Source organism: Variovorax paradoxus NBRC 15149, assembly GCF_001591365.1.
GTDB classification, from domain to species: Bacteria; Pseudomonadota; Gammaproteobacteria; order Burkholderiales; family Burkholderiaceae_C; genus Variovorax; species Variovorax paradoxus.
In genome coordinates this window covers 222,573-279,051 of the sequence record NZ_BCUT01000006.1, presented here as the reverse complement: position 1 = coordinate 279,051, position 56,479 = coordinate 222,573, and the positions used below count along the sequence as shown (strand labels likewise).

General features: G+C 68.7%; 47 protein-coding genes (2 of these 47 only partly in view). 26 read left to right on the top strand and 21 right to left on the bottom strand.

The annotated features are described in order from the left end of the window. On the bottom strand, positions 1-1,339 hold the beginning of the coding sequence (locus VPA02S_RS25350) for a bifunctional diguanylate cyclase/phosphodiesterase (protein WP_244883760.1). 1,946 nt of this gene lie to the left of the window's left edge; the window shows 1,339 of its 3,285 coding nt (coding positions 1-1,339); the start codon lies at positions 1,337-1,339; its stop codon lies off the left edge, out of view. A 429-nt stretch (positions 1,340-1,768) separates the two neighbouring features. Between VPA02S_RS25350 and VPA02S_RS25345 the strand changes: the two genes are divergently transcribed. From VPA02S_RS25345 to VPA02S_RS25315, 7 genes are all read left to right on the top strand, one after another. Beyond that, positions 1,769-2,596 (top strand): HDOD domain-containing protein, encoded by an 828-nt coding sequence (locus VPA02S_RS25345; RefSeq protein ID WP_062366329.1) that lies wholly within the window; start codon positions 1,769-1,771, stop codon positions 2,594-2,596. A 185-nt stretch (positions 2,597-2,781) separates the two neighbouring features. Continuing rightward, a complete protein-coding gene (locus VPA02S_RS25340) occupies positions 2,782-5,076 on the top strand; it encodes an alkaline phosphatase family protein (protein ID WP_062366327.1) in 2,295 nt (764 codons plus the stop codon). Beyond that, positions 5,073-6,503: a cytochrome-c peroxidase gene (locus VPA02S_RS25335; RefSeq protein WP_062366325.1), complete on the top strand. Its 1,431-nt coding sequence runs from the start codon at positions 5,073-5,075 to the stop codon at positions 6,501-6,503. The genes VPA02S_RS25340 and VPA02S_RS25335 overlap by 4 nt, the downstream gene beginning before the upstream one ends. Before the next feature lie 17 nt (positions 6,504-6,520). Next, positions 6,521-7,129, top strand: a complete 609-nt coding sequence (locus tag VPA02S_RS25330; RefSeq protein ID WP_062366323.1) for an SEN1982 family lipoprotein — start codon at positions 6,521-6,523, stop codon at positions 7,127-7,129. A 4-nt stretch (positions 7,130-7,133) separates the two neighbouring features. Beyond that, entirely contained in the window at positions 7,134-8,024 is an 891-nt protein-coding gene (locus VPA02S_RS25325) for a 2OG-Fe(II) oxygenase (protein ID WP_062366321.1), read from the top strand. Positions 8,025-8,122: 98 nt separating this feature from the next. After that, positions 8,123-8,734, top strand: a complete 612-nt coding sequence (locus tag VPA02S_RS25320) for a PadR family transcriptional regulator (RefSeq protein ID WP_018906316.1) — start codon at positions 8,123-8,125, stop codon at positions 8,732-8,734. A gap of 15 nt (positions 8,735-8,749) precedes the next feature. After that, positions 8,750-9,589 (top strand): siderophore-interacting protein, encoded by an 840-nt coding sequence (locus VPA02S_RS25315; protein ID WP_062366319.1) that lies wholly within the window; start codon positions 8,750-8,752, stop codon positions 9,587-9,589. A 140-nt stretch (positions 9,590-9,729) separates the two neighbouring features. Here VPA02S_RS25315 and corA read toward each other — a convergent pair whose 3' ends face one another. Next, positions 9,730-10,707 (bottom strand): magnesium/cobalt transporter CorA, encoded by a 978-nt coding sequence (corA, locus tag VPA02S_RS25310; RefSeq protein WP_012748682.1) that lies wholly within the window; start codon positions 10,705-10,707, stop codon positions 9,730-9,732. Between the two features lie 36 nt (positions 10,708-10,743). Then, the gene (locus VPA02S_RS25305) at positions 10,744-11,358 is read right to left on the bottom strand and encodes a hypothetical protein (RefSeq protein ID WP_062366317.1); all 615 of its coding nucleotides are present in this window, start codon (positions 11,356-11,358) and stop codon (positions 10,744-10,746) included. A gap of 158 nt (positions 11,359-11,516) precedes the next feature. Here VPA02S_RS25305 and mutS point away from each other — a divergent pair, with 158 nt between their 5' ends. Genes mutS through VPA02S_RS25285 form a run of 4 tightly spaced genes read left to right on the top strand, consistent with a single transcriptional unit; the run spans position 11,517 to position 16,527 of the window. Then, positions 11,517-14,114 carry a DNA mismatch repair protein MutS gene (mutS, locus tag VPA02S_RS25300; RefSeq protein ID WP_374987745.1) on the top strand — a complete coding sequence of 866 codons (2,598 nt, stop codon included), beginning with the start codon at positions 11,517-11,519 and terminating at the stop codon, positions 14,112-14,114. 27 nt (positions 14,115-14,141) lie between these two features. Continuing rightward, entirely contained in the window at positions 14,142-14,981 is an 840-nt protein-coding gene (locus VPA02S_RS25295) for a proteasome-type protease (RefSeq protein ID WP_012748685.1), read from the top strand. Positions 14,982-14,995: 14 nt separating this feature from the next. Then, on the top strand, positions 14,996-15,805 hold the full coding sequence (locus VPA02S_RS25290; protein WP_012748686.1) for an alpha/beta fold hydrolase: 810 nt from the start codon (positions 14,996-14,998) through the stop codon (positions 15,803-15,805). Positions 15,806-15,819: 14 nt separating this feature from the next. Continuing rightward, entirely contained in the window at positions 15,820-16,527 is a 708-nt protein-coding gene (locus VPA02S_RS25285; protein WP_018906311.1) for a response regulator transcription factor, read from the top strand. A 25-nt stretch (positions 16,528-16,552) separates the two neighbouring features. On the opposite strand, the gene VPA02S_RS25280 is transcribed toward VPA02S_RS25285, so the two are convergent. Further along, positions 16,553-18,865, bottom strand: a complete 2,313-nt coding sequence (locus VPA02S_RS25280) for a YadA family autotransporter adhesin (protein ID WP_062366314.1) — start codon at positions 18,863-18,865, stop codon at positions 16,553-16,555. Positions 18,866-18,970: 105 nt separating this feature from the next. Between VPA02S_RS25280 and VPA02S_RS25275 the strand changes: the two genes are divergently transcribed. Both VPA02S_RS25275 and VPA02S_RS25270 read left to right on the top strand, forming a co-directional pair. Next, positions 18,971-20,854, top strand: coding sequence for a sensor histidine kinase (locus tag VPA02S_RS25275; protein WP_062366312.1), 1,884 nt, complete (start codon positions 18,971-18,973; stop codon positions 20,852-20,854). A gap of 187 nt (positions 20,855-21,041) precedes the next feature. Beyond that, positions 21,042-21,719, top strand: coding sequence for a response regulator transcription factor (locus VPA02S_RS25270; protein WP_062366310.1), 678 nt, complete (start codon positions 21,042-21,044; stop codon positions 21,717-21,719). Between the two features lie 6 nt (positions 21,720-21,725). Here VPA02S_RS25270 and VPA02S_RS25265 read toward each other — a convergent pair whose 3' ends face one another. Further along, complete coding sequence (locus VPA02S_RS25265; protein WP_062366308.1) at positions 21,726-24,074, bottom strand: cytochrome P450/oxidoreductase; 2,349 nt, start codon at positions 24,072-24,074, stop codon at positions 21,726-21,728. A 10-nt stretch (positions 24,075-24,084) separates the two neighbouring features. Continuing rightward, positions 24,085-25,056 (bottom strand): Bug family tripartite tricarboxylate transporter substrate binding protein, encoded by a 972-nt coding sequence (locus VPA02S_RS25260; RefSeq protein WP_062366307.1) that lies wholly within the window; start codon positions 25,054-25,056, stop codon positions 24,085-24,087. Between the two features lie 126 nt (positions 25,057-25,182). Between VPA02S_RS25260 and VPA02S_RS25255 the strand changes: the two genes are divergently transcribed. Further along, positions 25,183-26,004, top strand: a complete 822-nt coding sequence (locus VPA02S_RS25255; protein ID WP_062366306.1) for an IclR family transcriptional regulator — start codon at positions 25,183-25,185, stop codon at positions 26,002-26,004. Positions 26,005-26,025: 21 nt separating this feature from the next. Here VPA02S_RS25255 and VPA02S_RS25250 read toward each other — a convergent pair whose 3' ends face one another. From VPA02S_RS25250 to VPA02S_RS25235, 4 genes are all read right to left on the bottom strand, one after another. Beyond that, positions 26,026-26,850 carry an undecaprenyl-diphosphate phosphatase gene (locus tag VPA02S_RS25250; protein ID WP_012748694.1) on the bottom strand — a complete coding sequence of 275 codons (825 nt, stop codon included), beginning with the start codon at positions 26,848-26,850 and terminating at the stop codon, positions 26,026-26,028. An 80-nt stretch (positions 26,851-26,930) separates the two neighbouring features. Next, positions 26,931-27,584, bottom strand: coding sequence for an aspartate/glutamate racemase family protein (locus VPA02S_RS25245; RefSeq protein ID WP_062366305.1), 654 nt, complete (start codon positions 27,582-27,584; stop codon positions 26,931-26,933). 13 nt (positions 27,585-27,597) lie between these two features. After that, positions 27,598-28,512, bottom strand: a complete 915-nt coding sequence (locus VPA02S_RS25240; RefSeq protein ID WP_062366304.1) for an amino acid ABC transporter substrate-binding protein — start codon at positions 28,510-28,512, stop codon at positions 27,598-27,600. Between the two features lie 62 nt (positions 28,513-28,574). Continuing rightward, positions 28,575-29,909 (bottom strand): aspartate aminotransferase family protein, encoded by a 1,335-nt coding sequence (locus VPA02S_RS25235; protein ID WP_062366303.1) that lies wholly within the window; start codon positions 29,907-29,909, stop codon positions 28,575-28,577. Between the two features lie 136 nt (positions 29,910-30,045). On the opposite strand from VPA02S_RS25235, the gene VPA02S_RS25230 reads away from it, so the two are divergent. Together VPA02S_RS25230 and VPA02S_RS25225 are read left to right on the top strand one after the other, a co-directional pair. Next, positions 30,046-30,912 carry a MurR/RpiR family transcriptional regulator gene (locus VPA02S_RS25230; protein ID WP_018906300.1) on the top strand — a complete coding sequence of 289 codons (867 nt, stop codon included), beginning with the start codon at positions 30,046-30,048 and terminating at the stop codon, positions 30,910-30,912. A gap of 107 nt (positions 30,913-31,019) precedes the next feature. Next, positions 31,020-31,385 carry an SPW repeat protein gene (locus VPA02S_RS25225; RefSeq protein ID WP_012748699.1) on the top strand — a complete coding sequence of 122 codons (366 nt, stop codon included), beginning with the start codon at positions 31,020-31,022 and terminating at the stop codon, positions 31,383-31,385. A gap of 86 nt (positions 31,386-31,471) precedes the next feature. Here the strand turns inward: VPA02S_RS25225 and VPA02S_RS25220 are convergent, their stop codons facing one another. The 4 genes from VPA02S_RS25220 to VPA02S_RS25205 are packed head-to-tail and all read right to left on the bottom strand — an operon-like array spanning position 31,472 to position 40,716. Next, entirely contained in the window at positions 31,472-32,980 is a 1,509-nt protein-coding gene (locus tag VPA02S_RS25220) for an efflux transporter outer membrane subunit (protein ID WP_062366302.1), read from the bottom strand. Between the two features lie 8 nt (positions 32,981-32,988). Continuing rightward, on the bottom strand, positions 32,989-36,231 hold the full coding sequence (locus tag VPA02S_RS25215; RefSeq protein ID WP_062366300.1) for an efflux RND transporter permease subunit: 3,243 nt from the start codon (positions 36,229-36,231) through the stop codon (positions 32,989-32,991). Continuing rightward, positions 36,228-39,335: an efflux RND transporter permease subunit gene (locus VPA02S_RS25210; RefSeq protein ID WP_062366423.1), complete on the bottom strand. Its 3,108-nt coding sequence runs from the start codon at positions 39,333-39,335 to the stop codon at positions 36,228-36,230. Before VPA02S_RS25210 ends, VPA02S_RS25215 begins: the two co-directional genes overlap by 4 nt. Before the next feature lie 43 nt (positions 39,336-39,378). Continuing rightward, a complete protein-coding gene (locus VPA02S_RS25205) occupies positions 39,379-40,716 on the bottom strand; it encodes an efflux RND transporter periplasmic adaptor subunit (RefSeq protein WP_062366299.1) in 1,338 nt (445 codons plus the stop codon). A 62-nt stretch (positions 40,717-40,778) separates the two neighbouring features. Here VPA02S_RS25205 and VPA02S_RS25200 point away from each other — a divergent pair, with 62 nt between their 5' ends. The 5 genes from VPA02S_RS25200 to VPA02S_RS25180 are packed head-to-tail and all read left to right on the top strand — an operon-like array spanning position 40,779 to position 44,655. After that, on the top strand, positions 40,779-41,465 hold the full coding sequence (locus VPA02S_RS25200; protein WP_310649309.1) for a DUF6622 family protein: 687 nt from the start codon (positions 40,779-40,781) through the stop codon (positions 41,463-41,465). A 31-nt stretch (positions 41,466-41,496) separates the two neighbouring features. Continuing rightward, positions 41,497-42,450, top strand: a complete 954-nt coding sequence (locus tag VPA02S_RS25195) for a sterol desaturase family protein (protein ID WP_062366295.1) — start codon at positions 41,497-41,499, stop codon at positions 42,448-42,450. Then, entirely contained in the window at positions 42,447-42,743 is a 297-nt protein-coding gene (locus VPA02S_RS25190) for a 2TM domain-containing protein (RefSeq protein ID WP_012748706.1), read from the top strand. Before VPA02S_RS25195 ends, VPA02S_RS25190 begins: the two co-directional genes overlap by 4 nt. Further along, positions 42,740-43,807, top strand: a complete 1,068-nt coding sequence (locus VPA02S_RS25185) for a sensor histidine kinase (protein WP_062366293.1) — start codon at positions 42,740-42,742, stop codon at positions 43,805-43,807. The genes VPA02S_RS25190 and VPA02S_RS25185 overlap by 4 nt, the downstream gene beginning before the upstream one ends. Next, the gene (locus VPA02S_RS25180; RefSeq protein WP_062366291.1) at positions 43,804-44,655 is read left to right on the top strand and encodes a LytR/AlgR family response regulator transcription factor; all 852 of its coding nucleotides are present in this window, start codon (positions 43,804-43,806) and stop codon (positions 44,653-44,655) included. The genes VPA02S_RS25185 and VPA02S_RS25180 overlap by 4 nt, the downstream gene beginning before the upstream one ends. Positions 44,656-44,744: 89 nt before the next feature. Here VPA02S_RS25180 and VPA02S_RS25175 read toward each other — a convergent pair whose 3' ends face one another. Next, positions 44,745-45,095 (bottom strand): hypothetical protein, encoded by a 351-nt coding sequence (locus VPA02S_RS25175; RefSeq protein ID WP_020610606.1) that lies wholly within the window; start codon positions 45,093-45,095, stop codon positions 44,745-44,747. A 134-nt stretch (positions 45,096-45,229) separates the two neighbouring features. Between VPA02S_RS25175 and VPA02S_RS25170 the strand changes: the two genes are divergently transcribed. Then, a complete protein-coding gene (locus VPA02S_RS25170; RefSeq protein WP_062366289.1) occupies positions 45,230-47,044 on the top strand; it encodes a glutamine--tRNA ligase/YqeY domain fusion protein in 1,815 nt (604 codons plus the stop codon). A 56-nt stretch (positions 47,045-47,100) separates the two neighbouring features. Here the strand turns inward: VPA02S_RS25170 and VPA02S_RS25165 are convergent, their stop codons facing one another. Continuing rightward, positions 47,101-47,403 carry a hypothetical protein gene (locus VPA02S_RS25165; RefSeq protein ID WP_244883751.1) on the bottom strand — a complete coding sequence of 101 codons (303 nt, stop codon included), beginning with the start codon at positions 47,401-47,403 and terminating at the stop codon, positions 47,101-47,103. A gap of 63 nt (positions 47,404-47,466) precedes the next feature. On the opposite strand from VPA02S_RS25165, the gene VPA02S_RS25160 reads away from it, so the two are divergent. Both VPA02S_RS25160 and VPA02S_RS25155 read left to right on the top strand, forming a co-directional pair. Continuing rightward, the gene (locus VPA02S_RS25160) at positions 47,467-48,363 is read left to right on the top strand and encodes a M23 family metallopeptidase (RefSeq protein ID WP_062366421.1); all 897 of its coding nucleotides are present in this window, start codon (positions 47,467-47,469) and stop codon (positions 48,361-48,363) included. A 32-nt stretch (positions 48,364-48,395) separates the two neighbouring features. Then, positions 48,396-48,686, top strand: a complete 291-nt coding sequence (locus VPA02S_RS25155) for a nucleotidyltransferase family protein (protein WP_012748713.1) — start codon at positions 48,396-48,398, stop codon at positions 48,684-48,686. Between the two features lie 90 nt (positions 48,687-48,776). On the opposite strand, the gene VPA02S_RS25150 is transcribed toward VPA02S_RS25155, so the two are convergent. From VPA02S_RS25150 to VPA02S_RS25135, 4 genes are all read right to left on the bottom strand, one after another. Next, positions 48,777-49,712 (bottom strand): M14 family metallopeptidase, encoded by a 936-nt coding sequence (locus VPA02S_RS25150; protein ID WP_062366285.1) that lies wholly within the window; start codon positions 49,710-49,712, stop codon positions 48,777-48,779. A 118-nt stretch (positions 49,713-49,830) separates the two neighbouring features. Beyond that, positions 49,831-50,811 (bottom strand): MBL fold metallo-hydrolase, encoded by a 981-nt coding sequence (locus VPA02S_RS25145; protein ID WP_062366283.1) that lies wholly within the window; start codon positions 50,809-50,811, stop codon positions 49,831-49,833. A 72-nt stretch (positions 50,812-50,883) separates the two neighbouring features. Then, a complete protein-coding gene (locus VPA02S_RS25140) occupies positions 50,884-52,086 on the bottom strand; it encodes an ammonium transporter (protein ID WP_062366281.1) in 1,203 nt (400 codons plus the stop codon). 176 nt (positions 52,087-52,262) lie between these two features. Further along, positions 52,263-53,168, bottom strand: coding sequence for a LytTR family DNA-binding domain-containing protein (locus VPA02S_RS25135; RefSeq protein WP_062366279.1), 906 nt, complete (start codon positions 53,166-53,168; stop codon positions 52,263-52,265). Positions 53,169-53,298: 130 nt separating this feature from the next. Here VPA02S_RS25135 and VPA02S_RS25130 point away from each other — a divergent pair, with 130 nt between their 5' ends. Next, positions 53,299-54,540, top strand: a complete 1,242-nt coding sequence (locus tag VPA02S_RS25130) for an acyltransferase family protein (protein WP_062366277.1) — start codon at positions 53,299-53,301, stop codon at positions 54,538-54,540. Here the strand turns inward: VPA02S_RS25130 and VPA02S_RS25125 are convergent. Beyond that, positions 54,476-54,895, bottom strand: coding sequence for a PaaI family thioesterase (locus VPA02S_RS25125; RefSeq protein WP_015866403.1), 420 nt, complete (start codon positions 54,893-54,895; stop codon positions 54,476-54,478). The genes VPA02S_RS25130 and VPA02S_RS25125 overlap by 65 nt on opposite strands. 220 nt (positions 54,896-55,115) lie before the next feature. Here VPA02S_RS25125 and VPA02S_RS25120 point away from each other — a divergent pair, with 220 nt between their 5' ends. Beyond that, a protein-coding gene (locus VPA02S_RS25120; protein ID WP_062366275.1) for a DUF4139 domain-containing protein crosses the window boundary here: on the top strand, positions 55,116-56,479 show its 5' portion. Its footprint extends 265 nt past the window's final position; only the first 1,364 of its 1,629 coding nucleotides appear in the window; its start codon is at positions 55,116-55,118; its stop codon lies off the right edge, out of view.

The window sequence follows — 56,479 nt, the reverse complement described above, 5'->3', positions numbered from 1 at the left end:
GCAGGCACAGGTGATGCTCGAATTCGCTGCGTTCCATGGACCGGGAGGCCTGCGCGATCTGCTGTTCGACCGCGGGGCGTTCTGCGGCCGGAACACGCGAGAGCAGCGCGGGCAGTTCCGGCCGCAAGTGGCCGGCCTCGAAGCCCAGGATGCGCCGGGCTTCTTCGGAGCACTGCAGGGCTCCGGTTTCGGGATCGAGGATCCAGCTGCCCAGGCTTGCCAGGTGCTGGGCCTCCTCCAGCTGCCGTTCGCTCGTGCGCAGGTGGCGGGTCATCTCGTTCGCCAGGATCTGGGCTCGGCTGCGTGCGGTGGTCAACGAAAAGACGATGCCGGCAAGCAGCATGCTGGTGGCCAGGCCGCCAAGGACGATGAACCACGGGATCGCCTTGTCGAGCGGGCCGAAGACCTGGTTTTCGTCCTGGCCGACTTCCACGAGCCAGGAGTGGCCGCCCAACTCGAAGCCGAGCATGCGCTCCAGGCTGCGCGCAGGTGCGGCAGCGGGCCTGGCCAGGGCCGCGCTGTCGAACAGCAATTGCCGTTCGCCGAACGAGGCCGTCGTCACGAACCTGGTCTCGACCCGTGTCCCGATCGCTCCCCGGCTCGGCCCGGCATCGATCAGGCGCAACCGGAGCGTCCTCATGGCGTCGGTACCCACCACGTCGCTCAACATCCCTGCGACGCTGAAGCCCGAGCCGACCGAACCGATATAGGCACTGCGCCGCTGTTCGAGCGTATCGAGCGGTTGCCCGGGGCGGTAGACCGGCAGCCGCATCGCCAATCCGATGTCGGACTCGCGGCCCGCAATGCGGACCTTGCGGCCGGACGTGACGAGCCCGCCGGTGTCGCGCCCCTGCTCGAGCGCGTCTCCCCTGTCGGGCATCGCGCCCAGGTCATTGCCGAGCAGCCTCTCGTTGCCGGCCTGCGGTTCGATGTAGATCAGCGGGTAGTACGTGTCCCGCTCACCGGGCGGCTTGATGGCGAAGCTGGAGGCAACGCCGGTGTCGAGGCTGGCATCGCGGCGGACCTGTTCCTCGAAGGCCTGCCTGTCGTTGACCGTGATGCGGGGCGCATAGTTGACGGCCTGGAAACCGGGGTAGGCGCGCGCCAGGTCCAGCCCCGCGACGTAGTCCCTGAAATCGCTTCGCGTCACGGTCTCGGAGGTGTTGAATCGCGCACGCAATCCGATCAGGACGGCAACGTAGTCATCGAAGCGGGCCTCGACCTTGCGCGCCAGATCGAAGGCGGTGGCGTCGAAGCGCGCCTGGGCGCTGCGCCCGATCTCCTGGCGGGCGGAGACGCTGAGGGCGATCGACAGCACCGTGCCAGCCGCGAAAATCACCAGCGGCAAGCGAATCCTGACCCAGATGGACGATGACATCGGATTTGATCCTGTCGTCGGCACAGGCCGGTCGGTTCCGTGTGCAGCAGCGCGGCACGGCAGAGAACGCAACAGGTTGTATCGTCCGCGAAATATATATGGCCGGAGCGAGAACGTCACGCGATTTGTCTCGACAAGGGTGAGAGCACGGGAAAACCATGCTGCGCGCCGCGGCCGCGGGCCGTGTTGAGATGGATCAAACACCCCACGGAGAAACATCTACTTACGCGCCCGGGGTAGCCACCGCGCGGACCAGCGCGCAGCCGCATCGGTGTTGCAGGAAGTCTGCAACCAGGCCGCGGGAACCGGCCCGATTCCGAAGACATCAACATGTAACACTAAGGTTGCAGGACAATCCCGGGCAGCAAAAAACTACAGCCCGAGATCGCCATGACCCTGGACGAACTGTTTACCGACAGCCACTTGCTTCCCACGGTGCCCAAGGTGGTGTTCGATCTCATCGAGCTCCTTCGCAACGAGGACGCCGCGGTTTCCGTGGTGGCACGCAAGATCGAGCTCGACCAGGTGCTGACGGCCCGCGTGCTGCGCATGGCGAATTCGCCGTACTTCGGGCTGCGCCGCAAGATCCTGTCGATCCAGGACGCGATCCAGCTGCTGGGCTTTTCCTCGATCCGCTCCCTGGTGGTGAGCTCCGGCCTCACGGGCACCTTCCGCAAGGTCGAGGGCGTGAACCTGCCGGCCTTCTGGTCGCACAGCCTGCGCGTGGCCGCCGTGGCCCGCTATCTCGCGGGCAAGACGCGCCGTGTGGACCAGAGCCTGGCCTTCACGGTCGGCAGCATGCACGCCATCGGCCACCTGATCATGGCCGGCGCCATGAAGCAGCCGATGGCCGAGCTCAACGCCGCGCACCCCTTCGACCGCATGGGACGGCTCGAGGTCGAACGGCAGAAGTTCGGCTTCCATTACGGCCAGGTCGGCGCGCGGCTGGCCGCCCGCTGGGAATTCGCGCCCGAGTTCGTCTGCGCCCTGTCCTCCTTCGCCAACCCTATGGAGGCCGAGCAGGTCGACCCGCTCGCCAGCGTGCTGCACCTGGCGGTCTGGCGCGTCGCGCTGGAACGCGAAGGGCTGCGCATCGGCGACGCGCAGCATGTCTGGCCGGCCCAGCCGGCGGACGCGATCGGCCTGTCCGAAGACGTGATGCAGGACATGCCGGCACCACGCGAGCTGGCGTCCGACCTGGAATCGATGATCGCCTGATCACCGCGGCGGGCGCCCCGCCCTCGCTCATTCACAGCTAAGTCTTCTGCCTTTCGACTGACACGGGGCAAACCTAGATTCGTTCGCGGCCCCCAGTGCCGACGCAGCGCCGCGCCGCGCTGCGTCATGCCCTTCCACGTCGAAAGAACGAATTGAAAAAAACCATTCCAACCATCAGATCCGGCTTGCTGTACCCCACCCTGAGCGTGCTCGCAGCCTCGCTGCTGGCCGCGTGCGGAGGCGGCGGCCACGGCGCCGGCCCGGCAGCCTTCCTGCCGCCGCCCGCGAACCAGGCCAGCAGCACCACCTTCAGCGGCGTCCTCACGGCCAGCGCCTTCAAGCCCGGCAGCAGCACCGACCCGGTGGTCACGCCGGGCTACTACGCCGGCGCCACCGTCTGCGTGGACAGCAACGGCAACGGCCGCTGCGACACCGGCGAGCCGGCCGCGGTCACCGATGCCGGCGGCAAGTTCAGCCTGCCGCTGTCCGGCGCGTCGGCACTCATCGCCGACATCGGCACCAGTGCGAAGAACACCGCCACCAACACCAGCGTGCCCACGCGCGAAGTGCTGCGCGTCATGCTCGACCAAGTGCAGGAACAGGGCACGGCCGTGGTGGTCAGCCCGCTGTCCTCCGAAGTGGCGCGGCTGGTCGAGGCCAACGGCACGAGCTATGCCGCCGAGAAGCAGAACCTGGCCGCGCGCCTGGGCGTGCCTGTCGGTTCCCTGCTCGGCGACGTCAACGCCGCCAGCGGCGCCGTGCAGGCCGCCTTGCTCAATGAAGCCAATGCGCTGAACAACCGCTTCGCCTACGCCACCACCAAGCTCGACCGCGGCGACAAGTTCCCCGACGCGCTGGCCAACCCCGGCGGCGACCCGCGCCTCGCAGGCATGGCCGGCGTGACCGCGGCCACGGCGAACGTCGCGGACAACCGCAAGCCCATCACCTTCCTGCAATCGCAGCAGGCGGCGTTCAATGTGGAGGGCATTCCGCGCTACGACAACATCTTCATCGTGATGCTCGAGAACAAGGCCACGATGTCGATCCTGAATTCGGCCTATGCGCCCAAGATCAACGGCTACCTGAAGGCCGGCAACCAGCTGGTGAGCTACTACGCCACCGGCAACCCGAGCGAGCCCAACTACACGGCCCTGGGCGGCGCCGACGACTGGGGCATCACGGACGACAGCCAATGGAACTGCGACGCCACCGGCGCCAACGCCGTGCAGGACCTGCCCGTGCCCGACAACACCCAGCCGGGCCTGGCCAAGTCGCCCTTTGCAGCCACCTGCACGCAGGCCGCCGCGGTGAACCACAACATCGTCGGCAGGCCGAACCTGTTCAATGCGATCACCCATGCCGGCCTGACCTGGCGCACCTACAGCGAATCGATGAACCCGGGCCAGGACTTCCGCACCGACAGCGTGGCCGATGCCGCCGTCACCGCCAAGGACAACGTCTACGCGCCGGGCACGCTGGGCGGCAACACCACGGCCATTGGCGACGCCACGCTCACGCTGCCGCTGCCGGGCGGCCTGTACAAGACCAAGCACCACCCCGGCATGGCCTACCAGAACGTGCGCAGCGCGCCCGAATGGAAATACAGCAACCGCACCATGGGCGGCGGCCAGTGGGACGCGGCGCTGAAGAACAGCACCGACTACGCCATTCCTGCCAGCTACGACTACGACCAGCTCGGCACCGACCTGGCCAGCGGCAACGTCGGCAACCTGAACTTCCTGGTGCCGGACCAGTGCGACGACATGCACGGCATCAGCGTGAAGGGCGCAGGCGGCATCGGCACCGCGAGCGACTGCGCCAGCGTGGCCAACAACGTGTCGACCAGCGCCGTTTCGCCGATCATCACGCGCGGCGACGACTACGTCGACTACACGGTCAAGCGCATCCAGGCTTCGCCGCTGTGGCAGAACCCGCAAAAGCGCGTGGCCATCGTGCTGATGTTCGACGAGGGCAGCGCCACCAGCGGCTTCAACTCCTGCTGCGGCTGGAACGTGTCGAACAGCACGGTCGCCAATCCGGTCAAGCAGAACGCGGACGGCAGCTGGTCGGTGGACGCGAGCATCAACAACTACACCAAGGGCAACCGCGGCCACGGCGAGAGCATCTTCGGCATCCTGACCAACCAGGCCGGCGCGCCCAAGGGCGTGTCCGACAGCGATGCCTACAGCCACTTCTCGTTCGTGCGCACGCTGCAGGACATGTTCCAGCTGGCCGACCCGGCGGTCGACGGCACGTACATGAACCGCTCGAAGTACACCGAGGCTTTCATCGCCCAGAACATCGTGAACCTGCCCGAATACGCAGGCAGCGCGGACACGCACTTCGACAGCGTGCGGCCGATCAACCATGCCTTCGTGATTCCGGCGGGCTACACGCAGAAGCAGTCGGGCGACGTGTCGACCACGGCGCAAGTCGGGCCGGACGCCAACCAGCTCAATGTCTGGTCGCTGAAGCAATGAGGCTGCGCCGTTCAGGCCCGAAAGGGCCGGCGGCGGCGGCGCGCACGGGCCGGCTCGCGCTGGCGGCGCTCGGCGCGGGCGCGTTGCTGGTTGCATGCGGCGGCAGCAACAGCAGCGGCGCTGCTTCCGTGCCGCCGGGTGCGGTTGCGGGCGCCGCGGCTGCCGGTGCCGCCCCCGCGGCGCCCGCGCCCTCCAGCACGCTGAGCCTTGCGGCGCAGGTCGGCCAGAAGATGTTCTTCGACAAGAACCTCTCGGGCTCCGGCGCCATGTCGTGCGCGAGCTGCCACGAGCCGGCGCATGCGCACGCGCCGGCCAATGGTCTTTCGGTGCAGCTCGGCGGCCCGCACATGGACCAGGCCGGCCTGCGCGCCGTGCCCTCGCTGCGCTACAAGGACGTGACCCCGCCCTACGCCGACCTGCTGGACAACCCCGACGGCGTCAGCGTGCCGGGCCCTGGCGGCGGGCTGGCCTGGGACGGCCGCGCCGACACGCTGGCCGCCCAGGCCCGCATCCCGCTGCTCGACCCGCTCGAGATGGCCAACGCCAGCAGCGCCGACGTGGTGAAGAAGCTCCAGGCCGCCGACTATGCCCCGCTCATTGCCAAGGCCTTCGGTGCCAAGGCCTTCGACGACAGCGACGCGGCCTTCGCCAATGCGCTGCAGGCCTTGCAGGCCTACCAGCTCGAGGACAAAAGCTTTCATCCGTACAGCAGCAAGTTCGACCTGTACGCGGGCAACAAGATCGGCGGCGCGCTCACGCCCGCCGAAGCGCGCGGCCTCAAGGTGTTCACCAATCCGAACACCGGCAACTGCGCCTCGTGCCACTACCAGGGCGCGGGCCTCGGCGGCAGCTCCGCGCTGTTCACCGACTTCTCCTACGAGGCCATCGGCGTGCCGCGCAACGCCGGCATTCCCGCCAACGGCAACCTGCAGTATTTCGACATGGGCGTGTGCGGCCCGATGCGCACCGACCACGCGCCGGCCGCGCCCAACGCCGCGAACGGCTTCTGCGGCATGTTCAAGGCGCCGACGCTGCGCAACGTGGCAACGCGCACGGCCTTCTTCCACAACGGCGTGATGCATTCGCTGGAACAGGTCGTCCGCTTCTACAACACGCGCGACACGCAGCCCGAGCTCTGGTATCCCACCGTGGGCGGCACGCCGAAGGCGAAGAACGACCCCGGCTTTCCGGCCTACGGCCTCGTCACCACCCAGTACACGGGCGGCAAGGTGCGAAAGTACGACGACCTGCCGGCCGCCTACGCATCGAACATCGACGCGCAACTGCCGATGGACGGCCGCGCCGCGGGCTCGGCGCCCCCCATGTCCGAGCAGGACATGGCCGACCTGATCTGCTTCCTCCACACCCTGAGCGACGCGGACACCCAACCCGCGGCGCCCGCGAAGCCCGGTGCCTGCGCCAATTGATCCCTTCTTTCTCTTCCATGAACAACAACAGAAAAATCTCCACGGCACTGGCTGCGGCTGCGCTCGCCATGCTCGCCGCTTGCGGCCCGCAGCAGCCCCAGGCCAATCTGCAGGACCTGACCGCCGCGATGAACACCTACCTCGCGGCCAAGGGCGACCTGTGCCTGGGCAAGACCCGCTGGCCCATCGACGTGCCGCAGCGCGAAGCCGGCACGCGCGCGCGCAACGCCGTGCAGATGCCGGTGCTGGAGCACCTGGGGCTGGTGAGCGCATCCGCGGCACAGGTCGGGGAAGCCAGGGAAGGCGAGCAGCCCACCCAGGTCACCGTCACGCGCTATGCGCTGACCGACGAAGGAAAGAAATACTTCCACGCGCGCGAGCCGCAGGGCGATTTCTGCGCCGCCCACCTGACGCTCGACAGGATCGTGGGCTGGGAAGCGGCCAAGGACGCGTCCGCCGTCGCCGTCACCTACACCTACAGGATCGATGCCGCACCGTGGACCGGCGATGCCGACGCGCAGAGGGTCTTTCCGATGGTGGACCGCGTGGTGCGCGGGGCCGGCACGATGCAGCTCAAGCAGAACTTCAGGCGCACGCCCACTGGCTGGGCTGCAGAGGGCATCTGACCCGATGGATGCCGTGCTGCGCTTTTCGCCCGCGCTGAGCGACTGGGTGCTGCACAACCTGCGCCAGGGCTGCACGCCCGCGCAGGTGGTGCAGGCCATGCGCACGCAGGACATGCCGCCTGATGCGGCCAAGGCCATCGTCGACGCCTTCGTGTTCGCGCTGCGCACCGCGGGCCCCTTGCCGACCGATTCGGTCACGGTGGCGCCGGCCTACCGCCATGAAGCATCGCGGCTGCCGCCGGGCGCATCGATCCGCACCGCGGACCGCATCGTGCGCGTGGCGGCGCGCGCGGCGCAGCCGGTCCTCGCGGTGCTGAGCGACGTCTTCAGCGCCGAGGAATGCGAGGCGCTGATCGCACTGGCCCGGCCGCGGCTCGCGCCCTCCACCAGCGTCGATCCGCTGACCGGACGCAACCGCTCGGGGGCACAGCGCAGCAGCCTGGGCATGTTCTTCCGGCTGCGCGAAAACGCCTTCATCGCGCGGCTCGACGAACGCCTGTCCGAACTCATGAACCTGCCGGTGGAAAACGGCGAAGGCCTGCAGGTGCTGCACTACCCGGCCGGCGCGCAGAGCCTGCCGCATTTCGATTTCCTGGTGCCGTCGAACGCCGCCAACCAGGCCTCGCTGCAACGCAGCGGCCAGCGCGTGAGCACGCTCGTGGCCTACCTCAACGAGGTGGAAGAAGGCGGCGAAACGGTGTTTCCGGAGACGGGGTGGTCGGTGTCGCCGCAACGCGGCGGCGCGGTGTACTTCGAGTACTGCAACAGCCTCGGCCAGGTGGACCACGCATCGCTGCACGCGGGCGCGCCCGTGCTGCGCGGAGAGAAGTGGGTGGCGACCAAATGGATGCGGCAGCGGCGCTTCGTGGCCGCCGCCCAGGCGCCGCGCCCCTGAGGGCAACGCGCCCCTCGGGGCATTCGGATGCGTATCGGTTTGACTTTTATTTAGATATATCTAAAATAAGTCGAATACACATCGAGAAGGCATCGATCATGCGACATTTCCACTTCGGCCACCACCATCATCACCACTGCCACTCTCCGCGCGGCGAACACGAGGACGGCCTCTCGGGCGGTCGTGGACGCCACGGCGGCGAAGAGCGCATGCACGGCGGAGGCCGCGGCGGACGCGGCGGCGGACGGGTGTTCGGCCATGGCGGCCTGCGCTTCGTGCTGCTGCAGCTCATCGCCGACAAGCCCGCCCATGGCTACGAGCTCATCAAGGCTATCGAAGACCGCCTGGGCGGCAGCTACGCGCCCAGCCCCGGCGTGGTCTACCCCACCCTCACGCTGCTCGAGGAGATGGGCTACCTGAGCGTGGAAACGGCCGACACTGGCGGGCGCAAGCGCTACAGCATCACCGCCAGTGGCCGGGAATTCCTGGCCGCCAACCGCGACACGGCCGACGCCATGATGGCCCGCATGAGCGGCGGCGTCGACGGCGCCGGCCCGCGCGGCGGCCGCCCGCCGCAGGTCACGCGCGCCATCGAGAACCTCAAGCTCGCGATGCGCATGCGCCTCTCGGGCGCCCCCCTCACCGAACAACAAGCCCACGATTTCGCCGCGGTGCTCGACAGCGCCGCTCAACAGCTAGAGCGCATCTGAACTTCTTCTTTTGAAATGACCGACTTCACAACCACTTCTGCTTCCACCACACCCGACCGCACGCCGCACCGCGTGCGCCACGAGCTTCGCTTTCGCCAGCTCACGGTCAAGACCGTGCAGCGCCTGACGCCGCACCTGATCCGCATCACGCTCACGGGCGACGACCTCGCGGGCTTCACGAGCCCGGGCTTCGACGACCACGCCAAGATCTTTTTCCCCGATGCCGTGACCGGCCAGCTCACGCTGCCGACCGTGGGGCCCGACGGCCCGGTGTGGCCCGCGAGCGGCCGGCCCACCATGCGCGACTACACGCCGCGCCGTCACGACGCCAGCGCCAACACGCTCGAGCTCGACTTCGCGCTGCACGACGCCGGCCCCGCCACGCAATGGGCCGAGCAGGCCAAGCCCGGCGATGTGCTCGGCGTGGGCGGCCCGCGCGGCTCGTTCATCGTGCCGACGGCCTTCGACTGGCACCTGCTGATCGGCGACGACACCGCCCTGCCCGCCATCGCGCGGCGCCTGGCCGAGCTGCCGGCCGGTGCCCGGGTGGTGGTGCTGGCCGAGGTCGACAGCGAAGCCGACCAGGTTCCGTTCGAGACGAAGGCGCAGCTCACATTGAAGTGGGTGCACCGCAACGGCGCCGAACCGGGCCTGAGCCCGGTGCTGATCGATGCGCTGCGGGCCATGGCGCTGCCGGCCGGCGACTTCCACGCCTGGGTGGGCTGCGAATCGGCGATTGCGAAGGCCTTGCGCGCGCACCTCGTGGGCGAACGCGGCGCCAACCCCAAGTGGATTCGCGCCTCGGGCTACTGGCGGCGCGGTGCGGTGGCCACGCACGATACGCACGACGAGTAAAGCGCCTTGGTATTGCTCCTTCCCCTCCCGGGGGAAGGTTGGGATGGGGGCGAGCGGCACTTGCAAGTGCCGCCGATGCTTGATACGCCGCCAGCCCCCACCCCTGCCCTCCCCCGGAAGGGGAGGGAGAAAGAAAAGAGTCAGAGCCAGCCCGCGCGCCTGAACCGGTAGTAGAGATAGCTGCAGGTGGCCGCAATCAGCACCAGCGCCACCGGATACCCATAGCGGAATTTCAGCTCCGGCATGTGCTCGAAGTTCATGCCCCAGATGCCCGCGAACGCGGTGCACACCGCAAAGATGCTGGCCCAGGCCGCCAGCCGCTTGGTGACTTCGCTCTCCTCGATCGTGACCATCGAGAGGTTCACCGAAATGGCCGTGCCGATGGTGTCGCGCATGGCGTCGATCGAGCCGTTGATACGCACCAGGTGGTCGGCCACGTCGCGAAAATATTCCTGCGAACTCATGCAGATCTGCGGCACCCGCCCGCCATGCAGCTTGCCCGCGGCCTCGGCCAGCGGCGCCACCGCGCGCTTGAGGATCATGCTGCGCCGCTTCAGGTCGTACAGCTGCTTGATCTTGTCGCGCGCCGCGCCGCCCTGCGTGAAGATCTGCTGCTCGATGGATTCGAGCTCCACCTCGAGCGCATCGATCACCGGAAAGTAGCGGTCGACCACCGCATCCATCAGCGCATACAGCACGAAGCCCGCGCCATTGCGCAGCAGCTCGGGCTCGCGCTCGCAGCGCTCGCGCACGCCCAGGAAGCCCTGCTGGCTGCGGTTGCGCACCGACAGCACGTAGTTCTTGCCGACGAACACGTCGACCTCGCCCACGTTCACGCAGTGCTCGCCCTCGGCAGAGGGCTCGACCAGGTGCATCACGACGAAGAGCGAATCGCCGTATTCCTCGACCTTGGGCCGCTGGTGGCCGTGCTGGGCGTCTTCCACCGCGAGCGGATGCAGGTTGAACTCCTCCTGCATCTGGGCCAGCTCCTGCGGCGTGGCGTCGCTCAGCGCCACCCAGACGAAGCAGCCGGGCCGGGAGATGTACTCGCTGATGTCCTCGACCGGAATGTCGGCGAGCTTGGCGCCGTTCTCGTAGGCCACGCAGTTGATCAGCATCGGTACTCGTCCATGGTCGGTCTGGAAGGAAGCGGGTCAGGCCACCGCATCCGGATTGGAAGCCGCGGCCAGCTGCCCGGTGGCCGCCAGCGCGGCCTCGATGGCCTCGGTCTCGCGCCTGAGCAGGGCGAGCCCCTTTTCGGCAAGCGCGCTGTGGCTTGCCACGTCGGCCCACAGGCTCGCGGCGGCTTCGGCGCATGTCAATGAGGTGAAGCGGATGCGGCCCTTTGCCAAATCGGCGAAGCGTTTCTCGCGCAGCGGGTCCGCCCGGTCCCAGGCGCCGCCGATGAGTACGCGGCGGCCGCGCTTGATGCGGGGTTCGCGCTCGGCAAAGAAAGGCAGCCTGGCGGCCACCCAGCCCGGCAGCCCGGAGTCCAGCGCGGTGTCGAAGGCCGTGGGGGCGGTGTGCGTCTTTGCAAAGCCGCGCAAGGTGCCCAGCTGGTAGAGCACCGGGTCTTTCGCGCCGCCTTCCACCGGCTTGATGATGGACGCGCCATTGCCTGCCCGGCCGTCGGGCCGTTTCGATTTGCGCAGGTCGGCGAGCTGGGCCGGCGGCATGCAGAGGTACAGCGCGGCGAGTTCTGCGGGCACGGTGGCGGTGTCGGGCAGCGCGTCCGCTTCGGGGCCTTTGAATTCATCCGGGTGGACCATGGGCGCCTTGTTTCTTTCGCGCGGGGTTCGCGCCGGCGGATTTTAAAGGCGGGCTGTCCGCCCGGCCGAGCCATTCGCCGTCCCCGATAATCGTCCGAGTGAAAACGACGACCGCGCAACCCTCCCCCTCCACCAGCGACTTCTCCGGGCATACGCCCATGATGGCGCAGTACCTGGGCCTCAAGGCGAACCATCCGGATACCCTGCTGTTCTACCGGATGGGTGATTTCTACGAGCTGTTCTGGGCCGACGCCGAAAAGGCCGCGCGCCTGCTCGACATCACGCTCACCCAGCGCGGCCAGTCGGCCGGCCAGCCCGTGGTGATGTGCGGCGTGCCCTTCCATGCTGTCGACACCTATCTTGCGCGGCTCATCAAGCTGGGCGAATCGGTGGCGATCTGCGAGCAGGTGGGCGAAGTCGGCGCGAGCAAGGGCCCGGTCGAGCGCAAGGTGGTGCGGGTGGTCACGCCCGGCACGCTGACCGATTCGGAACTGCTCAACGACAAGAGCGAATCGCTGCTGCTCGCAGTGCATGCGGGCACGCGCAACTTCTGCGGCCTGGCCTGGCTCAGCGTGACCGGCGCGGAGCTGCGGCTGGCCGAATGCCCGGCCGATGCGCTCGAAGCCTGGATCGCGCGCATCGCGCCGAGCGAGCTGCTCTACAGCGCCGAGGTGACGCCGGCCTTCGAGCAGCGCCTGAAGGCCGCGCGCGCGGCCACGCCCTTCACGCTCTCGATCCGCCCCGCGTGGCAGTTCGACGGCGGCCTGGGCGAGCGCAAGCTCAGCGAGCAGATGGGCAGCAACAGCCTCGCGGCCTGGAACGCCGAATCGCTCGCCAACGCGCATGCCGCCGCGGCCGCGCTGCTGGGCTATGCCGAGCACACGCAGGGCCGCGCGCTGTCGCATGTGCAGCGCCTGTCGGTGGAGCGCGACGGCGACCTGGTCGAGTTGCCGCCCACCACGCGGCGCAACCTCGAACTGGTGCAGACATTGCGCGGCGAAGACTCGCCCACGCTGTTCTCGCTGCTCGACACCTGCATGACGGGCATGGGCAGCCGGCTGCTCAAGCGCTGGCTGCTGTCGCCCCGGCGCGACCGCGGCGAGGCGCAGGCCCGGCTCGAAGCCATTGCCGCGCTCCAGTCCACGGTGCTGGGCGGCACCGCCGCGCCCTGGCGCACCCTGCGCGAACAGCTCAAGAACACCAGCGACGTGGAACGCATCGCGGCGCGCATCGCGCTCAGGCAGGTGCGTCCGCGCGAACTGCTCGCGCTGCGCCTCGCACTCGCGAAGGCCGAGCAGCTGGCCCCGGCGCTTCCGGCGTCCGGCGAACTGCTGGGCCGCATCATCGAACGGCTCGCGCCGCCGCCGGGCTGCGCCGACCTGCTGGCGAGTGCGATCAAGCCCGATCCCTCGGCGCTGGTGCGCGACGGCGGCGTGATCGCCACCGGCCACGACGCCGAGCTCGACGAGCTGCGCGCGATCAGCGAGAACTGCGACGATTTTTTGCTGAAGCTCGAAGTCAGCGAACGCGAGCGCACCGGCATCAGCAACCTGCGGGTGCAGTTCAACCGCGTGCACGGCTTCTACATCGAGGTGACGCAAAGCGCGCTCTCCAAGGTGCCCGACAACTACCGCCGCCGCCAGACGCTGAAGAATGCCGAGCGCTTCATCACGCCCGAACTCAAGGCCTTCGAGGACAAGGCGCTGAGCGCGCAGGACCGGGCCCTCGCCCGCGAGAAGTGGCTCTACGAGCAATTGCTCGACGCGCTGCAGCCCTCGGTGCCGGCGCTCACGCAGCTGGCCGGCGCCATTGCCACGCTCGATGCGCTGTGCGCGCTGGCCGAGCGCTCGCACACGCTGCACTGGCGCGCGCCGAGCTTCGTCTCGCACCCCTGCATCGAGATCCAGCAGGGCCGCCATCCGGTGGTGGAGGCGCGGCTGGCCGAAAAATCGTCGGGCGGCTTCATCGCCAACGACACGCAGCTCGGGCCGCAGCAGCGCATGCAGGTCATCACCGGCCCCAACATGGGCGGTAAGTCAACCTACATGCGGCAGGTGGCGATCATCGTGCTCTTGGCGTCCATCGGCTCGCACGTGCCGGCGGCGGCCTGCCGGCTCGGGCCGATCGATGCCATCCACACCCGCATCGGCGCCGCGGACGACCTGGCCAACGCGCAGTCGACCTTCATGCTCGAGATGACCGAGGCCGCGCAGATCCTGCACAGCGCCACCGCCCAGTCGCTGGTGCTGATGGACGAGATCGGCCGCGGCACCAGCACCTTCGACGGCCTGGCGCTGGCCGCGGGCATCGCGGCCCAGCTGCACGACCGCAGCAAGGCCTTCACTCTCTTTGCCACCCACTACTTCGAGCTGACCGAATTCCCGGCCACGCACCACTGCGCCGTGAACATGCACGTGAGCGCCACCGAGGCGGGCCGCGACATCGTGTTCCTGCACGAAATGCAGCCCGGCCCGGCCAGCAAGAGCTACGGCATCCAGGTGGCGCGGCTCGCCGGCATGCCGGCCGCGGTGGTCAACCACGCGCGGCAGGCGCTCGAGGCGCTGGAGTCGCAGCACGCCCAGACGCGCGCGCAGGTCGACCTGTTCGCCCCGCCCCCGGCGGCCGAAACGCCGATGGCCAGCGCCGTAGAATCCGCCCTGGCCGCGCTCGATCCCGATGCGATGACGCCACGGGAGGCGCTCGACGCGCTCTATGCCTTACAAAAACTGAACACGCGCGAACGCGGCGCCGCGTAGCGGGCATCCTTCGTGCGAGATGAAAAAATGACTTATTGCGTAGGCATCAAACTCAACGCCGGCCTGGTGTTTCTCTCCGACTCGCGCACCAATGCGGGTGTGGACCACATCAGCACCTTCCGCAAGATGATCGTCTACGAGCAGCCGGGCGACCGCGTCATGGTGCTGCTGTCCTCGGGCAACCTGAGCATCTCGCAGTCGGTGCGCGAAATTTTGCAGATCGAGGAACTGCGCGAAACGCGCGAAGACGGCTCGCAGGGCGACCCCATCACCATCTGGAACGCCAAGAGCATGTTCGATGCCGCGCGCGTGCTCGGCTCGGCCGTGCGCCACGTGTACGACCGCGACGCCGAGGCGCTCAAGCATGCGGGGCTGGACTTCAACGTGTCCTTCATCTTCGGCGGGCAGGTCAAGGGCGAAGGCATGCGCCTGTTCCTGGTCTATGCGGCCGGCAACTTCATCGAGGCCACCACCGAGACGCCCTACTTCCAGGTGGGCGAGTCGAAGTACGGCAAGCCGGTGCTCGACCGCGTGCTCACGCCCGAGACCCCGCTGGACGAAGCCGCCAAATGCGCGCTGGTGTCGATGGACTCGACCATGAAGTCGAACCTCTCGGTGGGCCTGCCGCTCGACCTGGTGGTGTACGAGGCCAACAAGCTCGAGACCGACCGCGTGATCTGCATCGACGCCGACAACCCCTACTACCGCATGATGCACAACAGCTGGGGCCAGAAGCTGCGCGAGGTGTTCGACAGCATCGAGGACCCGGTGTGGGACGACTCCGCCACCGAGCATCCGCTGAAGATGCCGGCCACGCGGCACAGCCCGCTGCGCAAGATCTCGACGCCCGACGAAAAGCTGATCTGAAGCCGACCGCGGCCATGCCGATGCCTCCCGTCGTGTTCTCGCACGGCAACAGCTTTCCCGCGAGCACCTACCGCGTCGTCCTGGACAGCCTGCGCAGCCGCGGCTTCGAGGTCGATGCCATCGAGAAATTCGGGCACGACCCGAAGTACCCCGTCACCGACAACTGGCCGCACCTGGTGCAACAGCTGGCCGACTTCGCGCAGCGGCATGCCGACCGCGCCGGCGGCCCGGTGTTCCTGGTCGGCCATTCGCTGGGCGGAATCCTGAGCCTGATGTGCGCGGCGCTGCATCCGGCGCTCGCTTGCGGCGTGGTGCTGCTCGACTCGCCGGTCCTCAGCGGCTGGCGCGCGAACACGCTCAACGTGGTCAAGCGCACGCCGCTCATGAAGAGCATTTCGCCCGGTGCCATCAGCCGCAAGCGCAGGAACAGCTGGGCGCACCGCGAAGCGGTGTTCGAGCACTTCCGCAGCAAGAAGGCCTTTGCCAGGTGGGACGAGCAGGTGCTGCACGACTACATCGACCACGGCACCTTCGCGAGCGAAGACATGAGAGAGCTGAGTTTCGACCGCGACGTGGAAACGGCCATCTACGACACCCTGCCCCACAACCTGGGCGCGCTGCTGCGCCGCCATCCGCTCAAGTGCAAGGCGGCCTTCATCGGCGGGCGCCAGTCCGCCGAGATGAAGCAGGTGGGCATGGCCATGACCCAGAAGGTCACCCGGGGACGCATCGCCATGCTCGACGGCACGCACCTGTTTCCCATGGAAAAGCCGCTGGCCACCGCGGCGGCGGTGGAAGCGGCGCTGCGCAACCTGATGGGCTGATCGCACGGAAACATATGTCCAATTCCAGGCCGGAAGCCGTCGAAGGCGTTTCCTTGAGCCCTTCGCTGGTGGTCGAAGACGATCCCGCGATGCGCGAGCGCCTGGGCCATGTGCTGGCCACGCTCGGCCACGGCGCGCCGCAGATCGCCTGGGCCGACAGCATTGCCGCGGCCAAGGAACTGCTCGATGCGCAGAGCTTCGGCATCGCGCTGGTCGACATCGGACTGCCGGACGGCAGCGGGGTCGAACTGATCGGCTGGATGCAGGCGCAGCATCCCAAGGTGCCCGCGGTGGTGATCTCGGCCTTCCGGACCGAGGACGTCATCTTCGCGGCGCTGCGGGCCGGCGCCATCGGCTACCTGCTGAAGGACCGCGACGATCTCGAACTGGGCATTGCGCTTCGCAGCATCGAGCAGGGGGGCTCGCCGATCGATCCGGCCATTGCGCGCCATATCCTGGGCTGGCTTGCGGCGCAGCTGCCTTCGCCGCCCGCCGTGCCGGCGGCCGATGCACCCGCTGCGCTGCCCGTCGCGCTGACGCCGCGGGAGCGCCGGATCCTCGAACTCGTGGCGCAGGGGCTGAGCAACCGCGACATGGCCGAATCGCTGTCGATCTCCCGGCTGACCGTGGAATGCCACACCAAGAACATCTACCGCAAGCTCGCCGTCAGCTCACGCACCGAGGCCGTCTACCAGGCCCGCAGGCACGGCTTGCTGGACTGAGGGCACGCGTTCTTCCCTGCGCGCCTCACCACGAATAGCCGGCCTGCACGCGGGCGGCAATGCGGTTGCTGCTGCCGCTGCTGGTGGCGGTGGAAACCCCCAGCCCCAGGTTCAGGTTGTCGTTGACTTGGTAGCCGAAGGCAAAGCCGATGGCCGCTGCGCCGGCGTAGTTGCCGACCGCCGCACCCATCCATTTCTTGCCCGCCGACAGGGCCGGCATCGACGGCATGGCCAGTGCCGACGCCACGCCCTGCGCGGCAAAGGCGTTCGCCTGGCTGGTCGCGCTGCTCACCGCCTGCTGCAACTGGTTGACGTTGACGGCATCCGTGCCCAGCACGCCGGGGGCGACATTCGCAATGCCGCGCAACTGCCCGGTGGCCGCATTGCCCACCGACACGGTGTTGTCGCGGTCCGCCACCGACCCCTGGCCCAGCGCCACCGCATTGCTGCCCGAGGCCAGCGTGTTGGCGCCCAGCGCGACCGCGTTGTTGCCGGTGGCCACCGCGTTGTTGCCCACGGCCGTGGTGGGATCGGCCAGCGCCCTGGCGCCGGCGCCGATGGCCACCGAGCCGGCGTGGCGGGCCTCGGCGCCGCTGCCCAGCGCGGTGGTGCCCTCGCCGTCGGCAATGGCGTTGGTGCCCATGGCCGTGGCACCCGCGCCGGTGGCCTTGCTGCCTGTGCCGCAGGTCACGCTGCCCCCGCTGAAGCTGCACAGGCCGTTGGCAAGGGCCTGGTTCATGACGCTCTGCAGGGCAGTCACCTGCTGCATCGTGAAGCTGTTGGAGGCCGTGACGGCGCCTTGCTCCGCCTGCTGGACCTGCCCGACGTTGGCGGCATCCGTTGCGGCGGTGCCGGCGCGCACGTTGTTGAGCGTGGTTCCCGCGCCGTCGTTGGCATTCAGGCTGACGCTCGTACCGCCCGGGCCGTACTGGACCGAGTTGTTGGCCACGCCCAGGGCGGTGTTCGCCGTGCCCTGGGCGGCAGCCGCCGCGGTCTGGGCACCGTTGGCCGTGGCCTGAGCAGTGGCCGCATTCGCGAGCGCAGTGTTTGCCGTGCCCTGGGCGGCAACGGCCGTGGTCTGCGCGGTGCCTGCGTTGGCGAGCGCGGTATTTGCTGTGCCCTGCGCAGTAGCCGCCGCGGTCTGGGCGCCGTTGGCTGTGGTCTGCGCAGTGGCCGCATTCGCGAGCGCAGTATTTGCCGTGCCCTGAGCGGCAACGGCCGTGGTCTGCGCGGTGCCTGCGTTGGCAAGGGCAGTGCTTGCGGTGCCCTGGGCGGCAGCCGCAGCCGTTTGAGCGCCATTGGCCGTGGTCTGTGCAGTTGCCGCATTCGCGAGCGCAGTATTTGCCGTGCCTTGAGCGCCAACGGCCGTGGTCTGTGCGGTATTCGCCGTGTCTTGGGCTCGCGTCGCATCAAGTTCAGCAATCATCGCCCGGCCCATTGCGCCGTCGGCAATTGCAAGTGCGGTATTCGCCGTGTCTTGGGCTCGCGTCGCATCAAGTTCAGCAATCATCGCCCGGCCCATTGCGCCGTTCGCAGTTGCTCGAGCCACTTCTGCAGCACTCTGCACGGCGTACAGCTGGCTGCCGTTGACGGCGTCGGTGCTCGTGGATGCCACCGATCCAGCGCTGACGTTGACCAGGCCGCGCGTCTGGCCGGCAGACCCGAAGGACACCGTATTGGCCGCCGTGGCGACGGAATTCGCGCCGATGGCCACGCTGCCGCTCGCGCCGCTTTCGACCCGACTGCCCGAGCCGATCGCCACACCGCCTGTCGCAAGCGCCGCCGCGCCCGAAGCGCCACCGTTCGCGCCGCCGATCGCCGTGCTGCCATTGCCGGACGCCACTGCGCCCTGGCTGGTGCCAGAGGCGCTCCCGATGGCGACCGCCGAGTTGCCCGTGGCCTGCGCGCCGCTGCCGCCGGCGCGGCCGGGGAAGCCGCAGCAACCGTCAACGCCAGCGCCGCCAGCGCCGACGGCAATGGCGCCGGAAGACGTGGCCTGGGCGCCGCTTCCCCCTGCCCCGCCCGTGCCGCCCGCCCTACCTTGCCCCGCGGTTCCGCCGCCCCCGATGGCCGTCGAACCATTCGCGGTCGCACTGGCGCCAACGCCGCCCGTTCCACCTGTTCCGCCAGCAGTTCCGTTGCTGCCATCGCCACCCGCGCCGATCGCAGTGGAACCGTCTCCTGAGACCGTAGCCGCACCGCCGCCGGCGCTCGACGACCAGCCGGGTTGGGCGGGGCCTGCGTTGCCCGCGCCACCGGCCGCATAGCCGGCGGCATGTGCGCTTCCCGCGAAAGACAAGGCAATCGCCAGCAGCTGCGCGTGGATCCGGATGGACATGGACTTCTCCCCTTGTGAACAACCAAGACAAAACATGGCAAAGTGTGTCTTTTCGTTTTCATCGAGGCCATCCCCGAGAACTGGTAAATGAAGGATCTGGATCGGATGAGGAGCCGGCAGCCCGCATCGCCCGCACAGGCATTGCTTGCCGCGTTGATGGGCGCCCTTCTTTTCTTCCTCCTTGTTTCCATCCCTGCGACGACGCTCGCGCAGCAGCCCCCTCCTCCCGAGTTCCATGTCGAGGCAGTGCGCGGCACGGGCTGGAACGAGACCAGCCCGCCGACCGGCGGATGGACGCGCGTCACGCTGCCCGACAGCTGGGCCGAACGCTGGCCCGGCTTCGACGGCGTGGTCTGGTACCGGCTGACCTGGGACCAGCCCGCGCAGACCAATGAAACGGGCCTGCTGATGCACTACCTCAACATGGCCGGCGAGGTTTCGCTCAACGGCACGCCGATCTGGCGCGACCAGAGCCTGGTCGAGCCGCTGACCCGCGCCTGGAACAGCCCGCGCTACTGGCTGCTGGCGCCGCCGCTGCTGAAGCCGGGCGCCACCAACATGCTGACGGTCCGCGTCTCGGGCCTGTCTGCCTACCAGGCCGGCCTGGGCCCGGTCAGTTTCGGCAGGCCCGCCGCCGTGCAGGCGACCTACGAGCGGGAGCGGTTCGTGCGCCGCGACCTGCAGGTGCTGGGCCTCGCGGTCAGCGCGGCGGTCTCAGGGTTCTTCGCCGCGCTGTGGCTGCTGCGGCGGCGCGAGGCGGCCTACGGATGGTTCGCGCTGATGTCGGTGCTGTGGCTGCTGTTCGGCTACAACCAGATCGCCACCAGTCCCTGGCCGTTTGCCTCCAACCACGGGTGGCAGGCGCTCAACACTTCGCTGCTTCTGGTTTTCGGCGTGTCCTACATCGTCTTTGCGCTGCGCTTCTGCGCATCGCGCATGCCGCGCCTTGAAGCGGCGGCACTGGCGGTCGCGCTGGCCGGCGTGCTCGACCTGTGGCTGACGAGCGGCCTGGACCTGCCGGTTCACCGCGCCATCTGGACGCTGGTGGGCGGCCTCACGGTCATTGCGGTGAACAGCGCATCGATCGTGCACGCCCTGCGGCACCGCGCGAGCCCGATGCGTTCGCTCGCGCCCTTCATGGCCGTGTCGGCGGCAACGGCAATGCACGACCTGCTGGTGTTCATGCAGGTGATCCACAGCAACACCTACTACACGACCATGTCGTCGTATGTGCTGCTGCTGGGCATGGCGCTGACGCAGGCCGGGCGCTTCGTGAGCAGCCTGAAGCGCATCGAGAACTTCAACACCGAGCTCATCGAAGAGGTGAACACCGCCAAGGCCGAACTGGGCGTCACGCTGGCGCAGCAGCATGCGCTCGAGCTGGCGCATGCGCGCATCGGCGAGCGGGTGAACCTCGCGAGCGACCTGCACGACGGGCTGGGCGGCATGCTGGTCGGCAGCATCGCAACGCTCGAACGCAAACCCGAGAAACTCTCCGCGCCCGAACTGCTCGCCATGCTCAAGCGCTTGCGCGACGACCTGCGGCTGATCATCGAGGCCACCGGCCAGCACGATGGCACGCGGGCCTTCGGCGAACTGCTCGTGCCCCTGCGGCACCGCACCTCGCAGCTGCTCGACGCCAACGGCATCGACTGCCGCTGGCAGGTATCGAACATCGAGACGCTCGAGCTGCCGCCGTCGCAGAGCCTGGATCTGCTGCGCTTCCTGCAGGAGGCGTTGACCAACGTGCTCAAGCACAGCGCAAGCCGCCGCGTCGACGTGGCGGTGACGCGCACCGGCGCCGAACTGCAGCTCAGCGTGCGCGACGACGGCCGCGGCTTCGTGGTGGACGGCGCCGACAAGGGCGCCGGCGCGGGCTTGCGCAGCCTGCGCACGCGCGCACGCCGCCTGGGGGCCGAATTGCAGCTGCAGTCGCGCCCCGGCCAGACGCAGCTGGCGCTGCGCATGCCGCTGGCAGCGGCGTCCTGAGGGGCCTGCGCACTCCCGTCCCGGCCCGTGCCGGAGCGGGTTGCGCCACCCGGTCCGGCCCCTCTGTGCAAGGCCCTGTTCAGGGCATGGGCAAACCGGGGGACATAAATGTCAATTCCGGCAACATTCGCGCAAAATAAGTCAAAACGTCCCAGTTTCTCGGCCACAGTCTCAGAATGCCGCCCAAATGTTCTCCTCGGAAGCCGCCGAAACCGTTTCGCTGAGCTCGGTGCTCGTGGTCGAAAACGACACGGCAATGCAGGAACGCCTGCGTTACATCCTGCCCACGCTCGGCTGCGACGAGCCGCAGATCACCTGGGCCGACGATGCCGAGATGGCCATGCAGCTGCTGGAAAAGCCGAGCTTCGGCGTGATGCTGGTGGACATCGGCCTGCCTGGCGACGACGCGGTCGAGCTCGTCGAATGGCTGCAGGCCCACCATCCGCAAACGCCCGCCGTGGCCATTTCCGCCTCCCGCAGCGAAGAAACCATTTTTTCCGCACTCCGCGCCGGCGCGGTGGCCTATCTCCTGAAGGAGCGCGACGACCTCGAGCTGAGCATCGGCCTGCGCAGCATCGAGCAGGGCGGCGCCACCATCGATCCGGCCATTGCGCGGCGCGTGCTGGCCTGGCATGCGGGGCACGCGGCCGATCCGGGGTCGATGCCCGAAGCGGCGCTGACGCCGCAGGAGCGCAAGACGCTCGAACTGGTGGTGCAGGGGCTCGAGCACCGCGACGTCGCCCAGGCGCTGGCGATGCCCCGGCTGGCGGTGGAATGCCGCATCAAGGGCATCTACAGAAAGCTGGCGCTTGGCTCGCGCGCCGAGACGGCGCACATGGGCGGCGGGCACGCCCTGGCGCGCTGACCAGCCCTAGAGCTCGAGCACCAGCCGGCCTTCGCAGGCGCGCGAGCAGCAGGCCATCATCTTGTTGTGGGCCTCGCGTTCCGGGCGGGTCAGCACCACGTCGCGGTGATCGACCTTGCCGGACAGCACCCGCACTTCGCAGGAGCCGCACAGCCCCTCCTCGCAGTCGCTCTGCACGTCGACGTTGGCGGCGCGCAGCGCCGACAGCAGGGTCTGGCCGGGCGGCACGTTGACCACCAGGCCCGAATCCTTCAGCTCGACCTCGAAGGCCTGCTCCTTCGACGGATCGAGGGTGGCGAGCGTCGACTCGAAATGCTCGACGCGCAAGGCACCCTCGGGCCAGGCGGCGCAGCAGTCTTCGAGCGCCTCGAGCATGCGCAGCGGTCCGCAGGCATAGACCTGCGCACCGGCCACCGGCTCGGCAAGCAGCGCGCGCAGGTCGCAGCGCCGCCCCTCGTCGCTCGCATGGACCTGCAGCCGCTCGCCGTGCAGCGCCGCGAGCTCGTCCAGGAAGGCCATGCGCGCGCGGTTGCGGCCGCTGTAGTGCAGCTCGTAGTCCATGCCGAGCGCCTTCGCGCGGCGCGCCATCGCGCTGACGGGCGTGATGCCGATGCCGCCCGCGATGAAGATCGCCTTCGCCAGCGACTCGTCGAGCCGGAAGTGATTGCGCGGCCCGCGAATGCGCAGCCGGTCGCCCGCCTTCACCTGCGCATGCACCCAGGCCGAGCCGCCGCGGCCCTCGGGCTCATGCAGCACCGCGATCTCGAGCACGCCGGCTTCGCCCGGATCGCCGCACAGCGAATACTGGCGCGACCGCTCGGGCGAGCCGCATTCCACGTCGATGTGCGAACCCGCGGTCCAGCGCGGCAGCGGCTTGCCATCGGGCGACACCAGGCGCAGCTTCACGATGCCCTCGGCCACCGGCGTCACGCGCTCCACCACCACCGGCCGCGTGATCGCGTGCCGCGAGGGCTCGCCGATGCGCACCGGCACCTGCACCGCGCGCAGCGCGGGGTTCCTGCGCTCCGGATTGGCCGCAGGGTCCCACTCGACCCACAGGTGCTCGGGCCCGCGGAACGAGGTGTTCGGCACGTAGCTGAAGCGCTGCTCCGAGAGCCGCATGTGCGGCAGCCGCCGCGTGAATTCCTCCAGGAAGATCTGCATCTCCATGCGCGCGAGGTTCTTGCCCATGCACTGGTGCGAGCCGTAGCCGAAGGTCAGGTGGTCGCTGGCGTTGTCGCGGCGGATGTCGAACAGGTCGGCATCGGAAAAATGCGCCTCGTCATGGTTGGCCGACGAGGTGACGATCAGGAGCCGCGAGCCGGCCGGCAGGTCGACGCCGCCCACCTGCGTGTCCCGCGTGACGAGGCGCCGCCACGCGGCCACCGAGCCGTTGTGGCGCACGCACTCTTCCACCGCGTTGGGAATGAGGCCCGGGTCTTCGCACAGCTCCTGCCAGACCTGCGGATGCTGCAGCAGCAGCTTGACTGCATTGGCGGTGGCGTTGGCGGTGGTCTCGTGCGCGGCCACGATGCCGGCCATCATCATCGAGTGCAGGTACGAATCGGTCACCACCTCGGGGTGCAGCTTCTGCTTGCGGATGCCGTACTGCATCCAGCCGGGCGCGTCGGGGTCCTGCCGCATTTTCTCGAGCACCTTGCCGGCGTACTGCCAGAAGTTGCCGACCGCATGCGCCACGGCCACCTGCTCCTCGGGCTTGGGCCGGCCCCAGGTGTTGACGGTGTGCGCAATCGAATACTTGCGAAGCGTGTCCATGTCTTCCTCGGGCACGCCAAGGAAGTGCAGCGCCACGGTCAGCGGAATTTCCCACAGCATCTGGTCGACGAGGTCGGCACGGCCGTCGTCGATGAAGCGGTCGACATAGCTGCGCGCCAGCTCGCGCACCATCGGCTCATGGTGCCTGAGCGCCTCGGGCGTGAACGGGTCCATCAGCGCGCGGCGGCGCGGCATGTGGGCGGGCTCGTCCTCGTTCACCAGCGTGCGGTTCAGCGCGAAGCCGTAGGAGGCGAGCACGGCGTTGGCCTCGTCGCCGGTGGGCGTGATCTTCTCGAGTGCGTTGGAGGGGCTGAAGGTGATGTTGTCGCGGAACACCGCCTTGATGTCGTCGTAGCGCGTGATCACCCAGTAGCCGAGCTTGGGGCTGAAGAAGATCGGCTCCTTCTCGCGCGCCCAGCGCACGTACTCGGGCGGGTCCTGCTGGTAGCCGTCCTCGAAGGGGTCGAACTCGGCGGCGCGCGCGCTCACGGGGCAGCCGGTGGGCGTGCGCTCGGAAGACAGCGGCCCGTGCGCGACGGGGCAGCCGGAAGTGCGCGAAGGCATGGCGGTATCGGACATGGCAGCAGACTCAGTCCAGCGTGATCTTCAAATCGCGGATCAGCTTGTGCCAGCGCACGGTCTCGGCCTTCAGCAGCGCGGTGTACTGCGCGGGCGTGTTGCCGACCGGCTCGACGCCGAAGTCGACCATGCGCTTGTTCACCGAGGGCTCATGGATGGCCGCCACCAGCTGGCGGTTGAGCGTGTTCACCACCTCCGGCGGCGTGGCCGAGGGCACCACCACGCCGACCAGCGCGGCGGCCTCGACGTTCTTGTAGCCGAGCTCGGCGAAGGTGGGCACGTCGGGCAGCTGCGGCAGGCGCGTCGGGTTGGCGACCGCCAGCGCGCGGACCTTGCCACCCTTGATGAAGCCGGCGCCGGCCGCCAGGTCGACCATCATGGCCGGTAGCTGCCCGCCCACCACGTCGGCCAGCGCCGGCGCCGCACCGCGGTACGGCACATGGACCATGAAAAGGCCCGCCTCCACCTTGAGCAGTTCCATTGCCAGGTGGTGCGGGCTGCCCGCGCCGGCCGAGGCGTAGCTCACATCGCCCGGCTTGGCCTTGGCCCTGGCGATGAAATCCTTGGCCGTGGCAATTCCGGAGTTGGCGCCGACCACCAGGATCATCGGGAACTTGCCCATCAGCGTGACGGGCGCCAGGTCCTTGGTCGGGCTGTACGAGAGCGACTTGTAGAGCGCCGGATTGAACACCAGCGTGCCGTTGTCGGCCGACAGCACCGTGTAGCCGTCGGCCGGCGCGCGCGCTGTCTCGGCCGCGGCCAGCGCGGTGTTGCCGCCGGGCTTGTTGTCCACCAGCACCGGCTGTCCCACCTGGGTGGAGAGCGTCTGCGCCACCGTGCGCGCGAGAAAGTCGGAGCCGCCGCCGGCCGCGTACGGAACGAGCCAGCGGATCGGCTTGGCGGGAAAGGCCTGGGCGCCGGCACTTGTTGCCACGGCAGCAAGGGAAAGAACGGCAAGGCACCGAGCGAGGCGGTTTTTCATGGATGTCTCCGGCATGATTGTGTATTGCGTAATTATCATACGCATTGCGTAATTTTGATTCAAGGGACAACCCTGAACCCGAGCGGCCGCTCGGCGCCCGGTCCCAGCACCTAACATGCAGCCCACATGACCCAAGCTCCGGAGCTCCCCCCTCTCTCCCCCGCGACCCGCGAACGCCGCCAGCGCGTGCAATCGGCCGAAACCGGCATGGCGGTGCTCAAGGGGCTGGCCCACCTGGGCGGCCGCAGCAGCCTCACGGCCCTGTCGGCCCACGTCGGCGAAAGCCCGGCCAAGGTGCACCGCTACCTCGCCAGCCTGATGGAGGAAGGGCTGGTGCTGCAGGACGCCGTCTCGCAGCACTACTACCTGGGCACGGAAGCCATCCAGATCGGCCTGGCCGCCATGCGCCAGGCGGACCCGATCCGCGCGGCCGAGCCCTGCCTCGTGCGGCTGCGCGAATCGCTGGAAGTGACCTGCTTCGTCGCGGTCATGGGCAACAAGGGGCCGACCATCGTGCGCTTCGAGGAGCCGGGCCTGCCGGTCACGGTGAACGTGCGCGCCGGCTCGGTGATGTCGATGCTCTGGTCGGCCACCGGACGCGCGTTCCTGGGCCTGCTCGACGAGTCGCGGGTGCTGGCGCTGGCCGAGCAGGAACTGGCCGATTCACCGGAAGACATGCGGGCCACGCTGGACGCGAAGGACCCCATCGGCCAGCTGCGGCGCGAGGTGCAACTGGCCCGCTGCGCGAGCGTGAAGGACACCTACCTGCGCGGCATCAGCGCCGTGGCGGCGCCGGTCTACGACTATGCGGGCCGGGTGTGCGCGGTGCTGACCGCGCTGGGCGCCACAGGCGGCTTCGACCCGGCCATCGACGGCCCGATCGCCACCGCGGTGCGGCAGGAAGCCCGTGCCGCGAGCGCCATCCTGGGGCACGGGAACGGCGCCTGAGCGCCGGGCCGGCTGCTGCGCTTATTCCGCCCAGACCACCGTGCCGGTCCACGCCGTGGCCAGCACCACGATGCCGAAGGCGATGCGATACCAGGCAAAGGGAATGAAGTCGTGCGTGCTGATGTACTTGAGCAGCCAGCGCACGCAGAGCCAGGCGCTGATGAAGGAGAACACCAGCCCCACGGAGAACAGCGGAATGTCGGCCACCGACAGCAGCGCGCGCTCCTTGTAGAGGCTGTAGGCGCCGGCGCCGATCAGCGTCGGAATGGCCAGGAAGAACGAAAAGTCGGTGGCCGCCTGGCGCGACAGGCCGAGCAGCATGCCGCCGATGATGGTCGAGCCGCTGCGGCTGGTGCCCGGGATCATCGCGAAGCACTGCACCAGGCCGACCTTGAGGGCGTCCCACATCGTCATGTCGTCGACATGCTCGATGCGCACCGAGCCCGGTGGCCGCTTCTCGGCCCACAGGATGATGAAGCCGCCGATGATGAAGGTGCTGGCCACCACCACGGGAATGAAGAGGTGCGCCTTGATCATCTTGCCGAACAGCAGGCCCAGCACCACGGCGGGCAGAAATCCGATGACCACGTTGAGCGCGAGGCGCCGCGCCTTGGCCTGCCGCGGCAGCGCCACCACGGTGGAGTGGATCTTCTGCCAGTACACCAGGATCACCGCGAAGATCGCACCGGTCTGGATGGCAATGTCGAACACCTTGGCCTTGTCGTCGTCGAAACCGAGCAGCGAGCCCGCAAGAATCAGATGCCCTGTCGACGAGATCGGAAGAAATTCGGTCAACCCCTCGACGATGCCCATGACGGCGGCCTTCACCAGCAAAACGATGTCCACGCTTACTCCTTTAAAGAGCAGCAATTATGGCGAGGCATCGAGTCAGGCCAGGTTCAGCTGGCCCCTGGCATCTGCGGGCTTTATCGAAGAGCCTGATCCGTGCGCAGCCGCAGGGCCCGCACCGCGCTGTCGACGGTGGTGAGCACCGGCAGGCCGCTGGCCGCTTCGCAGGCGGCACGCGCGCGCGCCATGCTGAACTGCGCAAGCGCAATGCGCGTGCAGCCGCGCTCGCGCAGCGCCGCCGCCTGGGCGGCAATCAACGCATCGTGCCGCTGCGCGTCGCCGGCGTTCAGCGCGTCGAGCGCGCCTTCGGCCAGCATGGGCTCGAGCGCGATGCCCGGCGGAAACTCCGGCGGCATCGACACCAGCGTGGCCGCGAAGGTGGCGATGAGGCCGAGCTTGCCCTGCCCTTGCGCGGCCTCGGCCACCATCGCCTCGTTGGGCTTGAGCACCGGAATGCCCGCATGCCGCTGCGCCACGGCCTCGATGCAGGGCCCGAAGGCCGAGCAGGTGAAGAGGATGCCCTCGGCGCCCGTGTCGACCGCGTACTGCGCGAGCCGTTGAAAGCGCTCGTGCATCGCCGCGTCGAGCCCTTTGCCGCCGCGCGCCAGGTCGGCCGAGAGGCTGTCGTCCAGCAGGTTCATGCGCACGGCCTCGGGCCAGTCGCGCTCGAAGGCGGCGTTGACGGGCGCAACCGAGTGCGAGAGCGCGTGGATCAGTGCGATGCGGGTCATGCGGGAACGATGGTCAGATGCCCTTGGACGACGGGTTGGCAAAGGCCTCCTTCGTCTCGGCGTTGAGCGGATAGTTGATGTTGATGCCCTTGGGCGGAATCGGCGACATGAACCACTTGTTGTAGAGCTTCTCCATCTCGCCCGACTTCATCATGCCCGACACCACGCGGTCCACCAGCGCCTTGAAGGCCGGATCGTCCTTGCGGAACATCAGCGACTGGTTCTCGGTGCGCAGGCTCTCGCCCGTGATGATGAAGTCCTTCGGATTGCGCGCATTCGCGATCTGGCCGGCCAGCAGGATGTCGTCGAGCACGAAGGCCTGCGCACGGCCGCTCTCCACCAGCAGGAAGGAGTCGCTGTGGTCCTTGCCGCCCAGGTTGTTCACCTCGAGGTTGCGGCCCTTGTCGGCCTCGCGCAGCAGGCGGAACGAGGTGGTGCCCGTGGTGGTGGCCACCGTCTTGCCCTGCAAATCGGCAATGCTCCTGATGCCCGAATCGGCCTTCACCAGCATGCGCACGTTGTAGCGGAAGATGTCGGGCGAGAACGCCACCTGCTTCTGGCGCTCGACCAGGTTGGTGGTGGAGCCGCACTCGATGTCCACCGTGCCGTTCTGCACCAGCGGAATGCGGTTGGCCGAGGTCACGGCCTGGTACTTGATCTCGATGGCCGGCAGCTTGAGCTCGGTCTTCACCGCCTCGACGATGCGGTTGCAGATCTCGATGCTGTAGCCCACCGGCTTCAGGTTGCCGTCGAGGTACGAGAAGCCGAACGACGACTCGCGGTAGCCGAAGGTGATGGCGCCGCTCGCCTTGATCTTGGCGAGCGTGTCGTTCTCCTGGGCCTGCGCGGCCACGTGCGGCAACAGGGCGGCAAAGGCCACCGCGAGAGCGGCAGCACCGAAAGGAATCGGCAGACGAAGCTTGGGCATGGAAGCGCTCCTCGGAACGGCGGTTGAAGAAAACGGGCGAAAGAAAATCGGCAGCGAAGCAGTCAGCGCGCGGCGGCGCGCGTCACCGCATCGATCGAGGCCGCGAGGCGGGCCGCGATCTCCTGCAGCTGCTGCCGCGTGGCAATGAAGGGCGGCGCGAGCAGCACGTGGTCGCCCTGCCGGCCGTCGACCGTGCCGCCGAAGGGGTAGCACAGCAGGCCGCGCGACATCGCGTCCTTCTTGATGAGCGCGTGGAGCTTCAGCGCCGGATCGAACGGCGCCTTGCTCGCGCGGTCGGCCACCAGCTCGATACCCCAGAAGAAGCCGCGGCCGCGGATGTCGCCCACATGGGCGTGGCCGCCGAGCGCCTCGGCCAGCATCGCGCCGAAGACCGCACCGTCTTCGCGCACCTTGGCGACCAGGCCGTCGCGCCGGATCACCTGCTGCACCGCGAGCGCCGCCGCGCAGGCCATCGGATGGCCGAGGTAGGTGTGGCCATGCTGGAAGAAGCCGCTGCCACTGGACATGGCCTCGACGATCCTGCGCTGCGCCAGCACCGCGCCGATCGGCTGGTAGCCGCCGCCCAGGCCCTTGGCAATGGTGACCAGGTCGGGCACCACGCCCTCCTGCTCGCAGGCGTGCAGCGTGCCGGTGCGGCCCATGCCGCACATCACCTCGTCGAGGATCAGCAGCACGCCGTACTTGTCGCACACCGCGCGCACCGCCTTGAAGTAGCCCGGCACGGGCGTGAGCACGCCGGCCGTCGCGCCGCCCACCGTTTCCGCCACGAAGGCGATCACGCGGTCGGCACCCTGCGCGAGGATGGCCGCTTCGAGCTCGGCCGCCAGGCGCAGGCCGTACTGCTCGGCGCTTTCATCGGCGCGCTGCTCGCGGTACGGATAGCACGGCGCCACATGGGTGGCCGGCACCAGGATGGGCGCGAACGGTTCGCGCCTCCACGCGTTGCCGCCCACGGCCAGCGCGCCCAGCGTGTTGCCGTGGTAGCTCTGGCGGCGCGCGATGAAGTGCGTGCGCTGCGGCTGGCCGGTCTCGACGAAATACTGCCGCGCCATCTTGAGCGCCGCCTCCACCGCCTCGGAGCCGCCGCTCACCAGGTACACGTGGCTCATGCCCTCGGGCGCGGAAGCAATCAGCTCGTCGGCCAGCTGCTCGGCCACTTCGCTGGTGAAGAAACTGGTGTGGGCATAAGCGAGCTTGTCGAGCTGCGCATGCATGGCGGCCAGCACCTCGGGGTGCGCATGGCCAAGCGAAGACACGGCCGCGCCGCCAGAGGCGTCGAGGTATTCGCGCCCTTCGGCATCGCGGATGAACATGCCGCTGGAGCCGGCGGCAACCGGCGGGGTGTGGCGAAGGTGGCGGTGGAAGACGTGCGTCATGGCGGGTGGCTGCGGATCCGGTTATGGAACTAACGTTTCCACCGGATTATTGTTTGGAACATTTGTTCCGTCAACTGTTCCGGCGTTCCATGTCCGGTACATTCGTTCCAACGACCGCCAGAAGAGAGACACCGCCATGGGCGCCAGAGACCAGATCCGCCAGCGTTTCAACGAACTGAGCCCCGCCCTGCAGCAGGTGGCGCGCTATGTGCTCGACCATCCCAACGAGGTGGTGACCGCGTCGATGCGCAACGTGGGCACGCGCGCGCAGAGCACGCCCGCCACGCTGGTGCGCTTCGCGCAGCACCTGGGCTATGCGGGCTGGCCGCAGCTCAAGGAAGCCTTTGCCGGCGACATGGGCCTGGCCAGCGAAACCTATGGCGGGCGCGCCAAGCAGCTGATCGGCCGCGCGCAGGACCGCAGCCTCACGGCCGAGATGTTCGAGGTGCAGCGCCGCAACCTGGAGGCCACGCACCAGCAGAGCGGGCAGGCGCTGCAAAAGGCCTGCGCGCTGATCGAGAAGGCGCCGGCGGTGCATGCGGCGGGTTTCAGGGCCTGCTTTCCGATCGCGTTCTCGTTCGTCTATGTGTACCGGCTCTTCCGCGCCAGCGTGCACCTGGTCGACGGCCAGGGCGGCTCGCTCGAAATGCAGCAGCGCGCCTTTGCCAAGGGCGACGCGCTGGTGGTGGCCAGCTTCAGGCCCTACTCGCGCGAGGCGCTGCAGGTGGCCCAGGCGGCCCGGGCGGCCGGCTGCCGCATCGTGGCCATCACCGACAGCGTGGCCTCGCCGCTGTCGCTCTTGGCGGACGAAACGCTGCTCTTCACGATCAACAGCCCCTCGTTCTTTCCTTCGGTGGCGGCCGGCGTGGCCGTGACCGAGGCGCTGGTCGAGCTGCTCGCGAGCCGCGCGGGCAAGCCGGTGATCCGGCGCATCGACCAGGCCGAGGCGCAGCTGTTCGAGTCGGGTGCCTACCTGGTGGCGCCGGTGGCGCGCGGGGGGTAGGCCCGGCAGGCTCGATTGCATGCTGCAGCGCCGCATCGCGGAACCCCGCCGGATCGGCATGGTCCAACCGCTGTCGCGGTTGTGTGTCGCGACAGGAGGTAATGACCATGAAGCAAGTGAAGCATTGGCAAGATCCGGTCAACGTCGCCCTGGGTGCGTGGCTGATCATCTCGCCTTGGGTCCTGGGCTTCCAGGGCGTCACTGCCGCGATGTGGAGCGCAGTGGCGACGGGTGTCGTGCTGGGCGCCGTGGCGCTGGGAGCGACCCTGGTACCGCGTGCATGGGAAGAGTGGACCGAAGGCGCACTCGCCATCTGGCTGGCCGTGTCGCCCTGGGTGCTCGGCTTTGCCACCGTGGAGAACGCGATGGTCAACGCGGTGCTCGTGGCTGCGGCCATCCTGGTGCTCGCGCTGTGGGTGCTTGTCACCGACAAGGACTACCTGGGCGGGAGCATGGATCGCCACGCGCATTGAGCACGCAGGCGATCGCGTCGTGAGAAGCGGCCCCGCCCGCCACGTGCAGCGGGGCTGAGGGGACGGGCAGCCGCCCTCCCCGGCAGCTACTTCACTCCGCGCTGCGGAGAAGGGGCAGCCTGCGCCGTCGAAGGCGTGGACGACACGGTGCCGCCCGCCCCGCCGGCATGCCAGCCGCCGCCCAGGGCCTGGATCAGCGCCACCGCGGCGGTCTGGCGATTCACCTGCAGCTGCACCAGCGTGCGCCGCGCGCCGAGGGCGGCGGCCTGCGCCGTGACCACCTCGGTGTAGCTCACCTGGGCCGCGCGGTAGCGGTTGAGCAGTTGCTGCTCGGTCTTGTCGGCCGCGGCCGAGGCCTCGCGCCGCAGGCCCTCCTGCTGCGCCAGTGCGGCGCCGGCAGTGAGCTGGTCTTCCACGGCCTGGAAGGCGGTGAGCACGGTCTGGCGGTAGCGCGCCACGCTGGCTTCGTGCGCCGCCTTGGCCGAGTCGACCGTGGCGCCGATGGCGCCCGCATCGAACACCACCTGCGCCACCGACAGACCCAGCGCCCACAGCGTATTGGACGCGTTGAACAGGTCTTTCACCCGGCTCGCGCTGCTGCCCACCGAGGCACTGAGCCCGAAGTTGGGGAAGTACGCCGAGCGCGCGATGCCGATCTGCGCATTGGCCGCAGCCACCGCGCGCTCGGCCGCCGCGATGTCCGGCCGGCGCTGCAGCAGCGTGGAAGGCACGCCCGTCGGAATGCCGGGCACCGTGGGCGTCCACTGCGCCGCGGGCAGGCTGAAATCGGCCGGCGCCACGCCCACCAGCATGGCAATGGCGTGCTCCAGCGTGGTGCGGGTGCGCTGCAGGCCCACGCGTTCGGCCTGCGCGTTCACCAGCTGGGTCTGCGCCTGCAGCACGTCGGTCTGGGCCGCGATGCCGGCCTTGTAGCGGTTGCTGGTGATCTCGAAGGCGCGCTGGTAGCCCTCGATGGTCTGGTCGAGCAGCACGATCTCGGCATCGGCCTCGCGCAGCGAAAAGTAGTTGGTGGCCAGGTCGCCGACGGCCGACAGGCGCGCCGACGCCAGGTCGGCCTCGCTGGCCTCGGCATTGGCCTGCGCGCTGCTCACGGCCTGCCGCAGGCGCCCCCACACGTCGGGCGCCCAGTCGACCCCGAGCGTCGCCGAAAAAGCATTGGACGCGTTGCTGGTGCCGCCGATGTTGCCGCTGCGCCGGCCGCTGCCGTCGAGCGACACCGTGGGGAACAGCGCGGCGCGCTCGCCCCGCACCAGCGCCTGGGCCTGCGCGTAGTTGGCCACGGCCGCGGCGATGTTCTGGTTCGACACCTGCACGCGGGCAGCCAGCTCGTCGAGCGTGGCGTCGCCGAAGAGCTTCCACCATTCGCCGCGGTCGAGCGCATCGGCCGGCGCGGCGGGCAGCCAGCCCTCGGCGGTCTTCTGCTCCTTCCAGCCGGCGGGCGCAGCCGAGGTGGGTACTTCGTAGGCGGGGCCCACGGCGCAGCCGGCCAGCACGGCCGCAAAGGCGAGCGCGGACAGCCTGCCGGGCAGATGCGAAAGGATGCGTTGTCGGTGTGTCATGGCGGCTTCGTTCATTCTTCGGTTCAGGTCGGCGAGGCTGCAGCGCGGCTCAGGTGCCGCTCGTTGCCCGAGCGCCGGCGCAGCTTGTCGAGCAGCACGTAGACCACCGGCGTGGTCAGCAGCGTGAGCAGCTGGCTCGCGATCAGGCCGCCGATGATCGCCACGCCCAGCGGCTGGCGCAGCTCGGCGCCCTGGCCGAAGCCGATGGCCAGCGGCAGCGCGCCCAGCGCAGCCGCCAGAGTGGTCATGAGGATCGGCCGGAAGCGCAGCATGCAGGCCTCGCGCACCGCTTCCACGGCCGAGATGCCGCGCGCACGTTCGGCCTCGAGCGCAAAGTCGATGATCAGGATCGCGTTCTTCTTCACGATGCCGATCAGCAGGAAGAGCCCGATCAGCGCAATGATCGAGAACTCCATGCGGAACAGCAGCAGCGCCAGCACCGCGCCCACGCCCGCCGAAGGCAGCGTGGTCAGCACCGTGATGGGGTGGATCAGGCTTTCGTAGAGCACGCCGAGCACGATGTAGATCACCACGATCGCCGCCAGGATGAGCGCCAGCTGCTGCCCCTGCGACTGCTGCGCCGCAAGCGCCGTGCCCTGGAAGCTGCCGCGCACGTTGACCGGCATCGCGATGTCGGCCTCGGCCTGCGCGACGATGCGGCGCGCGTCCTGCAGCGTCACGCCTTCGCCCAGGTTGAACGAGACGGTGCTCGCAAGCTCCGTGTCCTGGTGGTCGATGGAGCTCGGCACCGCGCGCTCGCTGACCTTGGCAATGGCCAAGAGCGGCACCATCAGCGTGGTGCTGGCCGCCAGCGCCTGGCCGGTGGAAGCGGTGCGCAGGCCCGGGTTGGCCGAGGTGGTGGTCGAGGTGCCGGTGCTCGCGTCGGTGGTGTTGGCCAGCGAGCTCACCGTGGTGGCGCCGCTCGCGGTGGTGCTGGTGGTGAGCGTCGAAGGCACGTACAGGTCCTTCAGCACCACGGGCGCGCGCTGGTAGCGCGGGGCCCATTCCATGATCACCGAATACTGGTTGAGCTCGTCGTAGATGGTGGCGACCGAGCGCTGGCCGTAGGCGTTGTAGAGCGCGTTGTCGATCGCGCTCGAAGTCACGCCAAGGCGCGCGGCGCTTTCGCGGTCGACGTCGACGAAGGTCTCCACGCCGTTGTCGGCCTGGTCGCTGTCGACGTCGGTCAGTGCGGTTTCCTGGCGCAGCCGGTCGGCCAGCTTCGCGGTCCAGGTGCGCAGGTCGGCCAGGTTGTCGCCCTTGAGCGTGTACTGGTAGGTGGAATTGCTCGAACGCCCGCCCATGCGCAGGTCCTGCACCGGGCTCAGGAACACCCGCAGGCCGGTGAGCTGGTTGAGCTGCGGCCGCAGCCGGTTGATGACGGCGGCGGTCTTCTCGGTGCGCTGCGACAGCGGCTTCAGGTTGACGAACATGAAGCCGCCGCCCGAACGGCTGCCGCCCGAGAAGCCCACCACGGTGTCGACCGCCGGGTCCTTGTGGATGATGTCGACGGCCTGGCGCAGCTTGTCGCTGAGCGCCACCGACGAAATGCTCTGGTCCGCGCGCAGGCCGGCGTTGAGCTGGCCGTTGTCCTGCTCGGGGAAGTAGCCCTTGGGAATGGCGGAGAACAGGTACACGTTCAGGCCCACCACCGCCAGCAGCACCACCACGACCACGGCCTTGCTCGCAAGCGCCCAGTCCAGGCTGTGGGCATAGGTGCGCAGGCTCCACTGGTACACGCTCTCGGCCATGCGCGCGAGGCGCCCCGGCGGCTTCGCGCCGGGCTCCTCGGCGCGCAGCAGCATGGCGCACATCATGGGCGTGGTGGTGAGCGAGATGACCAGCGAGATCAGCACCGATACCGACAGCGTCACCGCGAATTCGCGGAACAGCCGGCCGATCTGCCCGTCCATGAACAGCAACGGAATGAACACCGCCACCAGCGACAGGCTGATCGACAGCACGGTGAACCCGACCTCTCGCGCGCCGCGCAATGCCGCCTCGATGCGGCCCATGCCGGCCTCGATGTGGCGGCTGGTGTTCTCCAGCACCACGATGGCGTCGTCCACCACGAAGCCCGTGGCCACGGTGAGCGCCATCAGGCTCAGGTTGTTGAGGCTGTAGCCCAGCAGGTGCATGACGCCGAAGGTGCCGAGCAGCGACACCACCGTGGCCACCGCCGGAATGATGGTGGCGCGCGCGCGGCGCAGGAACAGGCCCACCACCAGCACCACCAGCGCGATGGAGATCATGAGCGTGGCCTCGATCTCGCGCAGCGAGGCGCGGATGGAGTTGGTGCGGTCGGAGGCCACCTGCACCTCGATGTCCTGCGGCAATTGCGCGCGCAGTTCCGGCAGCAGCTCGCGCACGCCGTCCACGGTGTCGATGATGTTGGCGCCCGGCTCCTGCGTGACCAGCACGATCACCGCGGGCTGGCCGTTGAACAGGCCCAGCGTGCGCGTGTTCTCCACGCTGTCGATCACCCGCGCCACGTCGCCCAGCCGCACGGCCGAGCCGTTGCGCCAGGCGATCACCATGTCGCGGTACTCCACGGCATGGCGGCCCGGCGAGGGCGTGTAGATCTGCAGCCGGCGCTCGTCGTTCTCGATGGCGCCCTTGGGCCGGTTGGCGTTGTTGGCCTGGATGGCGGCGCGCACGTCCTCGCTGCTGATGCCGAAGCGGTTGAGCGAGAAAGGCTCCAGCTCCACCCGCACGGCCGGCAGCGAGCCGCCGCCGATCTCGACCTCGCCCACGCCCTCCACCTGCGAGAGCTTCTGGCTCACGATGTTGGACACGGCCTCGTAGATCTGGCCCGGCGTGCGCGTCCTGGAGGTGAGCGCCAGGATCGCGATGGGTGCGGCCGTCGGGTTGCGCTTGCGGTAGATGGGGTTGCTGCGCAGGGTGGCGGGCAGGTCGGCCCGCGCCGCGTTGATGGCCGCCTGCACCTCGCGCGCGGCGCTGTCGATGTTGCGCTTGAGGTCGAACTGCAGGCTGATGCGGGTGGAGCCGTTGGAGCTGGTCGAGGTGAGTTCGTTGACGCCCGCGATCACCCCGAGCCGCCGCTCCAGCGGCGTGGCCACGCTCGACGCCATGGTGCTCGGGCTGGCGCCCGAGAGGCTGGCGGTCACCGAGATGGTGGGAAAGTCGACCTGCGGCAGCGGCGACACAGGCAGCACGAAGAACGCCGCGATCCCGGCCAGTGCAATGCCGATGGTCAGCAGCACCGTCGCAATCGGGCGCTCGACGAAGGGCCTGGACAGGTTCATGCGGCCGCGGCCTCCCGCTTGCGCCCGAAGCGCCGGCCCATGCGGTCGAAGGCCAGGTAGACCACTGGCGTGGTGAAGAGCGTGAGCACCTGGCTCACCACCAGCCCGCCGAAGATGGCCAGGCCCAGCGGCCGGCGCAGCTCGGCGCCCTCGCCCCAGCCGAACATCAGCGGCAGCGCCGCAAAAAGCGCCGCCAGCGTGGTCATGAGGATGGGGCGGAAGCGCAGCAGCGCCGCCTGGTGGATGGCCTCCTGCGGCGACTTGCCCTCGCGCCGCTCGGCGTCGATGGCAAAGTCGATCATCATGATCGCGTTCTTCTTGACGATGCCGATCAAGAGGATGATGCCGATGATGCCGATCACGCCCAGGTCGTTGCCCGTGACCATCAACGCGAGCAGCGCGCCCACGCCGGCCGAGGGCAGCGTCGAGAGAATCGTCAGCGGATGGATGTAGCTCTCATACAGCACGCCCAGCACGATGTACACGCACACCACCGCCGCCAGGATCAGCCACAGCTGGTTGGAAAGCGATTTCTCGTAGGCCCCCGCCGCACCCAGGAAGCTCATGGTCATGCTCGCGGGCATGCCGATCTCCTTGGCCGCCGCGCGAATCGCCGCCACCGACTTTCCGAGCGCCACGTTGTCGGCCGTGTCGAAGCCCACGGTGGCGGCCGGGTACTGCGCCACGTGCGTCACCTGCAGCGGCGCGGCCTGCTCGCGCACCGTGGCAATCGACGAGAGCGTGGTGGCACTGCCGCCGCCGGTGCGCAGCTGCAGGTTGCCCAGGAGCTGCGGCGAGGCCAATGCCTCGCGCTGAGCTTCCAGGATCACGCGGTACTGGTTGGTCTCGGTGAAGATGGTCGAGACGATCCGCTGGCCGAACGCGCTGTAGAGCGTGTCGTCCACCGAGCTGGCCGTGACCGAGAGGCGCGAGGCCGTGTTGCGGTCGATGTCCACGTAGGCGGCCAGGCCCTTCGCGCCCGCGTTGGTGGTGGGGTTGCGCACCAGCGGTTCGGTGCGCAGGCGCTCCACCAGCTTCTGCGCCCAGGCATCGACCGTGTTGGTGTCCACCCCTTCGAGCGAGACGCGGAATTCGGTCGGGCCGGTTTCGGCGTCGATGGTCAGGTCCTGCGTGGGCTGCAGGTACAGCGTGACGCCGGCCACGGCGCGCACGCGCTCTCGCAGGCGCTGCATCGTGGCTTCCTGGTTGCCGCGGTCGGTGCGCATGTTGATGAGCATGCTGCCGGTGTTGAGCGCCGTGTTGTTGGCGGCGTCCACGCCCACCACCGAGCTCACGCTGGCCACCTCGGGGTCGGCCAGGATCGCGTTGGCGGCCTGCTGCTGCAGCTCGGCCATGCGCGTGTACGACACGTCCTGCGCAGCCTCGATGCGCGCCTGCAGCTGGCCGGTGTCCTGCGTCGGGAACAGGCCCTTGGGAATCACCACGTAGAGCAGCACCGTGAGCGCCAGCGTGGCCACCGCCACCACCAGCGTGAGCGGCTGGTGGCGCAGCACCCATTGCAGCCACACGTCGTAGCGCGCAATCACGCGATCAAGGAAGCGCTGCACGCCGACCCCGAAGCGCCCGCCCTCCTCGGCCTGCGGCTTGAGCCAGCGCGCCGACATCATCGGCACCAGCGTGAGCGACACCACGGCGGAGATCAGGATGGTGATGGCCAGCGTGACGGCGAACTCGCGGAACAGCCGGCCCACCACGTCGCCCATGAACAGCAGCGGAATCAGCACCGCGATGAGCGACACCGTGAGCGAAATGATGGTGAAGCCGATCTGCGTGGCCCCCTTGAGCGCGGCCTTGAACGGCGGGTCGCCCTCCTCCAGGTAGCGCGCGATGTTCTCGATCATCACGATCGCGTCGTCCACCACGAAGCCGGTGGCAATGGTCAGCGCCATCAGGCTCAGGTTGTTGAGGCTGTAGCCCAGCAGGTACATCAGCCCGCAGGTGCCCACGAGCGAGATCGGCACCGCCAGGCTGGCAATGACCGTGGCGCGCACGCTGTGCAGGAAGAAGAAGATCACCAGCACCACCATCACCACGGCCAGCCCGAGCTCCAGCTGCACGTGCGAGACCGAGGCGCGGATGCCGGTGGTGCGGTCGCTCAGCACCTCCACCTTGAGGGAGCCCGGCAACGAGGCCTGCAGCTCGGGCAGCTGCTTCTTGATGGCATCGACCGTGCCGATCACGTTGGCGCCGGGCTGGCGCTGCACGTTGAGGATGATGGCCGGGTACAGCACGGGTTCCCGCTCGCCCGCGCGCAGTGCGGCCCAGGCGCCCAGCTGGGTGTTCTCGGCGCCGTCGACCACGCGCGCAACGTCGGTCATGCGCACCGGCGCGCCGTTCTTCCAGGCGACGATCAGGTTCTTGTAGTCGTCCGCCGTCACGAGCTGGTCGTTGGCGTTGATGGTGTAGGCCCGCCGCGGTCCGTCGAAGCTGCCCTTGGCGCTGTTGGCGTTGGCCGCGGTGATGGCGCTGCGCAGCGTGTCCAGCCCGATGCCCACCGACGCGAGCGCGTTGGTGTCGGCCTGGATGCGCACCGCCGGCCGCTGCCCGCCCGAAAGCGACACCAGCCCCACGCCGCCGACCTGGCTGATCTTCTGCGCGAGCCGCGTGTTCACGAGGTTCTGCACCTCGGTGAGCGGCATGGTCCCGGAGCTCACGGCCAGCGTGAGGATGGGCGCGTCGGCCGGATTCACCTTGGCGTACACGGGCGGCGCCGGCAGGTCGGCCGGCAGCAGCGAGCCGCCGGCGTTGATGGCGGCCTGCACCTGCTGCTCGGCCACGTCCAGCGTCTGGTCGAGCGCGAACTGCAGCGTGACGATCGACACGCCCGCCGAGCTCACCGAGCTCATGCGGTTGAGCCCCGCCATCTGGCCGAACTGGCGCTCCAGCGGGGCCGTGACGGTGCGGCTCATGACCTCGGGGCTGGCGCCGGGGTAGAGGGTCTGCACCTGGATGGTCGGGTAGTCGACCTGCGGCAGCGCGGCCAGCGGCAGGAGCCGCAGGCCCACGAGGCCGGCCAGCACGATGGCGACCATCAGCAGCGCCGTGGCCACCGGCCGTTCGATGAAGGGGCGGGAGGGGCTCATCGCGAACGCGCTCGCTTGTTCCGTGGGTTGCTGTTGCTGCCGGTCATTGCGGCGGACGCTGGCGCCGCCGCTCCCCACCGCCTTCGCCGCGCTGCCCACGCGGGCCCGAAGCCGCACCGCGCGGCCCCGAAGCGCCGCCGCGCGGACCTGCCGCGGGCCGGTCGCCCTGCAGCTGCACGACCGCGCCGTCCTTGATGCGGTCGCCGCCCTCGGTCACCACGTTCTCGCCGGCCTTCAGGCCCGAGGTGATGGCCACCACCTCGACGTTGGCCTCGCCGCGCTTCACCGCGCGCATCGACACCGTGCGGTCCTCGTTGATCACATAGACGTAGTCGCCGTTGGGGCCGGTGCGCACCGCCGTCACCGGCACCACCACCGCGCGCACCTTGCGCAGCAGCATCTGCACATTGACGAACTGGCTCGGGAACAGCGTGGTCTGCGCATTGCCGAAGCGCGCCTTGGCCTTGACCGTGCCGGTGGTGGTGTCGACCACGTTGTCGAGCGTGGAGAAGGTGCCGGTGTCGAGCGTTGCCGCGCGGGTGCGGTCGAAGGCCGTGACCGGCAACGGCTCGCCCTTGGCCAGCTGCGCCTGGATGTCGGGCACGCGGTCCTGCGGCACCGAGAACTGCACGTCGATCGGGTTCATCTGCGTGATGACCGCGATGCCGGTGGTCGCGTTGGCCGTCACGGTGTTGCCCGCATCCACCGCGCGCAGGCCGATGCGGCCGGCCACCGGCGCTGTGATGCGGGTGTAGTCGAGGTTCAGCTTGGCGGCGGCCTCGGCGGCCAGGTCGGTGGTGACCGTGCCTTCGAGCTGGCGGACCAGCGCGGCCTGGGTGTCGACGTCCTGCCGGGCGATGGAGTCCTGCCCCAGCAGGGTGCGGTAGCGCGCGAGCGTGACGCGCGCGGCCTCGAGCTGCGCCTCGTCGCGCTGGCGCGTGCCGCGGGCCTGCATCAGCGCCTGCTCGTAGGGCCTGGGATCGATGCGCGCGAGCAGCTGGTTCCTTGCCACGGTCTGCCCTTCGGTGAACAGCACCTCGGTCAGCACGCCGCCGACCTGCGCCTTGAGCGTGATGGTGGCCAGTGGCGTGACCGTGCCGAGCGCATCGATGGTCACCGGCAATTCGATCTCGCGCGCCGCCGCATGGCCCACCGTGACGGTGGCGCCGCCGAAGCCCGGCCCGCCGGCAGAGCTGCCCTTGCGGTTGATGAGATACCAGGCGCCGCCTCCCAGCACCAGCAGCAGCACCAGCGCGATCAGGCTGCCGAGCCAGAGCCTGCGGCGCGAGGGCGGCCGCGCAGGCGGAGACGAAGAAGGGGGAGTTGCCGGTGGGACGGCAGGCGAATCGCCGGAAGAAGGCTCGGAGTTCGGAGATTCCATGAGGTGTGGCAGTGCGCAAGTACAGCCGCTAGTGGAGCGCCGCATCGTAGCGCGCCTGTCTTATGAACCGTAAAGCGCCGGTAAAGCTGCGTGCAAGGGCTGCATTTCGCACCGGTTCGCTGCGGCTGGCGCCGCCGATCTGCATTTCGTCGCAGGAGCGTGGCGGCGGCGCGGGGGCGCCGGCACAGTCCGCTCCATCGAATCGTCTTTCAACCCGGAGAAACGCCATGCTGCTGCAGATCATTCTTCACACCCCCAAGTGGGTCTTCGCCGTTTTCGTCCTCCTCGTGTGGCTGGGCTGCAGGCAGCTGCTGTCCGGCAGCGTCAGCCTGGCCAAGGTTACGGTGATACCGATCGCCATGACCGGCCTTTCGCTGGCCGGCGTGGTCTCGGCCTTCGGCGATTCGCCCGGCCCCCTGCTCGGCTGGGCCGTGGCGGCCGCCGCGCTGGTGCTGCTGGTGCTCCAGAGCCCGCTGCCCGCCAGCACGCGCTACGACCGCGCGGCGCGCGAGTTCCACGTGGCCGGCAGCGCGGTGCCGCTGCTGCTGATGATGGGCATCTTCTTCACCAAGTACGTGGTGGGCGCGTCCCTGGCCATGCACCCCGAGCTGCGCCAGCAGGCCGCCTTCGAGATCGGCGTTCCGATGCTGTACGGCGCCTTCAGCGGCATCTTCGCGGCACGCGCCGTGCGGCTGTGGAAGCTCGCGATCGGCACCGACGCCGTGGCGGCCGGTGCCCGCGCAGCCTAAGATCGCCGACGCCCACATTCCAGGAACCACCATGGCCGTGCTCTTTCTGATCCTCAAGATTGCCGTCACGGTGGTGCTCGCCGCCTCCATCGCCGAAGCGCTGGTGCTGTCGTGGCGCCACGGCTGGCGCAGCTACGACTGGAAGGCGGCCGGCGTCTCGGTGGTCGACTTCCTGGTGCGCGAATACCCGCTGCGCTGGCTGCTGCCGCTGGCCTTCTGGACCGGCGCCATGGACTGGTTCTGGAACCACCGGCTCTTCACGCTGCCCATGGACCACTGGAGCGGCTGGGTCGCCTGCTTCATCGGCCAGGAGTTCTGCTACTACTGGTACCACCGCGCCGCCCACCGCGTGCGCTGGTTCTGGTGCACGCATGCCATCCATCATTCGCCGAACCAGCTCAACCTGTCGGCCGCCTACCGCTTCGGCTGGACCGGCCGGCTCAGCGGCACGCTCGCCTTCTTCATGCTCGCGCCGCTGCTGGGCATGCCGCCGAAGGTGATCCTGCTGATGCTCACGCTGAACCTGCTCTACCAGTTCTGGATCCACGCGGCCTGGATTCCCAAGCTCGGCCCGCTGGAATGGGTGCTCAACACGCCCTCGGCCCACCGCGTGCACCACGCCTCGAACCTCGAGTACCTGGACGGCAACTACGGCGGCGTGCTGATCGTGTTCGACCGCCTGTTCGGCACCTACATCCCCGAGCGCGCCGACCTGCCCTGCCGCTACGGGCTGGTGCAGCCGATCGTCTCCAACAACATCTTCGAGATCGAGTTCACCCACTGGCGCGCGCTGCTGCGCGACCTGCGCTCGGCGCGCTCGGTGCGGGCTTTTGTCGGCTACCTCGTCAAGCCGCCGGGCTGGCGGCCCGACGGGCCCGGCGAGACGACCGAGGAGCTGCGGCAGCGGGCGGCGCTGCAATCGTCGCCAGCGCAGCCGCCGTCCGCCCCCGAATTCATTCCGGTTCAATTCAAGGAGTTGTCATGAACCCCACCCTTCAGAACGCGTCCCGTCCCGACATCGAAAAACTCGCCCGCCGCCGCGCCGGTGCCAAGATGGGCTGGTACATCCATGCCTTCGTCTATGTGCTGGTGAACCTCGGGCTGGTCGCCCTCTCCGCATCGCGCGGCCACACCTGGGCCGTGTATCCGCTCATGGGCTGGGGCCTGGGCCTCCTGATCCACGGCGCCGTGATCTGGTTCGTCGCGCCCGGCGGCGGCTTCTATGACCGGCTGGTGGAACGCGAACGGCGAGCGCTGCATCCCGGGGAGCGCGGATGAGTGTTGAAGCGCTTCCCCGTTTCCGCGCGGAGAACGTCCGGGGCATGCTGCGGCATGGCCTGATCACCGTCGTGTTCTGCTGCTTCATTGCCGCCGCGCTGGCCATCACACAGCACGGGGACTGGGGGGCGCAGATGGTGTATTCGCTGTCGATCGGGCTGATCAGCTGGCTCTTCATCGACGTGGGCCGGCTGCTGATCAGCGGCCACCGGGAGGTCCTCTGGCCGCCCGGCCCCTGGGGCTATCTGCTGGTGGCGGGCGGCGTGGCGGTGGGCTTCCTGGGGGGCAATGCGATCGGCGATGCCTGGACCCACCAGCCCCTGCTCGACTTCGGCAACTTCACGGAACGCAAGCTCGCGACCACGATCGTCATCACGCTGACGGCCACCGTCTGCATGTGCTTCTTCTTCTACAGCCTGGGCCGGAGCAAGTACATGCGCAGCCAGCTCGACCTGGCGCAGCGCAACGCCACCGAAGCCCGGCTCAAGCTGCTGGAGACGCAGTTGGAGCCGCACATGCTGTTCAACACGCTGGCCAACCTGCGCGTGCTGATCACGGCCGATCCGCCGCGCGCCGTGGCCATGCTCGACCGCCTCAACAACTACCTGCGCATGACGCTCAGCGGCTCGCGCGCCCTGTCGCACCCACTGTCGGCCGAGTTCGAACGGCTGGCCGACTACCTTGAGCTGATGTCCGTGCGCATGGGCGAGCGCCTGCGCTACACGCTCGATCTGCCCGATGAATTGCGCGGCACGCCGGTGCCGCCGCTGCTGCTGCAGCCGCTGGTCGAAAACAGCATCCGCCACGGGCTCGAACCCAAGGTCGAAGGCGGCGCGATCGACGTGCGCGCGCGGCAGCTCGACGGCCGGTTGATCATCGAAGTGAGCGATACCGGCGTCGGCCTGGATGCAGCGCAGACTTCCGAAGGCAGCGGCTTCGGGCTCGAGCAGGTGCGCGAACGGCTTGCCACCGTGTATGGCGACCAGGGCCGCATGAGCCTGGCCGCCGGGCCTTCGGGCGGAACCCTTGCCACACTCAGCTTTCCATTGCAGCCCCGTTCATGAATTCCACTGCCCTCATCGCCGAAGACGAACCGCTGCTCGCCCAGGCCCTCAAGTCCGAACTCGCCGCGGCATGGCCCCAACTGCAGGTGCTCGCCACCGCGGGCGACGGCCGCAGCGCCGTGCGGGAGGCGCTGCGCCTGCTGCCGCAGGTGCTGTTCTTCGACATCCGCATGCCGGGCCTCGACGGCCTGGGCGCCGCCGCCGAACTGGCCGACCGCTGGCCCGTCGACGAGGCGCCCATGCCGCAATTGGTCTTCGTGACCGCGTACGACGAATACGCCGCCCGCGCCTTCGAGACGCAGGCCATCGACTACGTGCTCAAGCCCGTGCAGCCCGAGCGTCTGCGCAAGACCGTGCTGCGGCTTCAGCAGGCGCTGGCTGCGCAGCAGCAGCAACAGGCCAAGCCAGCGCCTGCCGCCGCCGACGAGGCCCTGGAGCGCACGCTTGCGCAGTGGCGCGAGCTGCTTGCCGCCGCAGCAGGCAATGGCGCGTCGGCGCCGCCCGCCGCCTCCACCGCCCCGCTGAAGATGATTGCCGCCAGCGAAGCCGGTGGCAGCACCGTGCGCATGGTTCCGATCGACGAGGTGCTGTACTTCGAAGCCGCCGACAAATACATCCGCGTGCTCACCGCCACGAACGAATACCTCATCCGCACGCCGCTCAAGCAGCTGCTGGCCCAGCTCGACCCCGAAATCTTCTGGCAGGTGCACCGCGCCGTGGTGGTGCGCAGCTCGGCCATCGAGGCCGTGCACCGCGACGAGGCCGGCAAGCTGCACCTCGACCTGCGCGGCCGACCCGAGAAAATCCCCGTCAGCCGGCTCTACGGCCACCTGTTTCGCGCCATGTGAAATAGCGGGCGCGGCGTTCGCGCATAAAAAAACCGACCCCGGGAGGTCGGCTTTTTCATCCGGCGGCTGCTTGCCGCCTGCGGAGCCGCTCAGCGCCAGTGGCGATGGCCGTGGTAGTAGCCGCGCGGACCGTAGTAGCGCGGCGGTCCGTAGTACGCCGGCGGCGCGTAGTACACCGGGGCCGGGCGGTAGTAGACCGGCGGCGGCGGACGGTAGTACACGGGCGGCGGCGCGTCGTAATACACCGGCGCGGGGGCCGTATAGACCGGCGCCGGGTAGTAGGCCGGAGCGCCCACACCCACGGCAACCCCTGGCAGGCCCACGCCGACCGACCAGCTCACGTCGCCACGGGCACTGGCCGAGGTGGCCGCAAACAATGCACCGGCTGCCACGACACCCGCGGCGGCCCATTTGAAGAAGGTTGAACGTGTGAGGCTCATGATGTTGGACTCCTTGTTGGGGCGTTTCCCGCCCATGTGTGTATTGAACGCGCCAAATGCAAAGCGGTTGCCCGCCGCAATGTGAAGAACGTAGCCAAAGGTAACCGGCAGGGGGTGCGTTCTAGAATGCCGCAATGACCTCCCCGACCGACAAAGACAGCGCAAAAACAGCCGCTGCACCGAGCAATTTCCTGCGCCACGTGATCGAAAACGACCTTGCGCAGGGGGCCTATTCTGGCCGCAAATGGGGTGGCTCGCCCGGCGACGCCGCCCATCACGCCCAGGGCATGCCCGACCCGGCCAAGGTGCGCATGCGCTTTCCGCCCGAGCCCAACGGCTACCTGCACATCGGCCACGCCAAGAGCATCTGGCTGAATTTCGAGCTGGCCAGGGAATACGGCGGCGTCTGCCACCTGCGCTTCGACGACACCAATCCCGAGAAGGAAGAGCAGGAATACGTCGATTCCATCCGCGACGCCGTCCAGTGGCTCGGCTACGAAACCCACCTGGCCGACCGCCCCACGGCCCCCGGCACCCTGCAGCCGCACGAATACTTCGCAAGCGACTACTTCGACTTCATGTACCGGGCCGCCGAATACCTGATCGGCGCCGGCCTGGCCTATGTGGACGAGCAAAGCGCAGAGGAAATCCGCGCCAACCGCGGCGACTTCAACACGCCCGGCACCGACAGCCCGTTCCGCAGCCGCAGCGCGGAAGAAAACCTCGCCCGCTTCCGCGCCATGCGTGACGGCCAGCTGCCCGATGGCGCCGCCATCCTGCGCGCCAAGATCGACATGGCGAGCCCCAACATCAACATGCGCGACCCGGCGCTCTACCGCATCCGCCGGGCCACCCACCACAACACCGGCGACAAGTGGTGCATCTACCCGATGTACACCTTTGCGCATCCCATCGAGGACGCGCTCGAGCAGATCACCCACTCGATCTGCACGCTGGAATTCGAAGACCAGCGCCCCTTCTACGACTGGCTGCTCGACCGCCTGGCCGAAGGCGGCCTCATCGCAAGCCCGCATCCGCGCCAGTACGAATTCGCGCGCCTCAACGTCACCCATGTGCTCACCAGCAAGCGCAAGCTGCGCCAACTGGTCGAGGAAAAGCACGTCGACGGCTGGGACGACCCGCGCATGCCCACCCTGGCCGGCCTGCGCCGCCGCGGCTACACGCCCGAGGCGCTGCGCCTGTTCTGCGAACGCAGCGGCACCACCAAGTCCGGCGGCTGGATCGACTACGCGAGCCTGGAAGCCGCGCTGCGCGACACCCTCGACCCCATCGCGCCGCGCGCCATGGCCGTGCTCGACCCGGTCAAGCTGGTGATCACGAATTGGGGCGAACTGATGGGCGGCGACGACGTGCTCGACGACTGCTCCGCCCCCGTGCATCCGCACCACCCCGAAATGGGCAAACGCGAATTCAAGCTCGGCCGCGAGGTCTGGATCGAGCGCACCGACTATGAAGAAGTGCAGCCCAAGGGGTTCTTTCGCCTGTTCCCGGGAAACAAGGTGCGCCTGAAGTACGGCCACGTCATCGAATGCACCGGCGGCACCAAGGACGCGAGCGGCAAGCTCGTCGAAGTGCAGGCCACGCTGGTGCCCGACACCAAGAGCGGCACGCCGGGCGCGGACGCCATCAAGGTGAAGGGCAACATCACCTGGGTGGCTGCGGCCGATGCGGTCGAGGCCGAGGTGCGGCTGTATGAGCGGCTGTTTGCGGCGGCCAATCCGGGCAGCGGCGAGCTGCTCGACGAGCTCAACAAGGCGAGCCTGGAGGTTTGCTCCGCGTATGTCGAACCGTCGCTGGCCAAGGCGCAGGACGGTGCGGCATTCCAGTTCGAGCGGCACGGCTACTTCGTGCTCGATGCGAAGGCGAGTGCCGGCGGCAAGCGCGTGTTCAATCGCGCTGCGGGCATGCGGGACAGCTGGGGCAAGTAAGACCGCCCCCTGCTCGTACAAAACCGGCGGCCGCAATAGCGCCGGTTTTTTATTGCCTATTGCGCCCGCTTGTAGACCACGCCCAACACCGCGCTGTTCTCATCGGTCGTGCACAGCGCCGTTCGTCCCTGCGCGCCGATCTTCAGGTTGATCGTGTAGACGCCGTCGCGCGGCGTCGTGCCCTTGTCCGCAACGACGCTCGACGCCGGCACGCGAAACTCGCGCGAGGCCGCGGCCACGCAGTTCTTGATGCTCGCCTCGGGCGCGCCGCCTACACGGATCGCGGTGCTGTTGCACCCGGCAGCCAGCGCGGCCGCGCTTACCATCAAGCCCCATCGGCCCAGTGCTCGGATGTTCATGTCCGTTCCTTTGTGTTCGCTGCGCCCTTGTTTGTTCGCTTCGCAAGCCTCGAGTTCAACGCCATGCATCCCTCGCTTCCCGACTCCGCTCCATCCGGCCTCGGCCGCCGCTCTGCCCTGCTCGGCACCTTCGGCCTCGTGGCATTGGCCTCGGCGCGCGCCGTTGCGGCGGCTCCCTCGGCCAAAAAGAAGCAGCCGGAGGTCTGGCCGCATGCATCCCAGGTGCCGGGCGGCGTGGGCCGCCTGTCGCTCGGTCCGGCGGCCAGGCGCCCGCAGGCCTTCTCGGGCGACCTGCCGCTGCTGGTGGTGGGCGACGCCATCGAGTGGACCGCGCTCGTGGGCATTCCGCTCGCAGCCGTGCCCGGCGAGGCGAGCATCGCCGTGCGCACCGAGGGCGGCAACGAAAAGCAGATCGCCTACACCGTGAGCCCCAAGCAATACCGCGAGCAGCGCCTCACGGTCCCGCCGCGCACCGTCGACCTGTCGCCGGAGGACGAAGCACGCTACGAGCGCGAGCGCGCGCACCTCGCCACCGTGATGGCCACCTTCACCGACTTGCGGCCCGACGCTGCGCTGCAGATGCGCGTGCCCGTGCCCGGCCGCCGCTCCAGCTCCTTCGGCCTGCGCCGCGTGTTCAACGGCCAGTCGCGCAATCCGCACAGCGGCATGGACATCGCGGCCGGCACCGGCACGCCCGTGCTGGCGCCGCTGCCGGGGCGCGTGATCGACACCGGCGACTACTTCTTCAACGGCGGCACGGTGTGGCTCGACCACGGCGGCGGCCTGCTCACGATGTATTGCCACCTGAGCCGCATCGATTCAAAAGTGGGCGACGTGCTGAAGACCGGCGAGCAGCTCGCCGCCGTGGGCGCCACCGGGCGCGTGACGGGACCGCATCTGCATTGGTCCGTGATGCTCAATCGGGCGATGGTGGATCCGGCGTTGTTCGTTGCGGCGTGAATTGAACCCGCAGCCGCACTACACTGCGCCCCATGCGTCCTTCTGAAGCTCTGTCACAGCACCGCGTCCGCATCCGCGAGATCGCACTGCGTCATCACGTCAGCAGCGTGAGAGTGTTCGGCTCGGCTTCGCGTGGAGAAGACGGACCCGACAGCGATCTCGATCTGCTGGTCGAACCTACGGAACAGACCACTCTCATGGACATCGGCGCCATCAGGCACGAGTTGAAGGCCCTTCTTGGCATGGAAGTCGACGTGCTCACGCCCAACGGCTTGCCGCCGAAGTTCCGCGATCAGGTGCTGCGCGAGGCGGTGCCGGTATGAGCCGAGGTGATCCGCAGCGTCTTGTGGATCTGCCATCACTTCGCGAACAGATTTCGAAATTGATGGAGCCTTGAGGGCTCCATCGCTGGCTCAGATCGGCTTCGTCAAATAAACCGCCTCGCGCCCCACGATCACCCGCTGCGCGGGCATGAAGATCGTGCACTCGTCGCAGGGCGCGCGGATCTCGTCCGGGCCGTTGGTGGCGATCAGCTCGCCCTTGTCAAAGGTCTCGAAGCCGATCAGCGGGCGCACGAACGCAAACTCTTCCGACTTGATGACGTGCGTCTGCAGCAGCTCGAAGCGGCGCTGCGGGCCGGGCGCCGGCGCGGCGGGGTCCTTGTCGATGAGGCCGAAGTGCGCCAAAAAGTCGAGCGAGATGGCGGTGGCCAGCTCGGAGGCCGAGCGCAGGAAGTGCTGGCCGCATTCGGCGACCAGTGCCACGCCCTTGCCATCGGGCAGGCCATGGCGGCCATGCTGGATCAGCGGCGTGCCGGAGCCCAGGCCGTCGGGCATCACCAGGTGCACCGACGGACGGCCGATGGCCAGCGCCGCCTCGGCGTTGCGCTCGAAGGCGGGATACACCCAGAACGGAATCACCGGCTGGCTGGTGGAGTGGATGTCCAGGATGTGGTCGGCCGCGCTCACCACCGGCCGCAGCGCGCGGGCGCGGCGCAGTTCGGGGCTGTCCTCGGTGCCGTCGAGCCATTCGGGCGACCAGATGCGGTTGAGGTTGTGCACCAGCTGGCGGCTGTCGAAGGGCAGCGCCTGGTCGAAGGACTCGTAGGCTTCCACATTGGCAAAGCTCACGGTGAGCGTGCCGATCTTCGGACGCACCTGGGTGTCGAGCAGGTGCGTGGCGGCGGTCATGCCGCAGATTTCATTGCCGTGCGTGAGCGCGTTGATCAGCACGTGGGGGCCCGGCTTGCCGGACTCGAAGCGGTGCACGTAGTCGATGCCGACGTTGCCCTTGCGGTAGGCGGAGAGATCGCGCGGGAGGACTTCGAGGGCGGGGGGAGCTTGGGTCATGTTGGCGTGGAGTGTGGAGCGGAGCGGTCGGGCGAGTTTGCTACAGCGCGCACATTCGTGCTGCTGGCGCGGCAACACCTGCCCGCGCCGTTCAAGCTTCAGCCGGCCGGCCGGCTGTCTATCGCACCTGCTGGTAATCCACTGGCACCCAGACGTAGCCCTTGCCTTCGGCCCGCACATGGCCCAGCCCCGGGAACGGCAGGTGCGCGCTGCCGACCAGGTAGCGCCCCTTGGCGGCATCGGCATAGGCCTTCTTGCGTTCCGCCGCCGCCGGCTTCGAATCGACGTCGAACGAGATGGTGATCTGCGGCTGCGCAAACTGCACGGCGGCCACGTGCATCAGGTCGCCCCACAGCACCAGCTTCTGGCCCTTGGACTCGACCAGGTAGATGTTGTGGCCCGGCGTATGGCCATGGGCGGGCACGGCCTTGATGCCGGGCACCAGGTCGGTGTTGCCCTTCATGCCCTTGAACTTGCCGGCCTCCACATACGGGTTCAGCGAGGCCATCGCACCCTGGAAGAAGCCCTTCATCTCGGCGGAAGCCTTCTCCAGGTTGGCCTTGTCGAGCCAGAAGTCGGCGTCTTCCTGCCCGGCGTGGATGGTGGCGTTGGGGAACACCAGCTTGCCGTCCTGCACGAGGCCGCCGACATGGTCGCCGTGCATATGGGTGATGAGCACGTCGTCGACTTGCTCGGGCTGGTAGCCCGCGGCCTTGAGATTGGCCTGCAGGCTGCCGAGCGTGGGGCCGAACAGGCCGCCGGCACCCGTGTCGACCAGCACCAGCTTGCTGCCGGTGTTGATGAGATAGGCGTTCACCGAGGTGGGCACGGTGTCCTTCTCGAAGCCGCGATCGAGCAGCTTGCCGACCTGTGCCTGCGTGGTGTTGGTGAGCAGCTTCTTGGGCTCGAGGTCGATGGTGCCGTCGAACAACGCCGTCACCTCGAAGTCGCCCAGCATCGTGCGGTAGAAGCCCGGCGCCTGGGTCTTGACCTGCGGAGCGCCGGCCTGCGCCGTGGAAGAAAACGAAAGCATCAGCAGGCTGCCGGCCAGTGCGGCGACGCCGCGGCGCAGCCAGCGAGCGGGTGTTGTTGTTGTCATGGGGTCTACTCCTCGGCGGTTGTAAGGGGCGCCGAGAATAGCCCAGGCAGGCCGGTCCTGCAGGAACCCGGCCTACCAGTTCACCTCACGCTCCGGCGTCGCCGAGATGTGGTGGATCGACAGGTCGGCGCCGTCGTATTCCTCTTCCTGCGTGAGCCGCAGCCCCATCGTCGCCTTGAGCGCGCCGTACACCGCCGCTCCGGCCAGCGCCGCCCACGCCACGCCCATCAAGGTGCCGATGAGCTGCGCCCAGACGCTCACGCCGCCGATGCCTCCGAGCGCCCGGGTGCCGAAGATGCCCGCCGCGATGCCGCCCCAGGTGCCGCACAGGCCGTGCAGCGGCCAGACGCCGAGCACGTCGTCGATCTTCCATTTGTTCTGCGTGAGCGTGAACATCACCACGAAGATGGCCCCGGCCACGCCGCCCACCACCAGTGCGCCCAGCGGATGCATCAGGTCGGAACCCGCGCACACGGCCACGAGGCCGGCGAGCGGGCCGTTGTAGACAAAGCCGGGGTCGTTCTTGCCCAGGGCCAGCGCCACCAGCGTGCCGCCGACCATCGCCATGAGCGAGTTGACGGCCACCAGGCCGGAGATCTTGTCGATGCTCTGCGCGCTCATCACGTTGAAGCCGAACCAGCCGACGCACAGCACCCAGGCACCCAGCGCCAGAAAAGGAATGTTCGACGGCGGATGCGCGCTCAGCGAGCCGTCGCCGCGGTAGCGGTTGCGGCGCGCGCCCAGCAGCAGCACGGCCGGCAGCGCGAGCCAGCCGCCCACCGCGTGCACCACCACCGAGCCGGCAAAGTCATGGAACTCGCTGCCCGTGGCCGAAGCGATCCAGGCCTGGATGCCGAAGGCCTTGTTCCAGGCAATGCCCTCGTACAGCGGATAGACGAAGCCGACGATGACCGCGGTAGCGATCAGTTGCGGCCAGAACTTGGCGCGTTCGGCAATCCCGCCCGAGATGATCGCCGGAATGGCCGCCGCGAAGGTGAGCAGGAAGAAGAACTTCACGAGTTCGTAGCCGCTTTTGGCTGCGAGCTCGGTGGCGCCCACGAAGAAGTGGGTGCCGTAGGCCACGCCATAGCCCACCAGAAAGTACACGATGGTCGAGACCGAGAAGTCGACCAGGATCTTGACCAGCGCATTGACCTGGTTCTTCTTGCGCACCGTGCCCAGTTCCAGAAAGGCGAAACCGGCATGCATGGCCAGCACCATGATCGCGCCGAGAAGAATGAACAGCGCGTCTGCGCCCTGTTTGAGTGCGTCCATTGGAGCTTCTTGCAGTTTTTGGTTTGAATTGGTGCATGCACCCGAATTGCTCGGGGCAGCGCCGCAAGAAAGCAAAAATGGTGCCTGAAGGCTCTCTAGTGGTGCGTCACGGAGGGAAATGAGCCTTCTCAGTGCAGAGCCGCACCGGAACAGGACGAATCGACGCACCGCCCCAGTCAGCTCGCCCCGGCGCGCAAGGCGTCGCGATAGCGCCGGCTGCAGGGCACCGTGCTGCCGTCGTGCATGTGCAGCCGGGCATCGCCGCCGTCGAGCGGCTCGATTTCCTTAATGCGGCCGAGGTTGACGGCGTGGCTTCGGTGCACGCGCACGAAATGGGCGGGGTCGAGCTGCGCCAGAAAATCGGTGAGCGTGGCGCGCAGCAGGTAGTCGTGGCCGTTGACGTGCAGGCCGACGTAGTTGCCTTCGGCCTGGAGCCAGTCGATGTCGCTCGCGGCAATGAGGAACTCGCGCCGCAGCTTGCGCACCAGGAAGCGCTCGGGGCGCGCGGGCGGCGCGGCTGCCCGATGGGCTTCGGCGGGCTCGGCCGGCGCTGCCGCCGCCGCCTCGGGCGGGTCGAGCACGCGCGCCTCGCCCTGCAGCCGCAGCATGAACACGCCGTACACCCAGATGCCGAACACCATCGACAGGTAGGCGCGCACGTCCTTCAGGTATTCGTAGCCCCAGCGCCCGGTCCAGCCCGCGAAGTCGTAGCGCTCGCCAACCGCCGCGTAGACCATCGCGCGCAGCGCGAACATCGCCGCCACGTGCACCACGCTGAAGACCACGCTGGCGGCCAGGTGCCAGCCCAGGTAGCGCAACAGGTGGGTGCGTGCGAGCGGCGACAGCCGGTGCTGGATGGCCACCACCGCCGGCACCAGCGCCAGCAGCACGAGGTGGCTCGACACCTCCCAGGTGACGATTTCCCAGGCGGCGCGCGGCACGGCGCGGTCGCGGGCGTCGACCAGCGCGACGGTGGTGTTGAACACCGCCTGCAGCGCCATGAAGACGATCCAGAAGCCCACTTCCACGCGGCGGCGGATGGGTTCGTAGCGCTCGTACAGGTTCTTCCGGGAATCTGCCATGCCCGGGATTCTCGCGATCCCCGCACCCGGCGGGCGAATTTCGTCCCTGCAGGGCACCGCTCGTCACAAAAGGCCCGCGATCCGTCCCGCGGGCAGGCCACGCGCGGCGGGTGGACGCAACCATCGGCCGATGAGCACAACCCCAGCCCCCCCGCCCGACCGGCGGCACGACATCGACGCGCTGCGCGCGCTGGCCTTCCTGCTGGTCATCCTGTACCACGTGGCGATGTACTACGTGGCCGACTGGCCCTGGCACCTCAAGAGCCCGCATGCGGCCGAATGGCTGCAGTGGCCGATGCGCGTGCTCAACCTCTGGCGCATGGACCTGGTGTTCCTGGTCTCGGGCGTGTCGCTGGGCTTCCTGAGCCGCAGCCAAGGCACCTGGAGCCTGCTGCGCAGCCGCGGCGTGCGGCTGATGCTGCCGCTGGCCTTCGGCATGGCGGTGGTCGTGCCCTACCAGGCCTATGCCCAGGGCGTGGCCAGCGGCCTGGTGGCGCCGGGCTTCGGTGCCTTCCTGCTGCGCTATCTTTCGATGGGCGATCCGTGGCCGAAGGCGGCCTTCGACGGCGCGGAGTTCGGCATCACCTGGAACCACCTCTGGTACCTGCCCTACCTGTTCAGCTACACGGCGCTCATCGCGCTGACGCTGCCGCTGTGGCGGTCACCCGCCGGCCAGTGGATGCGCCGCCGATTCAACGGGCTGCGCGGCTGGAAGCTGCTGCTCCTGCCGGCGCTTCCGCTGCTGGTCTGGACGATGCTGCTGGCGCGGCACTTTCCGCCCACGCACAACCTGGTCCGCGACTTTCACCTGCACAGCATCTACTTCACCGTGTTCCTCTACGGCTACTGGATGGGCGTGGACACGGGCGTGTGGCGCGAACTGGAACGCCTGCGGCGGGTGTCGCTGGCGCTGGCCGCGGCGGCGATCGCCACCTTCATCGTGCTGCGGCTCGGCGCCAAGGGCCCGCCCTCCGGCGTACCGATGGACGCCCTGCGCATGCTCTACCTGTGGCTGGCGGTCGCCACCATCCTGGGCCACGGCCACCGCCACCTGAACCGTCCGTGGCCCTGGCTGCGCTGGGCCAACGAGTCGGTGTACCCGTGGTACGTGCTGCACCAGACGCTGATCATCGCGGGCGTTGCGCTGCTGGCTCCGCTCGCGCTGGGGCCGGTGCTGGAGCCGGCCTTGCTGGTCGCGCTGACCATCGTGGGCTGCTGGCTGCTCAACGACGGGCTGATCCGCCGCTTCAACGGGCTGCGGCCGCTGTTCGGGCTCAAGCGCCGGCGCGCCAGCGCCAAGACCGCAGTCACTTTGCGGGCGGAGGCGCTTCCACCGGAACCAGGATGGCAGTCCCCGTCGCCACGAGCTTGAGGCTGTCGCCATCGCCCTGGCCATAGAGCTCGGCGGTGGTGAACACCTGCTTGCGCCCCGCCTTCACCACCTTGCCGCGTGCGATGAAGGCACGTCCCAGCGCGGGCGACAGGCAATTCACCGAGAAGTGCGAGGCGAGTACGCGGCCCGCCACCGTGGCGGCCGCGAAGCCGCAGGCGGTGTCGAGCATGGCGCCGATCAGCCCGGCATGCAGGAAGCCGGCGTACTGGCCCATGTCTTCCTCGCGCCATTGCATGCGCAATTCGGCTTCGCCGTCGGCGGCGCGCGTGACCTCGAAGCCGGCCCAGCGGTTGAAGGCAGCGGTCTTGTTGATGGCCTGGATGGTGTCGAGCATGGAAGGTCTCCTTGGAGCGGAAATGCACGGGCGATGCACACGAGCCACTCTACGAAGCGCAGCCGCCATGCCTCGTCGCGCGCGCGACCGGCCGCGGCGCCGCGGTTGCGTTGGCGACAGCAACGCCCGCCTCAAAAAACTTCGCGATGGCTTAACCCCGTTGGACGAGCCCGGCCGTATGAGTGGAGACAAGCCACCCATCCACTTCCGAAGGTTCTCCATGCAAGCACCCTCCTCCGCCTTCTTTCTTCTCCGTGCCACCTTCGCCGCCACTGCCTGGCTGGCGGCGAGCGCCGGCGCCCATGCGCAAGCCGCAGCCGACAACTCGCGCATCACCCAGGTCAAGGTCTATCCCGGCAGCGCCACGGTGGAGCGCGTCGCGCGGGTGGCGGCCGGCAGCCGGTCGGTCACCTTCGCCTGCCTGCCCGCGAGTCTCGACGTGCAGAGCCTCCAGGTGTCGGCCGGCGCATCGGTGCGCGTGGGCGAGACCTCGGTGCTCAGCGAGGCGCGCGAACTGTCGCCCCGCTGCGCCACCAGCGCGCTCGACGGCCGCATCCGCGAACTCGAAGACCAGAAGGCCGCCCTGCAGGCCGAGACCGATGCGCTCGGCATGGTGACGGGCTACCTCAAAGGCCTCTCGGGCGGCAGCGGCGAATCGGCCCAGGGCGCCCGCGCGCCGATGGATGCACGCAACCTCGCGGCCATGGCCGAGGCGATGCGCCGCACCGGGCAGGACTCATTGCTCAAGCAGCACCAGATCCAGCGCAGGCAGGCCGACATCGACCGGCAGCTCAATCCGCTGCTGGCCGAACGCAAGCGCTCGCAAGGCCACGGCGCGCAGGTGATGGCCGTGACCGTGACGCTGGCCGCCAGCGCCGATGCCGACGTGAAGTTGAGCTACCAGGTCGCCGGCCCCGGCTGGACGCCCAGCTACCGCGCGCTGCTCGACACCGCCACGAGCAAGGTGCGCATCGAGCGCCAGGCGCTGGTGGCGCAGGCCACGGGCGAAGACTGGCGCGGCGTGAAGCTGGTGCTCTCCACCGGCCAGCCGCGCCGCGAAACCGCGGGCCGCACGCCCACGGCGTGGCGCATCGGCATCGAGCCGCCGCCGCGTGTCCAGGGGGGCATGGCCGCGATGATGGCGCCGGCGCCCGCCGCGCCCGCCGCATCCGCCGACCGGCGCGCCATGGCCGAGGCCACGGAGCCCCTGTTCGACGTGAACGTGTTCGACAACAGCTTTGCCACCGAATTCGCGGTGCCGCAGAGCATCGACGTGCCCTCCAGCGGCCAGCGCGTGACACTGGCGCTGGGCCAGCACGAAGACACGGCCAAGCTCGCGGCCCGCACCAGCCCGCGCGTGGATGCCAGCGCGTTCCTGGTGGCCGAGCTCGCGCAGCCGGCCGGCGTATGGCCGGCCGGTGCGCTGCAGCTCTACCGCGACGGCAACTTCGTCGGCAGCGGCCGGTGGAGCGCGCCGAGCGACGCCAGGCTCACGCTCTCCTTCGGCCGCGACGAACTGGTGCGCGTGCAGGCCGAGCCCGAGAACGACAGCCAGGGCACCGGCGGCTTTGCCGGCTCGCGCGC

What these genes read in the sequence shown, in the direction of transcription:
- corA (WP_012748682.1), bottom strand. Translation starts at nt 10,707, where the DNA reads ATGCTGATCAACTGCGTGGCCTACGAGAACGGCGCCAAGCTCGCCGAC.
- VPA02S_RS25210 (WP_062366423.1), bottom strand. Translation starts at nt 39,335, where the DNA reads ATGAGCCCCTCCCGCCCCTTCATCGAACGGCCGGTGGCCACGGCGCTG.
- VPA02S_RS25200 (WP_310649309.1), top strand. Translation starts at nt 40,779, where the DNA reads ATGAACCGTAAAGCGCCGGTAAAGCTGCGTGCAAGGGCTGCATTTCGC.
- VPA02S_RS25145 (WP_062366283.1), bottom strand. Translation starts at nt 50,811, where the DNA reads ATGACAACAACAACACCCGCTCGCTGGCTGCGCCGCGGCGTCGCCGCA.
- VPA02S_RS25155 (WP_012748713.1), top strand. Translation starts at nt 48,396, where the DNA reads ATGCGTCCTTCTGAAGCTCTGTCACAGCACCGCGTCCGCATCCGCGAG.
- VPA02S_RS25225 (WP_012748699.1), top strand. Translation starts at nt 31,020, where the DNA reads ATGAAGCAAGTGAAGCATTGGCAAGATCCGGTCAACGTCGCCCTGGGT.
- VPA02S_RS25280 (WP_062366314.1), bottom strand. Translation starts at nt 18,865, where the DNA reads ATGTCCATCCGGATCCACGCGCAGCTGCTGGCGATTGCCTTGTCTTTC.
- VPA02S_RS25260 (WP_062366307.1), bottom strand. Translation starts at nt 25,056, where the DNA reads ATGAAAAACCGCCTCGCTCGGTGCCTTGCCGTTCTTTCCCTTGCTGCC.
- VPA02S_RS25265 (WP_062366308.1), bottom strand. Translation starts at nt 24,074, where the DNA reads ATGTCCGATACCGCCATGCCTTCGCGCACTTCCGGCTGCCCCGTCGCG.
- VPA02S_RS25130 (WP_062366277.1), top strand. Translation starts at nt 53,299, where the DNA reads ATGAGCACAACCCCAGCCCCCCCGCCCGACCGGCGGCACGACATCGAC.
- VPA02S_RS25125 (WP_015866403.1), bottom strand. Translation starts at nt 54,895, where the DNA reads ATGCTCGACACCATCCAGGCCATCAACAAGACCGCTGCCTTCAACCGC.
- VPA02S_RS25275 (WP_062366312.1), top strand. Translation starts at nt 18,971, where the DNA reads ATGAGGAGCCGGCAGCCCGCATCGCCCGCACAGGCATTGCTTGCCGCG.
- VPA02S_RS25245 (WP_062366305.1), bottom strand. Translation starts at nt 27,584, where the DNA reads ATGACCCGCATCGCACTGATCCACGCGCTCTCGCACTCGGTTGCGCCC.
- VPA02S_RS25190 (WP_012748706.1), top strand. Translation starts at nt 42,447, where the DNA reads ATGAACCCCACCCTTCAGAACGCGTCCCGTCCCGACATCGAAAAACTC.
- VPA02S_RS25335 (WP_062366325.1), top strand. Translation starts at nt 5,073, where the DNA reads ATGAGGCTGCGCCGTTCAGGCCCGAAAGGGCCGGCGGCGGCGGCGCGC.
- mutS (WP_374987745.1), top strand. Translation starts at nt 11,517, where the DNA reads ATGATGGCGCAGTACCTGGGCCTCAAGGCGAACCATCCGGATACCCTG.
- VPA02S_RS25235 (WP_062366303.1), bottom strand. Translation starts at nt 29,909, where the DNA reads ATGACGCACGTCTTCCACCGCCACCTTCGCCACACCCCGCCGGTTGCC.
- VPA02S_RS25180 (WP_062366291.1), top strand. Translation starts at nt 43,804, where the DNA reads ATGAATTCCACTGCCCTCATCGCCGAAGACGAACCGCTGCTCGCCCAG.
- VPA02S_RS25150 (WP_062366285.1), bottom strand. Translation starts at nt 49,712, where the DNA reads ATGACCCAAGCTCCCCCCGCCCTCGAAGTCCTCCCGCGCGATCTCTCC.
- VPA02S_RS25215 (WP_062366300.1), bottom strand. Translation starts at nt 36,231, where the DNA reads ATGAACCTGTCCAGGCCCTTCGTCGAGCGCCCGATTGCGACGGTGCTG.
- VPA02S_RS25175 (WP_020610606.1), bottom strand. Translation starts at nt 45,095, where the DNA reads ATGAGCCTCACACGTTCAACCTTCTTCAAATGGGCCGCCGCGGGTGTC.
- VPA02S_RS25305 (WP_062366317.1), bottom strand. Translation starts at nt 11,358, where the DNA reads ATGGTCCACCCGGATGAATTCAAAGGCCCCGAAGCGGACGCGCTGCCC.
- VPA02S_RS25270 (WP_062366310.1), top strand. Translation starts at nt 21,042, where the DNA reads ATGTTCTCCTCGGAAGCCGCCGAAACCGTTTCGCTGAGCTCGGTGCTC.
- VPA02S_RS25240 (WP_062366304.1), bottom strand. Translation starts at nt 28,512, where the DNA reads ATGCCCAAGCTTCGTCTGCCGATTCCTTTCGGTGCTGCCGCTCTCGCG.
- VPA02S_RS25255 (WP_062366306.1), top strand. Translation starts at nt 25,183, where the DNA reads ATGACCCAAGCTCCGGAGCTCCCCCCTCTCTCCCCCGCGACCCGCGAA.
- VPA02S_RS25345 (WP_062366329.1), top strand. Translation starts at nt 1,769, where the DNA reads ATGACCCTGGACGAACTGTTTACCGACAGCCACTTGCTTCCCACGGTG.
- VPA02S_RS25285 (WP_018906311.1), top strand. Translation starts at nt 15,820, where the DNA reads ATGTCCAATTCCAGGCCGGAAGCCGTCGAAGGCGTTTCCTTGAGCCCT.
- VPA02S_RS25325 (WP_062366321.1), top strand. Translation starts at nt 7,134, where the DNA reads ATGGATGCCGTGCTGCGCTTTTCGCCCGCGCTGAGCGACTGGGTGCTG.
- VPA02S_RS25135 (WP_062366279.1), bottom strand. Translation starts at nt 53,168, where the DNA reads ATGGCAGATTCCCGGAAGAACCTGTACGAGCGCTACGAACCCATCCGC.
- VPA02S_RS25185 (WP_062366293.1), top strand. Translation starts at nt 42,740, where the DNA reads ATGAGTGTTGAAGCGCTTCCCCGTTTCCGCGCGGAGAACGTCCGGGGC.
- VPA02S_RS25205 (WP_062366299.1), bottom strand. Translation starts at nt 40,716, where the DNA reads ATGGAATCTCCGAACTCCGAGCCTTCTTCCGGCGATTCGCCTGCCGTC.
- VPA02S_RS25140 (WP_062366281.1), bottom strand. Translation starts at nt 52,086, where the DNA reads ATGGACGCACTCAAACAGGGCGCAGACGCGCTGTTCATTCTTCTCGGC.
- VPA02S_RS25315 (WP_062366319.1), top strand. Translation starts at nt 8,750, where the DNA reads ATGACCGACTTCACAACCACTTCTGCTTCCACCACACCCGACCGCACG.
- VPA02S_RS25170 (WP_062366289.1), top strand. Translation starts at nt 45,230, where the DNA reads ATGACCTCCCCGACCGACAAAGACAGCGCAAAAACAGCCGCTGCACCG.
- VPA02S_RS25230 (WP_018906300.1), top strand. Translation starts at nt 30,046, where the DNA reads ATGGGCGCCAGAGACCAGATCCGCCAGCGTTTCAACGAACTGAGCCCC.
- VPA02S_RS25330 (WP_062366323.1), top strand. Translation starts at nt 6,521, where the DNA reads ATGAACAACAACAGAAAAATCTCCACGGCACTGGCTGCGGCTGCGCTC.
- VPA02S_RS25165 (WP_244883751.1), bottom strand. Translation starts at nt 47,403, where the DNA reads ATGAACATCCGAGCACTGGGCCGATGGGGCTTGATGGTAAGCGCGGCC.
- VPA02S_RS25220 (WP_062366302.1), bottom strand. Translation starts at nt 32,980, where the DNA reads ATGAACGAAGCCGCCATGACACACCGACAACGCATCCTTTCGCATCTG.
- VPA02S_RS25290 (WP_012748686.1), top strand. Translation starts at nt 14,996, where the DNA reads ATGCCGATGCCTCCCGTCGTGTTCTCGCACGGCAACAGCTTTCCCGCG.
- VPA02S_RS25295 (WP_012748685.1), top strand. Translation starts at nt 14,142, where the DNA reads ATGACTTATTGCGTAGGCATCAAACTCAACGCCGGCCTGGTGTTTCTC.
- VPA02S_RS25195 (WP_062366295.1), top strand. Translation starts at nt 41,497, where the DNA reads ATGGCCGTGCTCTTTCTGATCCTCAAGATTGCCGTCACGGTGGTGCTC.
- VPA02S_RS25320 (WP_018906316.1), top strand. Translation starts at nt 8,123, where the DNA reads ATGCGACATTTCCACTTCGGCCACCACCATCATCACCACTGCCACTCT.
- VPA02S_RS25160 (WP_062366421.1), top strand. Translation starts at nt 47,467, where the DNA reads ATGCATCCCTCGCTTCCCGACTCCGCTCCATCCGGCCTCGGCCGCCGC.